The following is a 57,347-nucleotide window of genomic DNA, read 5'->3' as shown; positions in this document are numbered from 1 at the left end:
GCCGCCTTCGATGGTGGTGATGTTCTTGTTGGCCTGGAAGCTGAAGCTGACCAGGTCGCCGAAGCTGCCGATGCGCTGGCCGCGCCAGCGCGAGTCGATCGCCTGCGCGGCGTCCTCGATCACGCGCAGGTTGTGTTTGGCGGCGATGGCGTAGAGGCGGTCCATGTCCACCGGCAGGCCCGACAGGTACACCGGCATGATCGCGCGCGTGCGCGGCGTGATCGCGGCCTCGACCGCATCCAGGTCCAGGTTGCGCGTGCGCGGGTCGATATCGACGAACACCGGCCGCGCGCCCACCGTCAGCACCACGTTGGCGGTGGCGACCCAGGTGACAGGGGTGGTGATGACTTCATCGCCCGGGCCGATATCGGCGATGCGCAATGCGATCTCCATCGTCGCCGAGCCATTGGCGAAGGTGCGCACCGGGCGGCCGCCGAAGAGGTCAGACAGCGCGGCCTCGAAGGCCTGCATCCGCGGGCCGGAGGTGATCCAGCCCGAGGCCAGCACCTTGCTGACTTCAGCAATGGCGGCGGCGTCGATGTCGGGGCGGACGAAAGGCAGGAATGCGGCGGGAGCGGTCATGGAAATGGCGATGGAGTGCGGTTGGTGCTGGGGGCGCCGGGCAACCGCGTCAGGATCGGGCGATCAGGAAGACGCCAGCCAGTATCAGCAGGATGCCGACCACGCGCAAGGGGCCGATCATCTCGCCGAACAGGTACCATGCGGCCACCGCATTGACCACGTAGCCGAGCGACAGCATCGGGTAGGCGATCGACACGTCCACGCGCGACAGCCCCACGATCCACACGCCCACGCTGACCACGTACAGCGTCAGCCCGGCCAGTACCGGCCATTGCGTCAGCACGCGCAGTGCCGTGACCAGCAGCGTGCCGCGGTCCAGCGTGATGGCGCCGATGGCGTTGACGCCGGCCTTGAGCAACAGTTGCGCGGCCGCATTGAGCAGCACGCCGGAAAAGATGAAAGCGAAAGTCGAAAGCGTCATGGCGCCGCGTAATGCCGGTTACTGTCCTTGGGATTGCGCCTGCGGGCCCTGGCCCGGCAGCACGAAATTGGCCACCGCCACGCGCCGGCGGTCGCCGGCGATCTTGTGCATTGGCACACCGCGCGCCGCCAGCGCGTTGTAGGTGTCGGGCAACATGATCGCCACCGCGCGCTGCCCGTCCTGCCAGCGGGCGATAAAGTCCTCCATGGTCGGGATCCACTTCTGCGGCTCCTGGCCGACGCCGAATTCCAGCTCGTCCGGATGCTCGACCAGGATGGTGGTGCGGCGCAGGTAGAACGGCAGCGTGTGGTCCAGCAGCCCCACGCTGTACAGCGGCATGTCCGGCGCCAGCACGGCGTTGATGGCGGGCACCAGGTCCGCGCCGGAGTTGGGCCGGCCCATGGCCTCATGGCCGCGCAGCGCCACCGTACAGCAAACTAACATCGCCAGCGCATAGGCCACCACGCTGGGGAACACGCCGCGCGTGCGCAGCAGGCGGCGCGCCAGCAGCGCGCCGGCCAGCATCACGACGAAGGCGATGCCGATCCACAGCGTGAATTCGCGATAGACCGCATTGGGCGTGCTGGGCTTGTCCAGCATGGCGACGAAGGGGCAGGCCAGCAGGCCCACCACGCCGAGCGCGATCATGGCATTGACCTGCCAACGCCATGCGCGTTCCGTCACGGTGTCCAGCGCGACGCCGGCCAGCAACGCCAGCGCGGGGAAGATCGGCACGATATAGCCCGGTAGCTTGGAGCCCGACAGGCTGAAGAAGACAAAGATCGCCGACGCCCACAGTGCCGCCAGCAGCGCCGGCTGGAACGGCCGCGGCGAGGTGCCGCGCTCGACGCCCGCGCGCTCGCCAACCGCCTGCAGCATCTGCGGCGCCAGGCCCAGCCATGGCAGGAAGCCCATCAGCAGCAGCGGCACGAAGAACCAGATCGCGCCCCCGCGCTGGTGCACGTTGGAGGTGTAGCGCTGCCAGTGCTCGTGGATAAAGAAAAAGCGCAGGAATTCAGGGTTGCGCTCCGACACCAGCCAGAACCACGGTACCGTCACCAGCAGCAGCATCGCGATGCCGGCCAGCAGATGCAGGCGGCGCCACAGACCCAGGTCCCGCGTCACCACCGTGTAGACCACCAGCACCAGGCCAGGCAGCGCCAGACCGACCAGGCCCTTGATCAGCACCGCCACGCCCATTGCCGCCCAACAGGCCAGCATCCAGTTGCGGCGCGACGCCGGCGTGGCGTCCGGGTGCTGTGCCAGCAGCATGAAGGCCAGCACGCACGTCATGGCCCCGGCCAGCGTCATGTCCAGCGAATTGAAATGTCCGGCGATATTCCACATCGGCGCCGACACCAGCACGAGCCCGGTCAGCAGGGCTGCGCGCGTGCCGAACCAGCGCGCCGCGGCCAGCATCGACACGCCCACCCCGAGCATGCCCGACAGCGCCACGCACAGGCGCGCCTGCCAGTCGCCGACGCCGAACAGCGTATAGGCCACCGTGGTCACCCACAGGTGGAAGGGCGGTTTCTCGAAGTACTTGAGTTCGTGGTAGCGGATCGTGACCCAGTCGCCGGTGGTGAGCATCTCGCGGGCGATCTCGGCATAGCGGCCCTCGTCCGAGCGCAGCAGGTGGCGCATGTCGAGCGTGCCGAACCAGACCAGCAGGATAAACAGGCTGACCAGGGCGATGGCACCCGTGGCGGCTCCAACGGACAGCCCGGCATACCGCGAGGTCAATGAACTACGCATAGATCTCCTGGAAAAGCACGACGGATGGATGGTCCTGCGAGGGTGCGCGGTGAGGGGAAGCCATCACAACGCATGGCGCCGCCCATTGGTGGACATCAGGGGAAACACCGGGGTGCAACACCTCCGGATGGACACCTCCGGTGACCGGCTGACAGGCGCCTGGAACGCCACAGCCGGCGCGGGGGCACGCGCGGCGGGCAATGGTAGCACGGCGGCAGGGGAGTCTCGCCGGGAGGCGGGAGCTTCACCGCAAGCGTGCGCGAAGGCACCCCGGTGCCTTCGCAGCGAGAGGAAAGTGCCTCAGGCGGCCTGCACGCCCACCGTGGCCGGGCGCACCCGGCGCAACCGGAACGCCACCCAAGGAGGATACCGGCATGGAAAACGCGGTCAGGACTGGAATCGAGGAAAACCCGGCCAGACAGTAGCGGGTAAAAACGCGACAAAGGCGCGCCAAAGACACCATAATTTCAGTGACCAGGCCGTCGCCTGGCAGGCCGGGCGCTACGTCGGGGGCGTCTGGACATTCTAGACAGGGAATGATGTGAAGACAAAGGCGCAGCAATACCGGCTGGCGGGCCTGATGGCGGGGATGGCGCTGGCAAGCGGGGCCGGCGCGCAGCAGGCGGCCGCGCCCTCGGCCGCGGCAGGCGCCGCGGCGATGGCGGCGGCGCACACGGCGGTCAGCGAGGTCTCGGCCTCGGCTGCGGCCGTGTTGTGCAACGCGCCCTGGTTCCAGTCCGGCGCGCACGTGCAGATGGAAGGCGACGGCGTGCTGCCGATGTCGATCCGCATGACGCTGCGCGATGTCAGCCGCAGTCCCTCCGGCTGCCGCGCGCGGCTCGAGGTCAACTCCAAGTCGGCGATGTCGGCGCTGATGGGCCCGCCGGTGGTCATGGACCAGGTGCACGAGGTGGTGATCGACCGCCGCACTCCGGCCGACCAGACCAGCATCGAAAGCCAGCATGCCATCATCAACGCCCGCGCCCGCTATGCGCGCATGTACGGCGAGGCGGCTTTCCGCGGCAAGGGCGTGTTCAACTACGCGGGCTTGGAACTGCGCGAGGGCAGCACGCTGGAGGGCGAGACTTTCGAGTCCAGCGTCTCGCTCAAGATCTACCCGCTGGCATCGGACCAGGTGGTCAGCACCATGCGCGCGTTGCACGCATCGATCCATATCGACTCGCGCAAGGTGGGACGGAAGCAGATGATCAATACGGCGATGGGGCGCAAGGAATGCCTGCCGATCACCTACGACAAGCGCACCTCGCTGGGCCCGCTGATGGTCGGCGAGGAGGTGGTGCAAGTCGAGCCCACGGTGATGCATATCACCGACTGGTACTGTCCTGCCGAGGCCTTCGTGCTGCGCACGGAGGTGCGCCAGAATGACCAGGTGCAGCGCGTGGACGTGACGGCGCTCGAGCGCGATTCGCAAGCGCCCTGAGCCGGGCTGGCCATCGGCAAGACACAAAAAAACCCGCCGCGGCGGGTTTTTTTGTGCACGTGGTCAGCGCTCAGCTGGCGGCCGGTGCGGGGGCGGCTTTCTTCTTGGTCTTCTTGCTGGTGGCCTTCTTGGCGGGCTTTTCAGCGGCCGGCGCTGCAGTGCCGGTCAGGTCGCTGCGCGTGCTCTTGTTCGCGCCTTGCGAGTACGGGTCGAACTTGTCGCCGGACTTGGCGCCCTGCGAATATGTGTCGAACTTCTCGCCCGACTTGGCTCCCTGGGCATACGGGTCGAACTGCTTCTTGCCGGCGGTCTGGGCCTGCACGGCCAGCGAGGCGGCGCCGAGGCAGAGCGCAATCGCGGTCGCGACGAACTTGTTCATGGTTTCTCCTGAGAAAAGCCGCCGTCGGGCGGTCGATTATGTGGCCTACCCCTCGCAGGGACGGACCGGGCCAGTGTCGCCAACATCGTTCTTTGCTGTCAACTTGGGGCTTGCCCGGCGCCAACGCCTCATGGAAACCCTGAATTGCGGCCCCGCTCCGATTGCGATTGGGGCCGCCGGCACGGCTTGCGCGGCTTACTCGGTAACGGCGTCGGACGGATGCTTCCAGGCCGCGCGCACCTCGCCCGATGGCGCCAGCGCCAGGTTGATGCCGCGGCTGCCGATCGGCTCCTGGAACCAGCGCTTCTGCAGCGCGGTGGCCTCGGCGCCGGCAAAGGTGGTGGTCAGCGCCTGGTCGACCACGCGCTTCCATTCCGGATCGGCCTTGGACAGCATCAGCGCGTTCTGCTCGACCGACAGCACCGGACCGATGATCACGAACTGCGACGGGTCCTTGGCGCGGGCGCGCAGGCCGGCCAGCAGCACGTCGTCCATCACGAAGGCCTGGGCGCGGCCGGACTCGAGCAGCAGGAACGACTCGCCGTGGTCCTTGGCGTAGACGTCGTGGTAGCCGTACTGCCCCTTCAGGCGCCGCACGTGGCGGTCGCCGGTGGAGCCCGCGCTGGTGACTACGGTCTTGCCGCGCAGGTCGCCGAGCGAGCGGATGCCCGAATCGGCCCGCACCAGCATGCGCACCGTCGAGACATAGTGCGAGACGCTGAACGCAACCTGCTTCTGGCGCTCGAGCGTATTGGTGTTGGGCGCGCAGTCCAGGTCCACCAGCCCGTTGACCACCGACGGGATGCGGTTCTGCGGCGTCAGCGGCATCCAGCGCACCTTCAGGTCCTTCAGGCCCAGCTTCTGGCGCGCCGCCTCGGCCGCGCGCAGGCACAGCTCGACCGCGTAGCCGGCGGGCTGGCCCTTGTCGTCGGCAAAGGAGAACGGCAGCGCGGATTCGCGGTAGCCGAGCACGATGGTGCCGGACTCGCGGATCTTGTCGAGCACGGGGGTCTGCGCCTGGGCGGAGGCCGGCGTCAGCGCGCCAGCCACGGCCACGCCGGTGGCAACGGCGACGCTGGAAAAGGCCAGTGCCGCCAGCGAACGACGGGCACGGAACAGGCGGGCGAGCAGGGAAGGCAGGGCAAAGGCGGGCATGCAGGAGAAACCGGAAGCGGCCGGCAATGCGGCAAAGACGCTAGGGTATACCCTGTCCCCGGTTGGGCGAAGAACATTCTCGTCATAAGCAAATGCCTGCCTGTTAAGACATGGAGGACCAGGCCCACGGCATTGGAGTCTGGCAGAGGAGTATGTAACCAATCGCAATTTGTGGATGTTTCGCCACATTGTTGAGGGGGCAACAGGGTAGAATCGCGCCTTCGTGCCTTTTGTCGCCTTCTTATAACAATGAGCCCCCGTCCGTCGCGCCTGCCGTGCATCGACGCCCTGAAGGCGGTCAGCTCGCAGCTGATCGTGCTCCACCACCTCGCGTTCTATGGTCCGATGTCGGACGCCGCCTACCAGCTGGCGCCCGGCCTGGTGGACTGGCTGTATGACTACGCCCGCATCGCGGTGCAGGTCTTCCTGGTGATCAGCGGTTTCCTCGCCGCACGCAGCCTCGCGCCGTACGGCCGGCTGGAGCTGCGCCAGCATCCGCTGCTGGCGTTGTGGCAGCGCTACCAGAAGCTGGTGGTGCCCTACGCCGCGGCAATCCTGCTCAGCATTGCCGGCGCCGCCCTGGCGCGGCAGTGGATGGTGCACGCGTCGATCCCCGCACCGCCGCACCTGATGCAGTTCCTCGCGCACCTGGCGCTGCTGCACAACGTGCTCGACGTTGATGCCCTCTCGGCCGGGGTCTGGTACGTGGCCATCGACCTGCAACTGTTTGCGCTGCTGCTGGCGGCACTGTGGGCGGCGCGCGCCATGTCGCGCGGGCGGGCGGCTGCCGGCGCGGGCGTCGGCATCGTGTCCGTGCTCGCGGTGGCCTCGCTGTTCTGGTTCAACCGCGATGCCGCGTGGGATATCTGGGCGGTGTACTTCTTTGGCGCCTACGCCATGGGCACGCTCGCCTGGTGGGCGTCGAACCCGGGCCGCTCGGCGATGGCGCTGCTGGTGCTCGGCGCCGTGGTGCTGGCGGCGCTGATCGTCGACTTCCGCCTGCGCATCGCCGTGGCGCTGGCGACGGCGCTGCTGCTGGCGATCTCACGCCGCGGCGGCTGGATGGAACGCTGGCCGCGCGCGCACGTGGTCGGTTTCTTCGGGCGGATCTCCTATTCGCTGTTCCTGGTCCATTTCCCGGTGTGCCTGCTGGTCAATGCCACGGTGTCGAACCTCGCGCCGGGGCAGCCGGTGCTGAATGCGCTCGGCATGGCAGCTGCGTGGATACTCAGCAACGTGGCGGGAGCGCTGTTCCATCGCTACGTGGAAAGTGCCAGCCCGCTGGCGGCGCTGCGCGCGCTGCTGGCCGACAACCGCGGCTCGGCCAGCCGTCCCACCGTGTAACGCTTGCAAGTGCTGCGCATCACTCCTCGTGCGCAGCTTGCAGCGACAGACTGTGCCCCACTGTGCCCGCGATGTGGCGCCGCGCCTGCAGGCCGTGCGCCGCTTCTTGCTGGTGCGTGCGCACCGCGGATGTCATGCGCCAGGCACGTGGCGTGTGCATGCCGCTGCCCCGGACTTGCGTACGCCGTCATACACATGGCGGCAAAACTCGCGTAAACGGGCATTGGGCGATGGCATGAAGGTTGCCTAGTATGGAATCGTAAACCTGACCATTTGGTCAGGATTCCATCGGGAACCGAGGGAGCCATGTCCGACCATATCGTCCTCACCTCGCACGCGCGCCGCGACAAGCCGGCCGAGCCGATCCACTGGGGCGCCCCGACTGCGGCCGAGCGCGGACCGGTGATCGCCAGCCTGGCGAACCCCGCGCAGCGCAATGTGATCGGCACCCATGCCGGCGCCTATGCCATCTATCGGGCGCTGGCGGTGGCCGCGGGCTCGCTGCAGCGCGACCACCGTACCGACCTGACCGATACCGCGCCGGCCGAGGCCATCGGGCCGCACCCGCAATGGGGCGATCCGGGCAAGATTGTCTCGCTCGACCCGTGGGGGCATCTGGTGTCCACCGTGTTTGCCGACCGCATCGCCGCCGGCGTCGATATCCGCCCGACCATCGCCGTCACGCGCGCGCATATCAATATGCCGGAGCTGGGCGCTGCCATCGCCGCGGGCAGGCTCACGCCTGATGGCAACATCCTCTACGCCAACGGCGACGTGCGCGTGACCAAGGCGGCGGTCGACCCGGTGTGGTACCTGCCCGGACTCGCGGCCCGCTTCGGCATCAAGGAGAGCGTGCTGCGGCGCAGCCTGTTCGAGCAGACCGGCGGCATGTTCCCGGAACTGGTGACCCGTCCCGACCTGAAAGTGTTCCTGCCGCCCATCGGCGGCATGACGCTGTACTTTTTCGGTGACGTCAGCCAGCTCGGCAAGCCCGAGACCCGGGTGGCGTGCCGCGTGCACGATGAATGCAACGGATCCGATGTGTTCGGGTCAGACATTTGTACCTGCAGGCCGTATCTGGCGCATGGCATCGAGGTGTGCATCGAGATGGCGCAGCAGGGCGGCGTCGGGCTGGTGGTCTACAACCGCAAGGAGGGCCGCGCGCTGGGCGAGGTGACCAAGTTCCTGGTCTACAACGCCCGCAAGCGGCAGGCGGGCGGTGACCGCGCCGAGACTTACTTTGCCCGCACCGAATGCGTGGCAGGCGTGCAGGACATGCGTTTCCAGGAACTGATGCCGGATGTGTTCCATTGGCTGGGCATCCGCCGCATCGACCGCTGGGCGTCGATGAGTAACATGAAGCACGGCGCGCTGGTGGCGCAGGGCATCGAGGTAGTCGAGCAGGTGGCGATCCCCGAAGCCCTGATCCCCGCCGACGCGCGCGTGGAGATCGATGCCAAGGTGGCCGCCGGCTACTTTACGCGCTACACGCCGCCGGATGCCGACGAACTGGCCCTGGCAAAGGGCAGGGGGTTGAACGAATGACAATGTATCCCGAAGAGGATCGTGGCGGCATGGACCGTCGGGGAGCAGGCGAGGAAATGCGGCCGGGCGCCGGCTGGCTGAGCCCGGTGCCGGAAGGGCATCCCGCCTCGGCGCTGCTGTGCGCCGAGGCGGTGCGCACGCATTGCGCGGCAGTCACGGAGCACGTGGCCAGCGGCGCGTCGGCGTTGTTTACCTGGCATCCCGACCGCGTGCATGCGATTGCCGATTACGTCGCCAGCACCATCCGGCAGCGCTACCCGGACCTGCAGGTGCCTTATCACAGCCGCTGGCGCCACTTTGAAAGCGGTGGCATCGAGCAGCGCGCGGACCGCTGGCAGGTGCTGTGCGAGCGCGCCGGCCTGAGCGGGCCGGATCATCGCGAAGAGCGCGCCCGCATCGGCATCGACCTGGTGATTCCGAGCGTACTGCTGGATGCCGGTGCCGGCCCTGACTGGCGCTATCGCGACCCGTCGAGCGACCTGGTGCTGACCCGCTCCGAAGGCCTCGGCGTGGCCAGCTTCGTGCTGTTCGCGCGCGGCGGCTTCTCGGCCGCGCCCGGCGACCCGCTGCGCGCGGATGCCGAACGGCTGCAGCGCATCGACGCCGACAGCATCGCGCACGCCTTCCAGGTCGCGCAGCACAACCCGCTGGTGGGGCTGGAAGGGCGCGCCGGGCTGCTGCGCCAGCTGGGCGAGGTGATGGAGGCGACGCCGGCGCTGTTCGGCCGGCCGGCGCGACTGGGTAACCTGTTCGACTACCTGAAGGCGCACGCGGTCAACGAGCGGCTCGACGCCAGCTTCCTGCTGCGCACGCTGCTGGTGGGCCTGGGGCCGGTGTGGCCGGGCCGCATTTGCATCGAAGGCGTGTCGCTGGGCGACTGCTGGCGCCATCCGGCCGCGCCGGGCGGGCTGGTGCCGTTCCACAAGCTGACGCAGTGGCTGACCTACTCGCTGCTGGAGCCGCTGGAAGACGCGGGCCTGACCGTGACCGGGCTGGACGCACTGACCGGCTTGCCCGAATACCGCAACGGCGGCCTGCTGTACGACTTCGAGCTGATGGTGCCGCGCGACCCGAACTTCGCTGCCGAGCCGCATGCGGTGGACGAGCCGGTGATCGTCGAATGGCGCGCGCTGACCGTGACCGGGCTCGACCTGGTGGCCGATGGCGTGCGCGAGGCGCTGGGCCTGGCGGAAGCGGACTTCCCGCTGGCGCGCGTGCTGGAAGGCGGCACCTGGGCAGCCGGCCGGCGCATCGCGGCCAAGCGGCGCCCGGGCGGGCCGCCGCCGTTCAGCATCATCAGCGACGGTACGGTGTTCTGACGCACGGGCGCCCGGGGGGGCGCCCGCGGCAGGACCGGCGCTGCGCCAGCCGCGGCGCCGGCAAGGAATTGCGTGTGAAACGTGGCCATCAGGAGCGTCCCATGAATGACATGTCCGCTGTTCCCGCCGATGTCGCTGTGGTTGCCGACACCGCGGCCGATCCTGCCGGCATGCCCGGCGTGCTGGTCGTGGACCACCCGCTGGTGCAGCACAAGGTCACGCTGGTGCGCAGCGAAGAAACCACCACCGACAACTTCCGCCGGCTGGTGCGCGAAATCGCGCAGCTGCTTACCTATGAGGCCACGCGCGACCTGGCGATGGAGACCATCGCCATCCGCACCCCGATCGCGTCGACGCAGTCGCGCGTGCTCTCCGGCAAGAAGCTGTGCCTGGTGTCGATCCTGCGCGCGGGCAACGGCTTTATCGACGGCATGCTGGAGTTGCTGCCGGCGGCGCGCGTCGGGCATATCGGGCTGTACCGCGACCCCGAGACACTGGAGCCGATCGAGTACTACTTCAAGATGCCCGAGGACATCCACGAGCGCATGGTGATCGTGGTGGACCCGATGCTGGCCACGGGCAACTCGGCCATCGCCGCGCTCAACCGCCTGAAAGAGGCCGGGGTCACGACGATGAAGTACGTGTGCCTGATCGCCTCGCGCCCGGGCTTGCGCGCGTTGCGCGCCGCGCATCCCGAGGTGGGCATCGTCACCGCGGCCATCGACGAAACGCTCAACGAGCACGGCTACATCGTGCCCGGCCTGGGCGACGCCGGCGACCGCCTCTACGGCACACGCTGATGGACGCGCCCGCGCCCGCGCCCGCGCGCGCCGCGCCGCGGCGAGCGCTGCCCGTACGCGCTGCCGCGGGCGGCCGCATTCGCCAGGAGAACCAGGCCATGATCCTGTGCGCGGCCGAGCATGTGTTCGCGCGCGCCGGGTTTGCAGGGGCCACCATGGCGGAGATCGCGATGCGCGCGGGCGTGCCCAAGTCCAATTTGCATTACTACTTCCGCACCAAGCAGGCGCTGTACCGCGCGGTGCTCGCGCACACGCTGCAGCTGTGGCTGTCCGAGACCGACATCATCCGCGCCGAGCTGCCGCCGCAGGTGGCGCTGGAGCAGTACATCCGCGCCAAGATGCGGCTGTCCGCCAGCCATCCGGACGCATCGCGCGTGTTCGCCAACGAGCTGCTGCACGGCGCGCCCGAGATCGGCGAGATCCTGCGGCATGCGCTGCGCGAACTGGTGTCGCGCAAGGCGGCGGTGGTGCAGCATTGGATCGACAGCGGGCAGATGGCGCCGGTCGATCCGCAGCATCTGTTCTTCACCATCTGGGCGGCCACGCAGACGTACGCGGACTTTGAAGCGCAGGTCTGTGCCGTGCTCGGCGTCAGCCGCCTGGGGCGGCAGGACTACGCGCAGGCCACCGAGCACCTGGTGGCGCTGCTGCTGCGCGGCTGCGGGCTGGCGCCCGAGGCCGCGGCCCTTGCCGCGCTCTCCGACGGACAGGCGTGAGGCCCGGATCGATCGCACGTGGCGCGTGATCCCGCGCCATGAGAATATCGCCGTGCATCCAGCCCTGAGAGACACCCCATGCTCGACCTGATCCTGCGGCACTGCAATCTCCCCGATGGCCGTACCGATATCGATATCGGCATTGCGGGCGGGCGCATCGCCGCGGTGGAGCCGGCGCTTGCCGCAAGCGCGGGCGAGGAGATCGACGCGGCGGGCCAGCTGGTGACGCCGCCCTTCGTCGACGCGCACTTCCATATGGATTCCACGCTGTCGTACGGCCTGCCGCGCGTGAACCAGTCGGGCACACTGCTCGAAGGCATTGCGCTGTGGGGCGAACTGAAGCTGATGCTGACGCAGGAGGCCATCGTCGAACGCGCGCTGGCCTACTGCGACTGGGCCGTGGCGCGTGGGCTGCTGGCGATCCGCTCGCATGTCGATATCTGCGACCCGCGGCTGCTGGCGGTGGAAGCGCTGCTGCACGTGCGCGAGCACGTGCGCCCCTACCTCGACCTGCAACTGGTGGCGTTCCCGCAGGACGGCGTGCTGCGCGCGCCCGGTGCGCTCGACAACCTGAAGCGCGCGCTCGACATGGGCGTCGACGTGGTCGGCGGCATCCCGCATTTCGAGCGCACCATGGCGCAGGGCGCGGAGTCGGTGCGGCTGCTGTGCGAGCTTGCCGCCGACCGCGGCCTGCGCGTCGACATGCATTGCGACGAGAGCGACGACCCGCTGTCGCGCCATATCGAGACGCTGGCGAGCGAGACAATGCGGCTCGGGCTGCAGGGCAGGGTGGCGGGTTCGCACCTGACCTCGATGCATTCGATGGACAACTACTACGTGTCCAAGCTGATCCCGCTGATGCGCGAGGCCGGCGTGGCGGCGATCGCCAACCCGCTGATCAACATCACGCTGCAAGGCCGGCACGACTCCTACCCGAAGCGCCGCGGCATGACCCGCGTGCCGGAGCTGCTGGCGGCCGGCGTGCCGGTGGCGTTCGGCCACGATTGCGTGATGGACCCCTGGTACGGCCTGGGCTCGGGCGACATGCTGGAAGTGGCGCACATGGGCCTGCACGTCGCGCAGATGACCGGGCAGGAGGCGATGCGCGCCTGCTTTACCGCGGTCACCGGCACGCCGGCGCAGATCCTGGGCCTGGAGGGCTACGGCATCGCGCCGGGCAACCGCGCCGACTTGGTGCTGCTGCAGGCGCGCGACCCGGTGGAGGCGATCCGCCTGCGCGCCACGCGGCTGCGGGTGCTGCGTGCGGGCAAGGTCATCGCCAGCACGCCGGCGGCGACGGCGACGCTGCACCTGCCGGAGCGGCCGGCGCAGGTGGATTTCCTGCGCGGCGGCGGTGCGGCGTAGCGGTTGGCACGGCAAAGTTTTTTCGCGAGGGGGTGTTGACAGTGTCCGCTGTGCTCAGCATAATATCGTTCTTCGGATCGCGGCAGCAAAGCAGCGAAACGAAGCCCAGATGGCGGAATTGGTAGACGCACTAGGTTCAGGTCCTAGCGGTGGCAACACTGTGGAGGTTCGAGTCCTCTTCTGGGCACCAATTTTTAAGAAAGGCTCGCGCAAGCGAGCCTTTCTTCGTTTCAGGCCAGACACCCGCCCATTCGATGCCGGGGCAGTTGCCTCGGATATCTGGAAGAAACCCGCAGCGATGCGGGTTTTTTTCGTCCGCGTTTTCTTGTTTGCCGCATCGCTGAGATCCGGCGGCGGCGCAGCGGGTCAGGCCGCCGGCGCGCCTTCCAGGCTCTGGCCTCGCGCACGCAGTTGTGCGAATTCTTCGCCGCCAAAGCGCGCCAGCACGCTTTCCGGCGGCACCAGCGCGCGCATCAGCGCGGCCATGTCACGCAGTACCTGGTCGCCCGCGGCATGGCCGCGGCGGTCGTTGATCTGCTTGAAGCGGTCGACGTCGATCAGCACCAGGCTGGCGCGCTCGTGCGCCGCGTACTGCGTGGCCACCAGTTCGAGTGCGCGCCGGTTCAGCAGGCCGGTCAGGCTGTCGGTACGGGGCCTGTTGCTCAAGCTGCGCGGTCAGCGAGGCGTGCTCGCGCAGCTTGCGGCGCAGGATATCCAGCGCATCGAACAGCGGCCGCATTTCCGCCGCCGGCGCGCAGCAGCGGCAGGAACATCTTTTCGATCGCGCGCCGGATCTCGTCCATCTGGGGCTCCTGCGGCGGGCGCGCGGCAATCTCGTCGATCTGCGCGCGTGCGCGCACCAGGCGTTCGCGCGCGGCGCTATTGTCAGAGGGTGGCTCGCCCAGCACGCTGTTGGCTGGCCCGCGTTCCGCAGACAGCACGTTGGCGGCGTCCAACACCAGGCGGTATTCGGAGATGTCGTAGCATCGCGGTGCACAGTCCGCCGATCGCGGTGGCGATCGCCAGCTTGCGTTTCAGGCTGCTGCCGCGCGCGGGCGTCGGCGCGCTCCCGGCGCCGGGGAATCCACGCTGGCGCGCTCGTTGCCACAGCGCCATAAGGTCTCCTCCCGGCGCCTGCAAGCCGGGCAATGCTTGGAGGATTTGTCATTAGCGCCATTATTGAAGAAAAGGCGTGATTTTCGGATAGATCCCCCAGCGATTTACTCCACTGACGCCTGCCGCCGCGGCGCGCGCGTCCGCACATTCGACGCTAACGCTCGCAGGGCATTTGACCTATGCTCAAGCTCATCGGGCAGGCTGCATATAACGTCCCGAAGGTGGTTGCCATGATGCGCTTGTCATCGTCGAGTGAGAGGGAGGCGGGGACTTGCCCCGGTTGGCACCCATGTGCCGCGCACCCGGGACACGGCCTGCATCACCTGCAGTGCTGCTGCATCCTTGCCATGCTGATGTGTGCGCTGGCCCGTGCGGATGACGCGGTGCCCGAGAGCCACGGCCAGGGAGTATCGGGCTGGGGCTGGGATCTTCCCCCGCCGGTGCAACAGGCACCGGCCGATGTGCCTGACCTGCTGGTGGCCGGCACCAATTCGCCGGACGCGCCGGCCCGGCTTGCCGAACCCGTCACCGTCGAGTATGCGGCGCTACCGCCGCCTTCCCCATCATCGTCATTGCCGCTTGCCGTCGGCCCCGGGCCGGACGACGATGCCCCGGGTCTTGCCGCCTTCGATCGCGAAACCGTCGCGATGTCAGAGCGCCCGCGCCGCATATTGCTGCACCTCGACGACACCACCACCGCTGGCGGGTTTGCCGATAGCCGCGTGCGTACCATGGCGCTGGCCATGGATGCGGTCGTGCCGCGCGCGGGCGGCCTGACGATCCAGCCGCGCGTGCAACTGGCCTACCAGCCCGGCATGCCCGCGGTCAGTGGCGGCACGCCGCCGCAGGCCATGCCCGGCGATTCCAGCGCCACCGGCGTCGGCGTGCGTCTGTACGGCGCCCAGCCCACGCGGCTCGCCGGCATCTATCCGTTCGTCGAAGCAGACTGGTGGCAGGAGAGCCGCAAGCAGACCATCAACATCAACGGCACCAAGATCGATACCGACCTGCTGCGCGGATTGTTCTCGTTCAATATCGGCGCGCACGGCAATACCTCGACCGGCGTGAAGCTGTGGTTCAAGGTGAGGGCGGGGCGCAATCCGGGCGGGACGGTCGGGGCGCGGTATCGCTGGTAGCGGTGCAGGCGGAGCGCCTGAAGGAGAAGGCGCGAACCGAGGCTGCAAAGTGAGCGGGCAAAGAAAAAGGGCTTCCGTTTCCGGAAGCCCTTTCCCGTTCTGCATAGGTGGCGCGGCTGGCAGGATTCGAACCCACGACCCCTTGGTTCGTAGCCAAGTACTCTATCCAACTGAGCTACAGCCGCACACGAGAGGCGCTATTGTAGCGCGGTTTTCAGTTTGCGCAAGCGTTTGGCGAAAAAACTTTTGCCGGCCTTTGCCCGTGCGCCGGCATCGCTATGCCGCCACCTCCGACCAGACCCCGTCAGCCTCGCATGCCTTGCCGTCGTCGCGCAGCTTGATCAGATGCGCCAGCAGCGAGCGCTGCGCAACGGGGTGCATGCGTGGCGGCACGTCGTCATAGACGCGCACGACCAGCTCGCCGATCGATGCGGGCCCCAGTTCGCGCAGCGCGCCGGCCACCTTGGCTTCGCGCTGCAGCCGGTGCCGGATCAGGATGCGGATGGCGTCCTGCGGGCGCCCGATCAGGAAGCCGTGTCCCGGAGCCAGCCATTCCAGGTCCTCATCCTGCAATGCGGCCAGGGAATCGAGGTAGGCGCGCATATCGCCATCTGGCGGGCCGATGACCACGGTCGAGCCCTGCATCACGTGGTCGCCGGTGAAGAGGGTCTTCTCTTGCTCGAGCAGGTAGCACAGGTGGTTCGACGCATGGCCCGGCGTATGGCACACGCGCAAGATGCAGTCGTCGGCGATCGCAATGCGCTCGCCATGCGCAAGCTCGCGCTGCGGCGTGAAGTTCGCGTCCTGCCACTGGCCCGCGGGCGCGGCGCGGCCCAGCACGGTGGCGCCGGTGGCGGCCTGAAGCGCGGCGGCGGCGGGCGAATGGTCCAGGTGCGTGTGCGTGGCCAGGATCCAGCGGATCGGGCCGGGCGCGGCTTCCAGGATGGCGCGCACGTGCTCGCGATCGTCGGGGCCGGGATCGATCACTGCCCACTCGTTGCTTGCGCCGCCGCCGACCAGGTAGGTGTTGGTGCCGGGCCCGGTCATCACGCTGCCGTTGTTGGCGGTCACGCGCCAGACGCGCCCGGAGAGCCGCACCGGCACGCCGGGCGCCAGCTCGTAGCGGCCGTGCACCTTGCCGTCCGGATCGATGCGGCCGATCTCGGCATAGCACGGCTCGTTGGGCATCACCGGTCGGACGCCGGCCGCACCGGTGGCCAGCCGCGGCATGATGCAGGCGATGCCGCGCAGCTGCGAGAAGTAGGCAAAGCAGGCTTCGGCGCTGTCGAACTGCGCGATCGCGCTCAGCGTGCGGCGCGTGACGTGCATCAGCGGCAGGCCGCTGGCCGGGTCGGCGGCCTCGGCAGGCCGGACCCAGCGGTGCTCCACGATCTCGCTGCCATCGGGCACGACTTCCTGCCCTTCCGGCGCGATGGCGACGAAGAAGCGGGTATCGAAGCGCTTGGGCAAGCCGGGCGGCGTCAGCCAGTAGCTGTGATAGGCGAGCCGGTCAGCCGCGAGCCGCAGCCCCAGTTGCTCGCATGCATGCACGAGGCCGGGGCCGCCGCGCTGCACCGCCTCGCGCAGCAGCGCCTGCGCGGCCGCGCCGAGTTCATGCGGCGACTGCAGCCGGCCGTCGCTGCCATAGGCGAACAGCAGGCCGGCTTCCTCAAAACATTCGCGCACGGCGGCCACGTAGAAGTCCAGGCCGCCGGCGGGCAGGCCCAGCCGCTCGCTGGCGCTCGCGTCGTCCAGGCCATGGGCATGCGCGTGCAGCCCCTTGTCCTGCACGTCGAGCGTGCCGCCGGGGAATACGTAGGCGCCGCTGCTGCGGTCGTTGGCACGCTCGACGCGGCGTACGATCAGCACTTCCATGCCGCCCGGCGCGTCGCGCACGACGAGCAGGCTGGCGGCATTGCGCAGCAGCGGAGTGGGGGTGGCAGGGCGGTTGTCGTTTGTCTCTGTGGTTGTCATTGTGTCGGCATCTTGGGTGTGCTTTGCGGCGCGCCGGGAGCCCATAGTGTAGCCGCGTTGAAAGATTCGCCATCCCCGGGGATTTCCGGGCGTTCGGGGTGGGAGGCGGCGAGCACCGGCTTTGGCTTTTCCCGCCAGACGCAGTAATCTGATAGCTCCGCTTCACTTTTTGGGGCCGCGAATTGCCTTGGCGCAGCCCCCGCAGGAGGTCCCGCGTGATCCGAGCATTGACCCTGTGCCTGCCGCTGGCGTGCCTGCTGGCCGCCTGCGAAACGCCGCCGCAAATGGCGCCGCGCCCGGTGCCGCCCCCGGCCACCCGCATCACGGTCGCGCCGCAGGCCGACAACCGGGCCGCTTCGGCCGCCTGCGAGCCCGCGGTGGCCGAAGCGCTCAAGCGCCGCTACCCGCAGCCCGGCAGCGTCATGCTGATGGCCGACCGCGAGCAGTACTACCATCGGCCCAATTCGCAGACCTCGGTCAACGGCGAGGGCGTGTTCGAGCCGGATGACAGTTCGTCGTCGATCGGATTCCACTATGCGTGTTTGTACAACGCGCGCACCGGGAAGGTCGATGATGTGCAGATGCGCTATTGAGAGAGGGGATAACACATGCCGTACCTGATCGAAACCGTCGACAAGCCCGCCCACCAGCATGTGCGCCAGGCCACCCGCGCCAGCCACCTGGAATACCTTGAAGCCAACAAGGCGCTGCTTCTGGCCTGCGGCGCCAAGCTCAACGACGATGGCTCGGACGCCGGCGGCGGCATCTATATCGTCGATGTCGAGACCCGCGAGGCGGCACAGCAGTTCATCGATGCCGATCCGTTCGCCGAGGCCGGCCTGTTTGCCGAGGTTCGTATCGTGCGCTGGCGCAAGGCCTATCTCGGCGGCGTCCGGTTTATCTGACCGGCGTCGCGCGTACCCGACGCCATGCCGCAGGCGAGGTAGCGGCCGCCGACTTTTATCGGATGTCGGATGTGCTTTATCATGCGCGTTTTCGTTGCGTCCTTTGTATCGATACCACGCCCCGCCGCGCCCATATAGCGCTCGGTGCGCTTGCCCGCGCTGCCCGACCTCGGAGGAATTGACAGACGCCAGCCTGCGGGACAAGATGCGGACGGAACTAGATGCGCCTCCGGAGCGACATGTCGGCAGTCATAGCCGCACCGCCCGGACAAGCCGCAAGAACATAGGGAAACGGGGTCATGAAGCCTTCCTTTCGTCAAATGGCGAGCGCGGTCGCGCTCGCCATCATGCTGTCCGGCTGCGCTTCCGCGCCTGACAATGTCGCCAGCCCGACCGTCGCCGCCGAGCAGCCGCCGTCCGACCAGGCCATGAAGGCCTTGTCCGCCGAGGTCTTCACCTACGCCTATCCGATGGTGCTGATGGACGTGACGCGCGAGCTGATGACCGCGCGCACGCCGGTCAACACCTTCAGCCACAAGCGCACCTTCCCGGACGCGAGCTTCACCGACGTGGTCAGCCCCAATGCCGACACGCTGTACTCGTCGGCATGGCTCGACCTGTCGAAGGAGCCGGTGATCCTGTCCGTGCCCGACACCAATGGCCGCTATTACCTGATGCCGCTGATGGATGCGTGGACCAATGTGTTCGCGTCGCCGGGCAAGCGCACCACGGGTACCCGCCGCGGCAATTTCGCCATTACCGGGCCTGACTGGCGCGGCACGCTGCCCAAGGGCATGCAGGAGATCCGCTCGCCCACGTCGATGGTCTGGCTGATCGGCCGCACGCAGGCCAATGGCAAGCAGGACTTCCCGGCGGTGCACCGGCTGCAGGACCAGTACCGGCTGACGCCGCTGTCGGCCTGGGGCGGCGGTCGGCGCGTGCCGGACAAGACCGCGCCGCGCGCGACCACGGTCGACACGCAAAGCTCGCCGGTCGAACAGGTGGCGGCGATGGACGCGCAGGCGTTCTTCACGCGCTTTGCCTCGCTGCTTCCGGCCAACCCGCCGGCACCGGCCGACAGCGCCATGGTCGACAAGATCCACCGCATGGGCATCATCCCCGGCGTGCCGTTCAAGACCACGGTGATGGAGCCGTCCACCGCGCGCGCGGTGCAGGAAGGCGCCACTGCGGCGCTGGCTGTGATCGTCCAGGGCGCGCGCAAGGGCAATGCCGATGCCGGCAACGGCTGGGTCATGCATCGCGACCTGGGCTCGTACGGCACCAACTACGGCCGCCGCGCGGTGATCGCGTGGGTGGGGCTGGGCGCCAACCTGCCCGAGGATGCGATCTACGCCTCTGCCCGCACCGATGCCAACGGCAAGCCGCTGCAGGGCGGGGCGCGCTACGTGCTGCATTTCGACAAGGGGCAACTGCCACCGGCGCGTGCGTTCTGGTCGCTGACGCTGTACAACGACGGCCAGGCCTTCATTCCCAACCCGATCAACCGCTTCGCCATCGGCAGCCGCGACCGCCTGCGCTACAACCGCGACGGCTCGCTCGATATCTACATCCAGCACGAGCGCCCGAGCGCATCCAAGGTATCTAACTGGCTGCCGGCACCGCCCGACGGCCTCAACATGATGCTGCGCGCGTACTGGCCGGAGCAGGCGCTGCTCGACGGCAACTGGATGCCGCCGGCCGTGATGCGCGTGAACTGACGCCCGTCGCGGCGCCACCGGCAAGAAGGGCCGCATGCCTGCGAGGACATGCGGCCTTTTTGCTTTCATGGCAGCCGGCGCAGCGCTCAGAAGTTGTAGCGCACGCCCGCGTAGAAAGCGCGTCCCGTGCCCGGATAAAACACCGCGGTATTGGCGGTGCGCGCATCCGCCACGGTGCTGAAGTCGCTGACGTAGCGCTTGTTGGCGAGGTTGCGCACATCGAGGAACAGCGTGACGCCGCGCGCGAAGGCATAGCTGGCCTGCACGCCGAACAGCACGTAGGCCGGTACCCTCAGGGTATTGGCGTAGTCGACGTAGGCGCCGGTCGGCACCCAGTCGATGGTGCCTGCCACGCGCAGCCCGGAGGCGCGGCTGTAGGCGATGGTGGTGCGCAGCACGTGCTCCGGCACGCCGGCGATGCGGTTGTTGCCGTACTGCGGATCGTTGTCGAAGCGGAAATCGCTGTAGTTCCATAGCTGCGACAGCGTCAGCCTGTCGCCCGGGCCGGCCAGGTTCTGCAGCAGGTCGGCCGTGATGCCCAGCTCGACGCCTTGCAGCGTGGTGCGGTTGGCATTGAAGGTGGCGGCCGGCACGTTGGGATCGACGGTGAACTGCAGCAGCTGGTCGCGCACCAGGGAGCGGTACAGCGTCACGTCCCAGCCCAGCCGTTCGGTGCGCCCGCGCGTGCCCAGCTCCAGCGTCCAGCCGTGCTGCGCCGCCAGCGGCACGAAGCGGGTGGTGGTGCCGATGGTCTGGTTCAGGTCGGTGAAGTCAGGCACGTCGGCGCTGCGGGTGATGTCGGCAAAGGCCTGGATATCCTGCGCCGGTTCCCACAGCACGCCGAACTTCGGATTGACGCCGCTGTAGTGGGTATCGTCCGACTTCGGCGTCGGGTTGACGGCGAGCCCGCCGTAGTCCTGGTAGCGGCGCTGGCTGTAGTATGCCTTGGCCCCGGCCATCAGCGCGACCGTGGGCGTGATCCATAGGCGGTCTTCCAGGTAGGCCTCGTAGTTGTAGGCGTCCTGGCGCGAGTTCAGCGTCTGCGCGCCGCGCGCACCGGACACGTTGACATACTGGCGCGCGTCATTGTTGCCGCCGAAAAAGCGCGCCCCGGCGATCAGCTGGTTGCGCAGGCCCGCGACCGTCTGCGTGCCGGTATAGCGCGGCGCGATGCCATAGGTCCAGCTGTCCTGGTCGATCACCTGGAAGATCGGGTGGTACAGGTCCTTGTGGATGGCCCAGCTGGCGATATCGAGCTGGCCGCTGGCGAGCTTCATCGTGGTGACGTTGGCCAGGCGCACGGTGCGTGTATTGCGCGCCTGGTCGCCGGCGAGCGCGCTGGCCGATGCCTTGGTCGGGTCGTTCAGCGCATCCTGCAGCGACAGCGCTCCCGGCAGCAGCTGGTCGACCACGTAGGCGCCGAGGTAGAAGCGCGTCTCCAGCTGGGGCGTGAGGCGGTAGCCGAAGTTGGCATTGAGCTGCTCGTACTGGCCGCGAGAGTGGTCGCGCCAGCCCTCGGAATGATTGACACTCAGGTTGGCCAGGAAGTCGAACTGGCCGATCTGGCGCGACACCTGCCCGCTGGCGCGCACGGTGCCGAAGCTGCCACCGTCGAGCCGCAGCAGGTTGGGCGAGTCGGCGGTGAAGGCGGTCGGCGTGGTGAAGTTGATGGCGCCGCCCAGCGTGGTGCTGCCGTAGGCCAGGCCGTTGCCGCCCTTGTAGACCTCGGCCGCTGACAGCCCGAGGGGATCGATCTGGTAGAAGTCGCCGCTGCCGTCGGCAAAATTGGTCGGCACGCCGTCCTGCAGGATTTCCAGGCCGCGCGTATGGAAGCCGCGTGCCACGCCGGAGCCGCGCACGGACAGGCGCAATTCCTGCCCATAGCGTTCCTCGACATAGACACCTGGCGAGTCCTTGAGCACGTCGCGCAGGTTGCTGGCGTAAGTGTTGGCGTAGCTGGCAGCATCGACAAAGCCCACGGAGCCCGCCGATTCGAACAAGGCCGAGCGCTGCGCGGCGATGCCGGGCGCGGTCAGCGATCCGGGCGCCGGGGCGGTGGCGGTAACGGTGGGGAGGGTGGGTGGCTCTGCGGTGTCAGGCGCGGCCTGCGCCAGCGCGACGCCGGTGAATGCAGCGGCCGGCAGCACGGCTGCGCGGCCCCAGTGGCAGGCTCGTTTCATCGATATCCCTATGCCGGCACATCGGCGCCCCTTGCTGGATGCTCGCCTCTCCCAAGGCGGGGCGCCGGTGCTCTGAGTGTAAGGCAGAGAGCCGGCAAGGATACGTAGACAATGGCAGCGCTACGCTGCGACACAGCGCTGCATGCGGCGCATGCCGCACCGGCGCTGCACCGGGTCAGTGCGCGTGCGTGGCGCAGCCCACGCAGGCGCCGCTGGCGTGTTGCGCCACGGCTGTGGGAGCGGTCGTCTTGCTGACCCGCTTCCATGCGGTCGCCGGCGCCGACCACTGCTCGCGCAGTGCGCGGGCCGCGCTCACCATATTGGCCAGGGCCGCTTCGGTTTCATCCCAGCCGCGCGTCTTCAGGCCGCAGTCCGGGTTGACCCACAGGCGCTGCGGCGGTACCACCTCGCAGGCGCGGGTGAGCAGCCGCTCCATCGCCTGCACCGACGGCACGCGCGGCGAATGGATGTCGTAGACGCCCGGCCCGATCTCGTTCGGGTAGTCGAAGTCGCCGAAGCCTTCCAGCAGTTCCATCGCCGAGCGCGAGGTCTCGATGGTGATCACGTCCGCGTCCATCGCGGCAATCGACGGCAGGATGTCGTTGAACTCCGCATAGCACATATGGGTGTGGATCTGGGTCTGGTCCTGCACGCCGCTGGCCGAGAGGCGGAAGGCGGTGACGGCCCAGTCCAGGTAGGCGTCCCAGTCGGCGCGGCGCAGCGGCAGGCCTTCGCGCAGCGCCGGTTCGTCGATCTGGATCACGCGGATGCCGGCCTGTTCCAGGTCGCACACCTCGTCGCGGATCGCCAGTGCCAGCTGGCGCGCGGTGGTGGCGCGTGGCTGGTCGTCGCGCACGAAGGACCATTGCAGCATGGTGACGGGGCCGGTCAGCATGCCCTTCATCGGCCGCTCGGTCAGCGACTGGGCATAGCGCGCGGTCTCGACCGTCATCGGCTCGGGACGGTACACGTCGCCATAGATCACCGGCGGCTTGACGCAGCGCGAGCCGTAGCTCTGCACCCAGCCGTTCTCGGTAAAGCCGTAGCCGCACAGCTGCTCGCCGAAGTACTCGACCATGTCGTTGCGCTCGGCCTCGCCATGCACCAGCACGTCCAGCCCGAGTTCTTCCTGCTTGCGCACGGCCAGCGAGATCTCGGCGCGGATCCGCTCCAGGTATTCCAGGGCGCCGATCTCGCCGCGCTTGTAGGCCGCGCGAGTCTGGCGGATGGCGGCGGTCTGCGGGAACGAGCCGATGGTGGTCGTCGGCAGCAGCGGGAGTTGCAGCGCCTGGCGCTGGCGTTCGATGCGCTCCGCAAAGGGGCTGGCGCGTCGGGCCATGTCGGCGGTCACGTCTGCCAGGCGCTGCTGCACGCGCGGGTTGACCACGCGGCGCGACTGGCGGCGCGAGGCCTGTGCGGCGTCGGAAGCGGTCAGCGCCTCGGCGACCGCTGCGTCACCCTGGTTCAGCGCGCGTGCCAGCACCGACAGTTCGTCGAGCTTTTCCGTGGCAAAGGCCAGCCATGACTTGAGCTCGGCATCGAGGCGCGCTTCATGTGCAAGCGATACCGGCACATGCAGCAGCGAGCACGACGGTGCCAGCCACAGGCGCTCGCCCAGCGCGGCTTGCAGCGGGCGCAGCGTGTCCAGCACGCGGCGCAGGTCAGTGCGCCAGATATTGCGGCCGTCGATCACGCCGGCCGACAGCACGGCATGCGCGGGCAGCGCGGCCTGCCATGCGGCCAGTTGCGCCGGTGCGCGCACCAGGTCGATATGGAAACCGTCGACGGGCAGGGCGGCGGCGCGTTGTGCGTGGTCGGCGGCGCTGTCGAAATACGTGGCCAGCAGCAGCTTGGGGCCCGCATCGCGCAGGCCTACATAGGCCGTGTCGAATGCGTCGATCCAGGCCGGTTCCAGGTCCAGGCACAGCGCCGGCTCGTCGATCTGCACCCACTCGATGCCGCGTGCCTTGAGCTGGCCGAGGATGCGGCGATAGGCCTGCACCAGCTTCGGCAGCAGCGTCAGGCGGTCAAAGCCGGCCACATGGCTCTTGGACAGCCACAGGTAGGTCACCGGCCCGATCAGCGTCGGGCGGGCGCGCAGGCCTTGCGCCAGCGCTTCATCGGTTTCCTCGAAGAACCACGCCGGGCCGCCGTCGAACGTCGTGTCGGCGTCCAGTTCCGGGACCAGGTAGTGGTAGTTGGTGTCGAACCACTTGGTCATCTCCATCGCCGGCTGTTCGCGGTTGCCGCGCGCCAGTTCGAAGTACTGCGTCAGCGTGAGCTGCGCCGCGTCGAAGCCGAAGCGGCGCGGCAGCGCGCCCAGCAGCGCGGTCAGGCTCAGCATCTGGTCGTAGTAGGCAAAGTCGCCGGTGGCGACGGTGTCCAGGCCGCGCTCGGCCTGCAGTTGCCAGTGGCGGCGGCGCAGTTGCGCGGCCGTGTCGCGCAGCGCGGCTTCGGTGCTGTCGCCGCGCCAGAAGGCCTCCTGTGCGAATTTCAGTTCGCGGCGCTCGCCGATGCGGGGAAAGCCGAGGATATGGGTGCGTGCCATTTGTTCTTGCTCCGGAAGATGTCTGGCGCACAGTGTCGAATTGCCCGTAAAATGAATCAAGCGACAAGTTTTAAACAACATATGAATAGATTTCATACGAGGGTGCGTCCGCCGGGCGACGAGGACGGCGCATGATCGAAGTCCGACATTTCCGATCGCTGGTGGCCATCGCCGAGTCCGGCAAGCTCGCCACCGCCGCCGAGCGCGTGCATGTCAGCCAGTCGGCGCTCTCCCACCAGATCAAGGCGATCGAGGCGCATTACGGCCTGCCGCTGTTCGACCGCACCCGGCAGGGGCTGCGCTTCACGCCCGCGGGCGAGCGTCTGCTGGCGCTGGCGCGCGAGGTGCTGGCGTCGGTCAGCGCGGCCGACCGCGATATCGAACGGCTCAAGGGCGATACCCGTGGCGAGCTGCGCGTGGTGCTGGAATGCCATACCTGCTTTGACTGGCTGATGCCGGTGATGGACGAGTTCCGCCGCCGCTGGCCCGAGGTGGAGGTGGACCTGGTGGCCGGCTTCCACGCCGACCCGATCGCGTTGCTCGGCGAGGGCCGCGCCGACATGGTGATCGGCTCGCAGCCGGCGGTGCGGCGGGGGCTGGAGGTGGCGCCGCTGTTCCGCTTCGAGATCCTGGCGGTCATCGCCAATGAGCACCGGCTGCGCAACAAGCGCCGCCTCGAAGCCGCCGACCTGGCCGGCGAAACGCTGATCACCTATCCGGTGCCGGAGCAGCGCATTGACCTGATCCGCGAAGTGCTGGAGCCCGCCGGCATCCGGCTCGAGCGGCGCACCGCCGAACTTACCGTGGCCGTGCTGCAGCTTGTGGCCAGCCGCCGCGGCGTGGCGGCGCTGCCGAACTGGGGCGTGAAGAACTACGTCGACCACGACTATGTGTTGGCCAAGCGCATCGGGGTCCGGGGCCTGTGGAGCGAGCTCTATGCCACTGTGCCGGTGGCGATGGCCGGGCGGCCGTATGTGGCGGACTTCGTCTCGATCGTGCGCGATACCTGCGCGGCGCAGCTCGACGGTATCGAGCTGCTGCCGCAGGCGGCATAAGGCGAGTTCAGGCGGGCAGGGCGAGCGCCGCCTCGCTGGCGGCGCGGCGCGTGACGGCAAGCGGGGCCGGATCTGCCGGGGCATCGCCGTCCGGATCATCCACGTCCGCGAACAGCAATTCCACATCAAAGCCGTTGTCCAGCCGGCGCAGGAACAGCCACAACAGGTTGGCATCGCCAGCGGTCAGCGTGGCGTGCAGCACGGGCTGGTGGTTGGCGTCGAAGCTGAACTGCGCGGGCGCCAGCCCGGTGCGGCGGGCATTGGCAAGCACCCATTCCATGGCGCCAAACAGGTCGGCGGTGTCGAGTCGCAGCGAAAGGCGCAGGGTAGGGAGGGTAGTGGCGGGCATGTAGCGTTTCCGGCAGGTATGTCGATGAAGTAAATTTACCAGCCGGTCCGCAAAATTGGCTTCTTAAATTTCTGCTGCGCTGTGATAAATCGAGAATAAACATCCATGTATGACAGAATACGTGGATATTTCTTCTTTTCGAGATCGCCGCCATGGCCCCGCCGCCCAAACTCGACGAAACGGACCGCCGCATCCTGCGCGAACTGCGGCGCGACGGTCGCCTGTCCAATGCCCGCCTGGCCGAGCAGGTCGGCCTGTCCGCCACACCATGCTGGAACCGCGTGCGGGCGCTGGAGGAAAGCGGGGTGATCGAAGGGTACGCCGCGCTGCTGAACCAGAAGGCGCTGGGGTTGCCGGATACCGTGCTGATCGAGGTCACGCTGGAACGTCACGACGACGATATGCTGTACCGCTTCGGCAAGGCGCTGGCCGAACTTCCGGAAGTGATGGAGGCCTACCTGCTGACCGGCGACTATGACTACCTGATCAAGGTCGCCGTGGCAGGCACGCAAGGCTATGAGGAATTCCTGCGTCACAAGCTGTACAAGCTGCCCGGCCTGCGCCACAGCCGCTCGACCTTCGTGCTGCGCACGCTCAAGCGCGAGCCGTCGGTCGAGCCCTGAGCCGCCGGCGCACGGCTGTCGCTAGGCCGTCCTCAGCACCTCGGCGGAAGCGTTTCGCAACGCCCGCAGTGCCTCGTTGCATTGCTGTGGCGTGGTCGGGTGGACCAGCAGGGCCCAGCGGCCGTGCTGCACGGCTTCGCGCACCGGTGTGATCACCAGTTGATGATCCGGCCGTGCCGTGACCAGCCCGGCCAGAAGCATGCCGAACACCAGGCCCAGGAAGATGGCCGCGCCGGCGGCGGAGCCGGGATTCTGGATGACGGCCTCGATGCCTTGGCGGTGCAGGATCCCGACGATGGCAAGCCCGATCACCGTGCCCAGCGCTCCCATCATCAGGTGCGAGCGGATCGCGGTGCGCACGATAATGCTATCGTTTTCGGGCTCCAGCTTGCGGCCGACGTGTGCCTCGTACGGGTGCACCAGCCGCACCTGCCCGCGTTTGAGGTGGGCCTCGTAGCAGACACGCTCGGCGGCGCTGCTGGCGGCGGATTTGGTGTCGAACAAGGCCGCGATCTTGGTACTGGCTGCTTCCGCGCTCAAGGGATTGGCGCTCATGGTGAACTCCTGCAAGGGCTCGCAGCAGTTGCCAGGTGATGCGCCATGCGCACCGGCCCCCTGGCTTCCCCCGAGCCGTATCCTTTAACTTGAGTCTATAGACCCCTTTGAAGCGGCTGCATAAGTGGGGTGCGCGTGCTGCTGTAGGAATTGGCCGACGCCCCCGGTGACTCCCGCGCTGTGGGGAATCCGAGCGCGAACCCGCAATTCCGCTCATAATGTCGCCGGTGCCGGGCAGCCCCGGCACGATTGACCACGAATTCCGGTATGAACGACACAGAAATTGAGCTGATCGATTCGGCGCGCCTGCCGACCCGGTTTGGCGACTTCACGGCGCACGCATTCAAGGGCGCCCATTCAGGCATCGAGCATCTCGCGCTTAGCGTGGGAGACGTGTCGGGCGAGAACGTCCTGATCCGCCTGCATTCCGAATGCCTGACCGGAGACGTCTTCGGCTCCTGCCGCTGCGACTGCGGTCCGCAGCTCGAGCTTGCCATGGAGAAGATTGCCGCAGAAGGCCGCGGCATCCTGCTGTACCTGCGCGGCCATGAGGGCCGCGGCATCGGCCTGGCCGAGAAGATCCGCGCCTATCGGCTGCAGGACGGCGGGCTGGACACGGTCGACGCCAACCTGGCCCTCGGGCAGGCGATCGACGCACGCAACTACGCCTTTGCCGCCGACCTGCTGCACCAGTGGGGCGTCACCTCCGTGCGGTTGATGAGCAACAATCCGCTCAAGGCCGCCGCGCTGGAGAAGGCCGGCATCAAGGTGGTCGAGCAGATGCGCCACATCGTGCCGTCCAATGCCGAGAACGAAAAATACCTGGCGACCAAACGTACCCGCATGGGGCATTTGCTCGACTGATGGCTTAAGCAGCCAGGGCCGCCCGTCCTGGCTGACCGAGCCCTGTCACCGTCTCTTCCGGCCGGCTTCCCTCCGGTTCTGTCCCTAGCCGTTTCCCCTGCCTGCGTGTGACTGCGGTCGCGCGCTGCTTCTCCTTGCGTCCATCTCCTGCCAGCGCCTCTACGTCGACCCGAAGGCCGAGCTGACCATCGTCCGGTACGCTTCGCACCCCGTTGCAGGGAACGCTGCCAACAATCCGATTACCTTCCGTGCGTTCCGGGCATTGGCGGAAACGTTGATGCGATGACGCGTTTGCCAGGGCGCAGCGGATGACGCGCGCCCGGCAGCACAGGTTCTTTACCTGTCCGTGGTCGATTGGCCAGGATGGGTCGCCCCGTCCCGTGGCACTACCTGCGCTGCAATCCGCTCTCCGTGGTCGCGCTGTGCCACCTTCAGGTCATAGTTCAGCTGCATATTCATCCACGAGCGCGCATCGCCGCCAAAATAGCGCGAGAAGCGCAGCGCGGTATCGGGTGTGATGCCGCGCTGCTCACGCACGATGTCGTTGATGCGTGCCGCGGTCACATGCAACGCCAGGGCCAGTGCATTGGCGCTCATGCCCAGCGGCACAAGGAATTCCTCGCGCAGGATTTCGCCCGGATGGATCGGGGGCATGCCGTCTTCGAAGCGAGCCATGTTTCTGTCCTCAGTGGTAGTCGACAATCTCGACGGCCGCGGGGCCGTCATGTGTCCAGATAAAGCAGATGCGCCACTGGCTGTTGATGCGGATGCTGTAGCGGCCTTTGCGATCGCCGCCGAGCCGCCGCCACACCGTCACGCTTCTGATTTCCGAGTGATGGGGTCGATACCAAATCTTTTCCGAACTGTTACACTGTATGGATGTACAGTGTTCGCGCGGGCACTCCGGTAGCGTGAACCGCTGGCCGGAGCGGCCCCGGGCGCTGTGCTATGGTGGTTCTCTTGCCGGACCACGGCCTCAGCACGCCGCCGCCGGCCCCTCCTGTCTCTCCCTTAACGCCCTGATTCGAAAGAGAAATCGTGTCGAGCAAGCAGCTAATCCGCATTCGCGGCGCCCGCCAGCACAACCTCAAGGATGTCGATCTCGACCTGCGCCCCGGCGAGATGACCGTGGTCACCGGGCCGTCCGGCTCGGGCAAATCCAGCCTGGTGTTCGACACGCTCTATGCCGAAGGCCAGCGCCGCTACGTCGAGACCTTCAGCGCCTACGCCCGCCAGTTCCTGGACCGCATGGACCGGCCCCAAGTGGAGCGCGTCGACGGCGTGCCGCCGGCCATCGCCATCGACCAGACCAACCCGGTGCGCAGCTCGCGCTCGACCGTGGGCACGATGACGGAGCTGAACGACCACCTGAAGCTGCTCTATGCCCGCGCGGCGGAACTGTTCGACAAGCAGACCGCGCAGCCGGTGCGCCATGACTCGCCGGAAACCATCTACGCCGAGCTGCGGGCGCGCACGGCTGAAGACCAGCCGCACCACGACGCGCGCCTGATCGTGACCTTCCCGGTCGAGCTGCCGGAATCGGCCACCGACGAGGAAGTCCAGCAGTGGCTCTCCGTCAGCGGTTATACCCGCGTGCAGGCGCAGCGCGTAGTGCAGTCGCCGACCGGCGCGCGCAAGATGCTCGACGTGGTGGCCGACCGCTTCCGCATCGGCAACGCCGAGAAGGTGCGCGTGGTGGAGGCCATCGAGGCCTCGCTCAAGCGCGGCGGCGGGCGCGTCAATATCTACGTGCTGACGGATGGCGATGACGGCCCCGTGTGGCGCTTCTCCACCGGCCTGCACAGCCCCGACAGCGACCTGCGCTATGCCGATCCACAGCCGGCGCTGTTCTCCTTCAACTCCGCCTACGGCGCCTGCGAGACCTGCCGCGGCTTCGGCCGCGTGATCGGCGTCGACCTCGGGCTGGTGATTCCCGATGTGCGCAAGACGCTGCGCGGCGGCGCGATCAAGCCGATGCAGACCCCGGCCTGGAAGGAGTGCCAGGACGACCTGATGCGCTACGCCGGCAAGGCCGGCATCCCGCGCGACACGCCGTGGGCCGAGATGACCGAGGCCGAGCGCCACTGGGTCATCCACGGCTCGCCGGACTGGAACGGCCAGTGGAACAAGCACTGGTACGGCGTGATGCGGTTCTTCAACTACCTGGAGTCGAAGGCCTACAAGATGCACATCCGTGTGCTGCTGTCCAAGTACCGCAGCTACACACCGTGCGAAACCTGCGGCGGCGCACGCCTGAAGACCGAATCGCTGCTGTGGCGCCTGGGATCGAAGGACAACGCCGACGCCGTGCTGGCGCCGGAACGCCGCTTCCTGCCGCGCGGCGTGGACTGGGACCGCACCCAACTGCAGGCGCTGCGGGGTTTGACCGTCCACGACCTGATGCTGCTGCCGATCGAACGCATCCGCCGTTTCTTCGACGACCTGACGCTGCCCAGCGCGATGCTGGACGATGCGCTCAAGCTGCTGCTGGCCGAAGTGCGCACGCGCCTGAAGTACCTGTGCGACGTGGGCCTGGGCTACCTGACGCTGGACCGCCAGAGCCGCACGCTGTCGGGCGGCGAGGTGCAGCGCATCAACCTGACCACGGCGCTCGGCACCTCGCTGGTCAATACGCTGTTCGTGCTGGACGAGCCCAGCATCGGCCTGCACCCGCGCGACCTGAACCGCATCGTCGAGGCCATGCACCGGCTGCGCGATGCCGGCAACACGCTGGTGGTGGTCGAGCACGACCCCTCGGTGATGCTGGCCGCCGACCGCCTGATCGACATGGGCCCGGGCCCGGGCGAGCGCGGCGGCAACATCATCTTCGACGGCACGCCGTCGGCTATCCGCGGCGCCGGCACGCTCACCGGCGACTACCTGGGCGGGCGCCGCCGCGTGGCCGATGCCTCGCACTGGCAGCGCCGCCCGGTGGACGACAAGCTGCCGCGCATCGTGCTGGAAGGCGCGACCCAGCACAACCTGCAGGACGTGACCGTAGCGATCCCGCTGCAGCGGCTGGTTTGCGTGACCGGTGTCTCCGGCTCGGGCAAGTCCACGCTGCTGCAGGACGTGCTCCATCCCGCGATGGCGCGCCACTTCGGCAAGGCGACCGAATCGCCGGGCGCGTACCGCAAGCTGAGCGGTGTGGAACTGGTCGATGACGTGGTCTTTGTCGACCAGTCGCCGATTGGCAAGACCGCGCGTTCCAACCCCGCCAGCTACGTCGGCGCGTTCGATGAAATCCGCAAGATTTTTGCCAAGGCGCCGCTGGCGCTGCAGCGCAGCTATACCGCGGGCACCTTCAGCTTCAACTCCGGCGACGGGCGCTGCCCGACCTGTGGCGGCTCGGGCTTCGAACACGTCGAGATGCAGTTCCTCAGCGACGTCTACCTGCGCTGCCCGGACTGCGACGGCAGCCGCTTCCGTCCCGAAGTGCTGGAGGTGAAGATCGAGCGCGCCGCGCCCGGCCAGCCGCCGCGCTTGCTCAGCATCGCCGACGTGCTGGAACTGACCGTCAGCGAGGCCGCGGCCTGCTTTGCCGGCGATACGGCCGTGCTGCGCGTGCTGCAGCCCATCGTCGACGTCGGCCTGGAATACGTGAAGCTGGGCCAGCCGGTGCCGACGCTGTCGGGCGGCGAGGCGCAGCGCCTGAAGCTCGCCGGCTTCCTCGCCGAAGCCGCGCAAGCAACGCCATCCAGGACCCGCCCCAGCACCATGCCGCGCCGGCTCTTCATGTTCGACGAGCCCACCACGGGCCTGCACTTCGACGATATCGCCAAGCTGATGCGCGCCTTCGGCAAGCTGCTGGACGGCGGGCATTCGCTGATCGTGATCGAGCACAACCTCGACGTGATCCGCGCGGCCGACTGGCTGGTCGACCTCGGCCCGGAAGGCGGCGATGCCGGCGGGCGCGTGGTCTGCACCGGCACGCCGGAAGAAGTGAAGGGTTGCGCCGAATCGCATACCGGCCAGGCGCTGATCCACTATGACGCCGCGCTGGGTGAAGCCGGCACGCTGGCCGCGGAGCGCGCCGAGATCGAAGGCGTGCCGCTGCAGGCCGCCTTGCAGGCACGCCGCGCGCGCCGCGAGATCGAGGGCGAGGACGTGGTGCGCATCGTCAATGCGCACGAGCACAACCTGAAGTCGCTCAGCGTCGATATCCCGCACGGCAAGTTCAACGTGGTCACCGGCGTGTCCGGCTCAGGCAAGTCGACGCTGGCGTTCGACATCCTGTTCCACGAGGGCCAGCGCCGCTACCTGGAATCGCTCAACGCGTATGCGCGCTCGATCGTGCAGCCGGCGGGCCGGCCCGAGGTCGACGCGGTCTACGGCATCCCGCCCACGGTGGCGATCGAGCAGCGCCTGTCGCGCGGCGGCCGCAAGAGTACGGTGGCGACGACGTCCGAAGTCTGGCACTTCCTGCGCCTGCTGTACGTCAAGCTGGGCATCCAGCACTGCGTGCATGACGGTGCGCCGGTGACCTCGCAAAGCCCGGAATCGATCGCCGCGCAGTTGCTGCGCGACCATCGCGGCCAGCATGTGGGACTGCTGGCCCCACTGGTGGTGAATCGCAAGGGCGTTTATACGGATCTCGCCAAGTGGGCCAAGGCGCGTGGCAACACGCACCTGCGCGTCGATGGCGAATTCCTGCCGGTCGACCCGTGGCCGCGCCTCGATCGTTTCCGCGAGCACACCATCGAGCTGCCTGTCGGCGACCTGGTGGTCTCGCCGGAGAATGAAGGGGAGCTGCGCGCGCTGCTGGCGCAGACGCTGGAAGCCGGCAAGGGCGTGATGCACCTGCTGGCGCCGCTCGACGGCCTGGACCATGCCATGACCAACGGCGGCACCGCGCACGTGGGCGAGGTCAAGGTGTTCTCGACCAAGCGCGCCTGCCCGGTATGCGGCACCAGCTACCCCGAGCTGGATCCGCGCATGTTCTCGTACAACAGCAAGCACGGCTGGTGTGGCACCTGCGTCGGCACCGGGCTGGCGCTCACGCGCGAGCAGCGCGCGGCCTACGACGACACCGTGCTGGTCGAAGACAACCGCGGCCGCGAGCAGAGCCTGCCGTCCGAGGAGCAGGAACCCGAAGGCGTGGGCGACACGCCGTGCCCGGACTGCCACGGCACGCGCCTGAACCCGGTCGCACGCGCGGTGACGTTCGACGAGAACGCCATCGTCGAGGTGGCGCAGTGGACCGTTTCCGAGACGCGCCGCTGGGTCGATGGCCTGCGCCTGACCGGGCGCGATGCCGAGATCGCCCGCGACGTGGTCAGCGAGATCGGCAGCCGCCTGCAGTTCCTGGAAGAAGTGGGGCTGGGTTACCTCAGCCTGGACCGCGCCGCCCCCAGCCTGTCGGGCGGCGAGGCCCAGCGCATCCGCCTGGCCGCGCAGCTCGGCAGCAACCTGCAAGGCGTCTGCTACGTGCTGGACGAGCCTACCATCGGCCTGCATCCGCGCGACAACCAGATCCTGCTGGACGCGCTGCGCAAGCTCGGCGACAAGGGCAATACGCTGGTGGTGGTCGAGCATGACGAAGACACCATCCGTCGCGCCGACCATATCATCGACATCGGCCCCGGCGCCGGCAAGCGCGGCGGGACGCTGGTGGCACAGGGCGGCGTGGCCGACCTGGCCGCGGCGCCCACGTCCACCACCGGCCAGTTCCTGGCGCATCCGATCATCCACCCGCTGCAGGCCAGGCGCACGGTCAGGCCGGGCGCCGCCGGCAAGCCGGCCGAGCCGCCGGAATGGCTGACCGTGCATGGCGCGTCGCTGCACAACCTGCGCAACGTCAACGCGCGTATTCCGCTGTCGCGGCTGGTGGCGATCACCGGCGTGTCGGGCTCCGGCAAGTCCACGCTGGCGCGCGACGTGCTGATGACCAACCTGCTCGATGCGGTGGGCCGGTCGGTGCTGTCGTCGCCGGCCACGCGCCGCGCGCGCAATGCCGCGAAGGAAGAGGCCAAGGCGGCGAAATCATCGGCGAGGAAGCCGCTCAACGTCGAACACAACTGGCATGGCTGCGACGCCATCACCGGCTGGGAATCGATCGACCGCGTGCTCGAAGTCGACCAGACCCCGATCGGCAAGACCCCGCGCTCGTGCCCGGCGACGTACAGCGGCGTCTGGGACACCATCCGCCGGCTCTTTGCCGATACGCTGGAAGCGCGCGCCCGCGGCTACACCGCCTCGCGCTTCTCGTTCAACACCGGCGACGGCCGCTGCCCGGCGTGCGAAGGGCAGGGCGTGCGCACCATCGGCATGAGCTTCCTGCCGGACGTGAAGGTGCCGTGCGACGTCTGCCACGGCCAGCGCTTCAACCCGGAGACGCTGGCCGTCACCTGGCGCGGCAAGAATATCGGCGACGTGCTGACGATGGAGATCGACGAGGCAGTGGCGTTCTTCTCCGCGATGTCGAACATCGCCCATCCGCTGCAGTTGATGAAGGACGTGGGCCTGGGCTACCTGACGCTGGGCCAGCCCTCGCCGACGCTGTCTGGCGGCGAGGCGCAGCGCATCAAGCTGGTGACCGAGCTGAGCAAGGTGCGCGACGACATCACCCGCCGCGGCCAGAAGGCGCCACACACGCTGTACGTGCTGGACGAGCCCACCGTGGGCCTGCACATGGCCGACGTGGCGCGCCTGATCCGCGTGCTGCACCGGCTTACCGATGGCGGCCACAGCGTGGTGGTGATCGAGCATGACCTCGACGTGATTGCCGAGGCCGACTGGATCATCGACCTGGGACCGGAAGGCGGGGCGGGTGGCGGCACCATCGTCGGCGCGGCCGATCCGGAGCGGCTGTCGCGCATTGCGGCCAGCCATACCGGGGCCGCGCTGGTGCCGGTGCTGGCGCGCGGCAAGTCGGCGGCGGGCACGCCGGCGGAGGCGGGCGCAGTGGGCATCGCGTAGCGCATTGCAAGCGGAAGGCGCACAGGCACGCCTTTCGCTTGCCCATGGTTACTGGCGTGCACATCGCGCCCCTGAACGGAGGTAACCATGAAGCATATCCGACCCAGCCGCATCCTCGCCGCCGCGGCCCTTATGGCCGCCGCGATTCCCGCCATGGCGCAGACGCCGGGTACGCCGCGCGGGGCCTATGATCCGTATTCGCAAGGCGCACGCAGTACCGAGAAGTTCGACCCGTACACGCAAGGCGCCAACGCCCCCACGCGGCAGGACCTTGCACCGGCGCCGGAGGCCCAGCCTTCGACCGTGCCGGCGCAGCCTGGCATGCCTGGCGCGACGATGCAGCGCAGCCCCGACCCGTCTATGGACAGCACGCGCTGGGGCAGCCCCGACCTTGGCCGCCCGCTCGGCCGGCGTAACCAGTTCCTGGACGGCGGCGGCTGATCGACGCAACTGTCCCCGGCCATCGATCCCAGCCATACCGGTCCCGCGCGACCAGCGCGCAGGACCGGGGTCCCCTTTCCTTGACGGACCGGCCTGACGCAGACGTCTCGCAGACTGCACGCAGGGAGGGCACGGCCAATGCGAATGCACCCGGACTTACCGCCTCTTGTAAATCCTGCCCAGCAGCGTGACTGGGACGGCGCGCCCGCGGCCACCAGCGCCGCGGCCACCACCGCACAGTGCGGGCCGTTGCGCGCTGGGGATCTCACTCGCATGACGGTAGTCAGCTACAACATCCACCGTGCCGTGGGCACGGACCGCCGCTACCGCCCGGACCGCATCGCCACGGTGCTGGAAGAAATCGGCGCCGACATCGTCGCGCTGCAGGAAGTCGAATCCGGCAGCAGCAACGACCACACGCTGGAATACCTGGCTGGCCATACCGGCATGCATGTGGTGTCAGGTTTTACACGCGTGCGCGGCAATGCGGATTACGGCAATGCGCTGCTGACCCGTTTCGCGCCCCAGGCGGTCAACCAGATCGACCTCACGGTAAAGGGCTGCGAGCCGCGCGGCGCCATCGACGTAACGCTGGCCTGTACCGCGTTGGGCCACGCCAGCGAACTGCGTGTGATCGCCACCCACCTGGGCCTGCGCCCGGGCGAGCGCCGCCATCAGGTGCAGCAACTCCTGAACTACATCGCCACCGCGCCGCCATTGCCCACCATCCTGCTGGGCGATGTCAACGAGTGGTTCTTGTGGGGCCGCCCGCTGCGATGGCTCCACGCGTATTTCGAGCATACGCCGCACACCGCGACATTCCCGTCGCGCATGCCGGTGTTCGCGCTGGACCGAATCTGGGTGTCGCCGCGCGCCCACCTGGTATCGGTGGCCAGCCACCGCAGCCCGCTGGCACGCGTGGCGTCGGACCACCTGCCGCTGCTGGCGAGCTTCGAGGTGCCGCTCGCGGCGCAGCCGCAACCGACTGCGCAGGACACCGCATTGCATCCTTCCCGGACAACCGAAGCCAACTGAGGAGCAACCCCATGAGACACAGCGACGACGACTATCCGCGCAGGCGCGGCGACGAAGACTACCTCCGCCGGCGTCCCGACCACCAGTACGGTGGCAACGACCAGGGCTACAGCGGCATCCCGGCACAGCCACGCAACCGCCGCCAGCGCGATCTCACTGCGGGCCGTTATGGCAATACCGCGGAGCGCCTGCCGCGCGACGAGACCCGCGAGGCCGGGCCCGGCGAGGAGGGCCGGTATGGGTACTATGCCGAGGAGGAATGGTCCTGGCCGAACGAGCCGCGTCATGCCGCGGGCGGCCCGCGCGATGAACAATTCGAGGACGAATGGTCAAGGCGGCGCGGCGGGATGGCACCGCGTGGCGCGGGCTACGGCCGCTATGCGGGTGCGCAGGACCAGCGCGGCTCGCGCGAGGGGCCGCCCCGCGGCGAGTACGGTGGATACCGCGAATACGACGAATACGGCGGCTACGTGGCGGGCGACTGGGACACGCCGCAGCCGCGCTGGCAGCGTGGCGCCGGCCCGAAGAACTACCGCCGCGACGATGACCGGGTCCACGACGAAGTCTGCAACCGGCTGGCGCGACACGACGAACTGGATGTCAGCGAAGTCTCGGTGCGGGTGCAGGACGGCGTGGTGACGCTGGAAGGCCACGTCCTCGACCGCCGCTCCAAGTACGAGATCGAGGAGCTCGCCGAGCGCGTGTTCGGCGTGAAGGACGTCATCAACCATATCCGGGTGCGGCCCTACGGCATGCTCGCCTCCGAATGACAGCAGCGGCGGCCCCGCCAGCGCGGGACCGCCGCCTGTCGCATTTCCAGGGACCTTCCGACCGGCCTCCAAACCGGCCTTCCACCCGCTCAGGACCTGCCCTTGCCTTCGCCGATGCGCGGCGGGTGCGGCGGCTGCTCGTCGCGGTCGTCGGTGCGGTCGGCCTTGTCGACCGGCATGTCGGCGGGCAGCCCTTCTGCGGCGCGCACGACTTCATCCGCGATCTCTTCCTCCGGGGACTCGTCTTCCGTCGGGGTGTGCGCCTCCTCGTCGCGCTGGACGATTTCGTCCTCGATATCGTCGGTCTCCTGGTCGAGGTCCGGATCCAGCGTACTCGGAATATTGCCGGCCTCGGCACGCGCGGCGCGCGACGCGGTCTGGTCGCGCGATCGCTTGCCCGCGCCCGCGGCTTGCGGCGCACTGTGACGCATGGCTGGGCTGCCGCCCACGCGGTCACCGTGGCGTGCGCCGGTACGGATGGTCTTGCTCATGGTCTCTCCTGTGCATTGGCGCCGGCGGCGTCAGGTGTTCTCCACCGGCGGTTCGCTTTCCTCGGGATTGCCGCCGCGGCGCTTGACGGAGGGCGGCTCGCCGTTCTCGTCGGGGATGTCATGCTCGCGCTCGACATCGTGGCGGCGGTCGCGCCCGGGCTTGCCGCGTTCATGCTCGGTGTCCGGTCCGCCCTTGTGCGGATCGCGGGGTTCGGTGCGGCGCCGGGTGGCGTCGTGGTCGGGCTGGCGGTGGGTGCTCATGATGTCTCCCTCGGTGTGTGAAAGCAATCGCAGACGTATCGGTGCGCTAGTCGGTGCCGGCACGCAGTTCGTCCGACACGGCGGTCACGCCGCGCACTGAGCGCGCCAGATCCATGGCCATGATGCGCTGCTTGTCGTCGCGCACGGTGCCTTCCAGCCTTACCACGCCATCGGTGGTCGAGACGCGGATCTTGGCCGGATCCAGCGTGCGCGCATTGGCCAGGCGCACGCGCACTTCGGTGGTGATGGCGCGGTCGCTGGCGGCTTCGGTGTCGCGCGGCGCGGCCGTGCGGCCAGTGGATGACGGCGCGGGCGGGGCATCGGTCGGGGCGGCCGGGATGGCCTGGGAGGCGGCCATCGCCAGTACCGCGAGCGGCAGCGCCAGGCGGGCGCCGTGCAAGCGTGGACGGGATGTCATGACGATCCTCCTGTTTTCGGCGGCAGGCAAGGCGGTTCCTGTCCGCATCTGGCTTTGACCTGCAAGCTCCGTTCCCGCCGCAATGGGGCGCTGGCGAGCCTTGCCTGCCGTGGCCACAGGCGGGGGGAAGCCGGCGTGCTGGAAGTCACTGCGTCTCCGCCTGCGCGAGGACGACGCGCCGGGGCCCAATGCGGCACTACGCTGCACGCCTCTGGTGGCGCCGTGATGCCTGTGCTTTCAGCTTAGGCCTGCCGCGCCGTAGTGGCTGGAAAGACCGCTAGCGCCGTAGTTTTTACAGCCGCTGCAGAAACTGCATGTGCCGCCGCGCGTACGCCTGCCTGCGCTGGCGCCCGCGTCGAAGGCATCGCTGGCGCGACGCTTGCGTGCCGTCGTGTGCTTGCGTGCCGTCCTGTCTATAGTGAAGGAAATGCTGGCCAAAACTGGCGTGCGTCATGTGCCGGCGAGCACAGCCCGCAACGCCGGCCCCCATGCCGCGGCGGCGCCCCGTTTGCCGCGTGCAGCCGGGCCCATCAGCGCAGCCGGCCGGGGGGAGCGGCTCATCTGTTGCGAGGTAGCCATGAATTTCGCCAGCATCCTGTCGACTATCGTCCTGGCCTCATCGGTCTCGGTATCTTCGGCGCCCGTCGAGCGCCAGTTGCTTGCCATCACCCCCTCTGACTTTGCCCAGCGCTTCAATACCGTCGCGCAGGACACCGGTTCCGGCCTGAGCCTGCCCAGCTTCAAGGTCAAGCCCGGCTGGCACAAGGCCGCGCCCAGCGCGGGCGTATCGGTGCTGGTGCGCGCCAGCCGCTCGGGCTATGCCATCGATGAAGTGGTGGTGGTGTGCCGCGAGGTCGAGCGCTGCTTCCTCACCATCTGCACGGCCGCGCTTGCCATCGACGACAGTGTCAATCCGCTGCTGCTGCAGCGCTTCATCGTGGCGCGCATCGCGACCGAGCTGGGCGAAGTCGGCCTGGTGATGTCGGGCCTTGCGTACATCGTGGTCACGCCGAAGGAAGACGACTACGTCGCGGTGGTGATCCGCCCCTACCTGCCGCAGGAGCGCAGCGCCTCGCCAAGCCAGGCGGCACGCGAGCCGTCCGCGCCGCCGGATCCGTATGCCGCCCCGCATGGGCCGGGCATGCCGGACAGCCACCACGCGGCGCCCCATCTGCCGCCCCATCGCCCGCTTACGCCGATCGTCTGGCACCAGGCTGGCCACACGGTGGTGCCAGGGCAATCCTGAGCGTTCGGTTCCCGCTCAGGGCTCGCGCAGCAGCAACGCCACCGGCAGGCCGCCGAGCACGTCGCGCAGCCGCAGCCGGCCCGCGGGCGCGTCCACCACATGCCCGGTCAGCGCATCGGTCCAGCGGCTCCCCTGCGGCGCGCCCACGTTGAGCGTGGTGTCGCCCCAGCAGGCCGGCGGGATGCGCGGCACGGCCGGATCGACGCGCGTGGCCGCCAGCCGCGTCACCACCGTGATCGCCTGGCGCGAGCCCGCGGTGCGGGCAAAGGCGAGCACTTGCGGCACCAGCGCTCCATGCGCCGCCAGCATGCTGTACTGCCCGTCGCCAAAGAGGTCCGGATGCGCACGCCGCACCGCCAATACCTGGCGCACCAGTTGCTGCTTGATGCGCCCGTCGCGCCAGTGCGCCAGCCAGTGCGCCCAGCCCGCGGCGCAGCCCAGCCGCGACTGCAGGCGCGCAAAGTCTGGCTGGTGCCGGTTGTCGGGGTCGACCAGGCTCAGGTCCCAGCCTTCGCAGCCCTGGTAGCGGTCAGGTATGCCCGGCGCCGTCAGCTGCAGCAGCACCTGCGCCAGGCTGTTGAGCGCGCCGGCCGTGGCGATGCGCGCCACGAACTGCCCGATATGCGCCAGCACGCCCTGCGGCCAACTGGCCGCGATGCCGCGCAGGAAGGTTTCGCAGGCCGCTTCGTATTCCGCATCGGGACAGGTCCAGTTGCCATGGCGCTTGGCTTCGCGGATGGCCTTCACCTGCCACGCGGAGATGCGCGCGAGAAGTGCGTCGGGGGGGGCGTCGGGGGGTGCGTCGGGGGCGCTGTCGGCGCTGGGGCGGGTGTCTTCCATCGGCCAGGCGCCGACCAGCGCCTGGTACAGCATCAGCCGGTCGCCGGGGTCCGGCGCCAGCGGCAGCGTGGCCAGCAGCGGCGCGCATTGGCGTTCCCAGGCGGCGACGGCGTCGGCCCAGGCGCCGGGCAGCTCGCTCAGCACCGCCAGGCGCATGCGCGCGTCTTCGCCGCGCTTGTGGTCGTGGGTGGCGGTGGCCAGCATCGCGTGAGGGCATGCCAGCCGCCGCGCCGCCATGCGCGCGTGGAACTGCGCCGGCGGCATCGCCAGCTGGCCCGGGTCGCTGCCCACTTCATTGCGCGACAGCAGCCTGCCATAGCGGTAGAACGCGGTGTCCTCGCCAGCCTTGGCCGCAAGCGCCGGCATCAGCTGCTGCAGGCGCCGGCGCAGCGCCCCGGTATCGCTGTCGGGGGCGGCCACGGTGCGCAGGCAGCCGGCGATAAAGGCCAGCGCCACCACTTCGTCGGGGGCGAGGCCGGCGCGCGCGGTCAGCAGCGCGTCTTCCAGCATCGCTTCATCGGCCTGCGCCGCGGCGGCGTCGCGGTCCGAGGGCTGCGCGTCGAAGTAGCTGCGGTAGACCGGCACCGCCGCCATCAGCGCCGCCAGCGCGCGCCGCAGCGCCGCGCGCGTCAGGTCGCGCGTGCCGGGATCCTGCCTGGCGCATTCGTGCAGGCGCGCCGCAGCGCCCTCGTACTCGGTCACCAGGTGCCGGTCCAGCACCAGGCGCCGCGCCTGCGCGGCATGCGCGGCATAGGGGCGTGCGTCGCCGCTGAACAGCGCCCATAGTGCCCCCAGCGGCGCCTCGCCTTCGCCGTCGTGCAGCACTGCGCCGACATCGTCCATGAAGTCATAGCCGGTGGTGCCGTCGACCTGCCAGTCCGGCGCCAGCCGTTCGCGCGGGCCGAGGATTTTCTCGACCACCAGCCAGGGGCACTCGAGCCGCAGCAGCGGCGGGCGCGCGGCGGCGTGGCGGTCGAGTTCTTCGCGCAGCCGGCGGCAGTAGCCGGCCGGATCGGCCAGGCCGTCGACATGGTCCACGCGAACGCCGTCGATCCAGCCTTCGCGCAGCAGCCGGAAGACCAGCGCGTGGACCATGTCGAAGACCTGCGGGTCTTCTTCGCGCACGCCGACAAGGTCGCTGATCTCGAAGAAGCGGCGCCAGTTCAGCGCCGCGGCGGCGCTGCGCCACCAGGCGAGCCGGTAGTGCTGGCGTTCCAGCAGCGCGTGCAGCCGGGTGCGGCCCTCTGCGTGCGTGGCGTCGTACCAGCCGGGCTCGCCGGCTTCGGCATCGGCACTGTCCGGCGCGAGCGGCAGCGCGTGATCGAAATAGCGCAGGTGCGCGGCGGCGTCGCCGCTGGCCGGCACCCATTGCAGTTCGCCGGCCACCAGCGTGTCCCAGTATGACTGGCCCAGCAGCGGCAGCAGCACCTTGCCGTGCAGCGCGGGGTCGCGCGGGGTCCAGTCGATATCGAAGCAGCCGGCATAGCGGCTGTCGCGCCCGTGGGCCAGCACGTCGCGCCACCAGCCGTTGTGGGTGACGTCGGCGGCCATGTGGTTGGGGACGATGTCGAGGATCAGTCCCAGCCCCGCCGCACGCGCGCGGCCCGCCAGCATCTTCAGGCCGGGCTCGCCGCCCAGTTCGGGGCGCACGCTGGTGAAGTCGGTGACGTCATAGCCGTGGGTGGACCCGGGGCGTGCGCTGCACACCGGCGACAGATAAAGGTGGCTCACGCCCAGCGCGGTGTGGTAGTCGACCACGCCGGCGGCATCGGCAAAGGTGAAGCCCGGGTGCAGCTGCAGCCGGGCGGTGGCGCGCGGCAGGGCGCGGGTGCCGTTGTGCGCGGCGGCCCGGTCTGCGGGGTCCGGCGCCGTGGCCGGCATCATCGCGCTCGCGCCGGGGCGGGCTCGCACAGGGTGGCGACGCAGGCCAGCGGCGGCAGCATGCCGGCGGACAGTTCCGCGGCGGCGCCGGGTGCGCTCTCATGCAGCGCGGTGCTCTGGTCGCGACACGGGCGCGTGCACGGCACCGCCTCGCTGCCCAGGTTCAGCCACAGGCTCAGCTCCGTGCCGTCCGTCAGCCGCCAGCGCGCGCACAGCGCGGCCGGGCCCAGGATCTCGACGCCGGCGCTCTGGCAGCCGGCCAGCCGGTGCAGCAGCTCGCGCCGGCGGATCGACAGCAGCTCACGATAGTACGGGGTCCAGTCGCCATCGTCCTCCAGTTCCGGACGCGACGCTTCGAAGGTGGCCGGATCGTTGGGATCGGGGATGTTGGCGGCGCTCGCCTCGTCGTGGAACGCCGTGCTGGCGGCGAACTCGCGCCGCCGCCCGTCACGCACGGCGCGCGCCAGTTCGGGCGGATGGCTGGTGAAGTAGAGGAAGGGCCGTTGCGAGCCGGTCTCTTCGCCCATGAACACCAACGGCACCTGCGGGCACAGCAGCTGCAGCGCCACCGCCGCGCGCAGCGCCTGGCGCTCCGCCAGCCCGGCCAGCCGTTCGCCGAAGGCGCGGTTGCCGGTCTGGTCGTGGTTCTGCAGGAAGCTGACAAAGGCGGTCGGCGGCAGGTGCGCGCTGGGCTGGCCGCGGCATACCTGCGCGCTGTCGGCGGAGCGGTGCAGCGAGGGCTCGCCCTGGTAGGCAAAGCCTTCGGCCAGCACGCGCGCAAGGTGGCGCAGCGCGGGCTGGCCGCGCTCGGCGCCGTCGCCGTCGCCGGCGGCGCCGCTGTAGTCGCGATAGTAGCCGTCGTCCTCGTCGGTCAGCAGCACGTGCAGCGCATGGTGGGCATCGTCGTTCCACTGCGCGTCGAAGCCCGTGGCCAGCAGCCCGGCGTCGTTGTTGTCGTTTTCCAGGACCAGGTGGAGGTGCCGGTTGGCGCCGTCGCCCTGGGCCAGCACGGTGCGCAGCTCACCGGGCAGCGCCGCCAGCCAGCCTTCGTCCTCGATGGCGTGGACGGCGTCCAGGCGCAGGCCGTCGAAGCGGAACTGCTCCAGCCAGTAGCGCGCATTTTCGGTGAAGAAGCGCCGCACCTGCGGCCGGCGGAAGTCGATGGCCGGTCCCCATGGGGTCTGCCGGTCCGCGCGGAAAAACGCGCTGGCATAGCGGTGCAGGTAGTTGCCCTCCGGGCCGAAGTGGTTGTAGACCACGTCCAGCAGCACCATCATGCCGAGCTGGTGCGCGTGGTCCACCAGCGCGCGCAGCTCGTCGGGCGTGCCATAGCTGGACTCGGGCGCGAACGGCAGCACGCCGTCATAGCCCCAGTTGCGCGCGCCGGGGAATTCCGCCAGCGGCATCAGCTCGACCGCAGTGAAGCCCAGCGCCGCCAGGCGCGGCAGTTGGCGCGCGGCGCCGGCGTAGCCGCCGCACAGGCCGACGTGCAGCTCGTAGACGATGGCTTCATGCCAGGGGCGCCCGCGCCAGTCGGGGCAGGCCCATGCGAAGGCGCCGGCGGCGTCGCGGGCGGGCACGATGCTGGGGCCGTGCACGTCGTCGGCCTGCCAGCGCGAGGCCGGGTCGGGCACGGTGGCGCCGTCATCGAGCCGGAACCAGTAGCGCGCCCCTTCGCAGCACGGCACGATCGCCTCATACCAGCCGTTGGGCCCGCTCGCCATATGCACCGGCCCCAGGCCAGCGATCTCCAGCCGCACCGCCTGGCCTTGCTCGGCGGCATCCGGCGCCCACAGGCGAAAGCGCACGCGGCCGTCGTGCAGCCATGCGGGCCCGAACAGGTAGTCTTGCGCGTGATCGTCGTTGGAGGAAAAGGCTTGCGCCGAAGGCGCCGCAAAGCACTCGAGCGGCGCCAGGCTGGGCAGGGCGGACCGGGCGCCGGGGGCTAGAAGAAACGGGTTCGCGTTCAAATTCGGCTCCTGCCTTCAGAGGCCCACCGTGGCGTGGCGCTTCGTGGCGTTGGGGGTGGCGCAGCTTCTATGCGGGGATGCGGCGGATCCTGCCGCGCAAGACGTGCCGGAACACGGCCGCGGGTTGCGCCGTCGGATCGGCCGGCCCTTGCGCAATGCGAACTCCATGCCAGCAGAACGCGCATCTGGGCGCGGCTTGCGGGCAGGGGCGCGGGTGCGACGCAGGCTTTGTTACATGGGCAATTGTAGAAACTACGCGAGCCGCCGGCACATGCGCCAGCGCACGTTCGCTGCGCCGTCGCATGGTCATGCCGCTCGCGCGCCCGCTTCCACGTCCCCGGGCGTGCCGCTGGCGCTGTGCAGCAGCCGCACCGGCACCGATTCGACCTTCCAGATGCGCTCGCAATACTCGCGGATCGCCCGGTCCGAGGAAAACCTGCCCGAGCGTGCGCACGACAGCACTGACATGCGCTGCCAGCGCTGCGGATCGGCAAACACATCCGATACCAGTTGCTGGCATTCGATATACGAGGCGAAGTCGGCTAGCAGCAGGTAGGGATCGTGCTGCATCTGCGGATCGAACAGCGGGCGGAACAGCGTCGGGTCGCCGCGCGAGAAGAAGCCCTGCTGGATCAGGTCGATCACCGCGCGCAGTTGTGGATTGCTGTGGTAGTAGGCCGCGGGCTCATAGCCGCTGGCGCGCAGCGAATAGACCTCGGGCGCGGTCAGGCCGAACGGGAAGAAGTTGTCGTGGCCGACGGCCTCGCGCAGCTCGATATTGGCGCCGTCCATGGTGCCGATATTGAGCACGCCGTTCATCGCGAACTTCATGTTGCCGGTGCCCGAGGCTTCCTTGCCCGCCAGCGAGATCTGCTCGGACAGGTCCGCCGCCGGATAGGTTTGCTGCCCGTAGGTGACGTTGAAGTTGGGCAGGAACACCACCCTGAGTCGGTCGCGCACCTGCGGGTCGCGGTTGATCACGTCCGCTACCGAGGTGATAAAGCGGATCATCAGCTTGGCGTACACGTAGCCCGGCGCCGCCTTGCCGCCGAACAGGAAGGTGCGCGGCTGGATTTCGGCGTTGGGGTCGGACTTGATGCGGTGGTACAAGGCGATCACGTGCAGCACCGCCAGGTGCTGGCGCTTGTATTCGTGAATGCGCTTGACCATCACGTCGAACATCGAGGAAGGGTCCACCACCACGCCGGTGGTGTCGCGGATCAGCTGCGCCAGGTCGACCTTGTTGGCGTGCCGCGCGGCCTGCCACTGCTCGCGGAAGCCGGCATCGTCTGCATAGGGTTCAAGCGCGCGGATCTGGTCCAGGTCTGAAATCCAGCCATCGCCGATCGCATCCGAGACCAGCCGCGTCATCCGCGGGTTGGACAGCGCCAGCCAGCGCCGTGGCGTGACGCCGTTGGTGATGCTGGTGAACTTCTCCGGCCACATCGCGTAGAAATCCTTGAGCACGTCCTCGCGCATCAGCCGCGAGTGCAGCTCGGCCACGCCGTTGATGGCGTGGCTGCCCACGCACGCCAGGTTGGCCATGCGCACATGGCGCTCGCCGTGCTCATTGATCAGCGACAGCCGCGCCAGGCGCGATTCGTCGCCGTAGAAGCGGATCCGCACCTCGTCGAGAAAGCGCGCGTTGATCTCGAGGATGATCTCAAGGTGGCGCGGCAGCACACGGCCGAACAGCGGCAGCGGCCACTGCTCCAGTGCCTCGGGCAGCAGCGTGTGGTTGGTGTAGGCAAAGGCATTTTGCGTGATCTGCCAGGCGTCGTTCCAGGGCAGGTCGTGGTCGTCGACCAGCAGCCGCATCAGCTCGACAATGCCCACGGCGGGGTGGGTGTCATTCAGCTGCACCGCGAACTTCTCGTGGAAGCGCGTCACCGGGATGCCGTCGACGGCCAGCAGCCGCAGCATGTCCTGCAGCGAACAGGCGACGAAGAAGTACTGTTGCTCCAGCCGCAGCTCCTTGCCCTGGCTGGTCTCGTCGTTGGGGTAGAGGACCTTGGTCAGGTTCTCGGAGGTGACCTTCTTGCTGACGGCGCCCAGGTAGTCGCCGCGGTTGAAGGTGTGGAAGTCGAACGCCTCGGTGGCGTCGGCGCGCCACAGCCGCAGCGTGTTCACGGTGTTGACTCGGTAGCCCAGGATCGGCGAGTCGAACGGCACGCCCACCACCGTCTTGGCCGGCACCCAGCGCACGCGGTAGTGGCCGCGGTCGTCGGTGTAGTGCTCGGTGTGCCCGCCCAGGCGCACCTGCACCGCCCATTCGGAGCGCTGGATCTCCCACGGATTGCCGTTGCGCAGCCAGGTATCGGTCTTCTCCACCTGCATGCCGTCTATGATGGTCTGCTGGAAGATGCCGTATTCGTAGCGGATGCCGTAGCCGAGCGCGGGGATTTCCAGCGTCGCCAGCGAATCCATGAAGCACGCCGCCAGGCGGCCGAGGCCGCCGTTGCCGAGCCCCGGCTCGACCTCCTGCGCCAGGATACTGTCGAGGTCAAGCCCGGCCGCGGCCATGGCCTCGCGCACCTCGTCGTAGATGCCCAGGTTGATCAGGTTATTGCCCAGGTGCGGGCCCATCAGGAATTCGGCCGACAGGTAGGCGACGGTGCGCGAGGGCTGGCCCAGATAGGCTTCGGCGGTGCTGATCCAGCGCTGCACCAGGCGGTCGCGCACGGTATGCGCCGCGGCCTGGTAGAGGTCGTTCTCGCTGGCGTGGCCGGGCAGCTTGCCCTGGGTATGGAACACGTGGTCCAGGAAAGCGCGGCGCAGGCTGGCGCCGGACAGGGCGGTACGGGTGTCGTCGGCATGCTCGGGCCGGAGGGCGTCCTTCATGGCGGGGCTCCTGCGCATGTTGGTGCGTCAAGCTTAGCGGATCAGGCAATGCGCGCAACGCGGGAAATGGCTACGGCATTGCCGCAAGGTCTGGCAGCCGCCACATGCGCGCCTGGGGGCGCGCTGAGCGGTGCGGCTAGCGGCGCGGCGGGGGATGCCGCGCGCCGTGGCGGCCACTGCGCACGGCTTCGGCGCGGGCGCGTACCTCGGGCGTGTCGGCCAGCGCACGCACGTCGGCATCCAGGCGCCGTTGCCAGTTGGGATGGACACTGGTGGTGCCGGGCAGGTTGGGCTGCTCGGCCTCGCCCAGCAGGTCTTCCAGCGGCACCACGCGCAGTGCGGTCCGCGCCGTGCCCAGCCACGCCAGCACGGCGTCGAGCGGCGCATGGGCCGGGCCCGGCTCAGGGCCGCTGCACAGGCCGGCGTCGCACAGCGCCTGCCACAGCGCGCTGCGTTCGCGCGCGCGGCCGGCGTGGGCCTGTTCGATGGTTTCGCCGGGCGCCAGCAGTTGCAGCCGCTCGCGCCAGTCCAGGTCGCGGCCGGCCCACCAGCCGGCTACCGTGGGCAGGTCGTGCGTGGAGGTGGTGGCGATGGCATCTGCCGGCCACTGGGCGGGTGGCAGGAAGGCCGGGACGGTGTCGTCCGGTTTCCGGACTTCGTCGCCGGTATCGGCCGGTGCACTGTCCTCACTGTCCCCACTGTCCTCCTCGCGCTGGAACCACAGCACGTCGATCCCCAGCACGCCGCGCGCCGACAGCGCCGCATTCAGCTCCGGCGGCACCGTGCCGAGGTTCTCGCCGATGATGATGGCGCGGTGCCGCCACGACTCCAGCGCCACCAGCCGCAGCAGGTCTTCCAGCGGATAGCGCAGGTAGGCGCCATCGCTGGCCGGGGCGCCGGCCGGGACCAGCCACATGCGCGCCAGCCCCAGCACATGGTCGATGCGCAACCCGCCGGCATGGGCCAGGTTGGCGCGCAGCATTTCCAGGAAGGCGGCAAAGCCATGCTGGCGCAACCCGCGCGGCGAGAACACCGCGACGCCCCAGTCCTGCCCCAGCGGGTTGTACACGTCCGGCGGCGCGCCCGCATGCACGCCCGCCAGGATCTCCTGCTGGCGTGTCCAGGCCTGGCTGCCGCCGGGGTCGGCGCCCACCGCCAGGTCAGACACGATGCCGATGGCCATGCCGGCCTCGCGCGCGGCGCGCTGCGCACGCGCCATCCCGTCGGCGGCGATCCACTGCAGGAAGGCGTGGTAGGCCACCTCGTCGGCATGGGCCTGCGCAAAGCCGGCCACCGCGGCATCGGCCGGGGAGCGCAGCGTCACCGGCCAGCAGCGCCAGTCCGGCGCGGCGTTGTGGTTCAGGCCGTTGGCGCTGTCGGCCAGGCGCTGCGCCTGGATCGCCTCGTAGCAGGCGTGCGCGTGCAGCGCGGTGCCGCCGCGCGCGCGGAAGGCGGCGCAGTCATCCAGCGCCGCGCGCGGCAGCAGCGTCTCGCGGCGCTGCCACAGCCACTGCAGGATCGCGTAGCGCAGCGGCGCCAGCGCGATCCAGTCGATCTCGGTGCGCGCCTCCAGCGCGGCCAGCGCCTCGCCCGCGCCCAGCGCGGCGATGGCGGCGTCCAACGCGGCCTGGCCGAACAACGCGGCCGGGTCGGCATAGAGCGGGTTCAGGAACAGGCGGCTGGACGGCGCATACGGGCTGTAGCGCTCGGGCAGCGCGGCAAAGCCCGCGTGCAGCGGGTTGATCGCCACGGCATCGGCGTGCGCGCCGGCCGCGCTCACGCAGCACTGCGCCAGCGCGCTCAGGTCGCCCATGCCGCAGGGCGCGCCGCGGCGCAGGCTGTAAAGCTGCACCGCCAGGCCCCAGGGCCGCGCGCGCGGATCGGTGCCGGTGCGCCCGGCATGGCGCAGGGCATCGGCCACGCCATAGCAGCGCGGCGGCGCCACCGCCAGCACGGTGTGCGCATCGCCCAGTTCCAGCCGGTGGTAGCCGCATACGTCGATGGCGGGCAGCAGCATGGTGCCGTCGTTGCCGCGTGCGCTGTCATCGTTGCCGCGCACCGCGGTGCCGGCGATGATGGCGCCGTCTTCCAGCGTCAGCCGGTATGCGCGTTGCGGCAGCGTGTGGGGCCATGGCACGGCTACCGGCTTGCCGCGTTCGGCGGTGATGAGCGGCGGCAGCGCATGGATGGCATCGTCGGCGGCCAGCCACGCGCGCGAGGCCTCGCACTGGCCGCCGGTGGCGCAGGGCAGGCCGAGGCCGTTGAGCACGCGCCGCAGCGCGTCGTCGGAGACGGCCTGTGGCTGGTTCCAGGCATCCGTCCAGTGCGGCAGCAGGCCAGCGCGCAGCGCCAGCTTCTGCAGTGGCGCGGGGGGCGGCGCGGCGCTGCGGTGCGTACGTCGGGTCATTCCTGTGTCTCCTGCGGCGCGCCCAGCGGCGGACTCTCCTGGTGCGGGCTCTCGCGGCTGCGGGCTGGGGCGGCCAGCAGCACCAGCGAATGGCCCGGCACCGTCTGGCTCTCGCCCACCGCTTCGCCGGCTAGCTCGGACTCGGTGGCTTCGGGCCGGCTGCTGTCGAAGAGCAGGGTCCAGGCCAGCTTGGGCTCGGGCAGCCGGAACGACGCGTCGGCCTCGCCGGCGTTGAGCAGCAGCAGCGTCACCTGCACGGTGCGCGCATCGTCCTCGTCCCCCTCCTCTTCCGGCAGCGAGCCCAGCTGCGGGCGCTCAGGTTGCGGCGGCGGGGCAGCGCGGCGCAGCGCCAGCGTGCGGATTTCCGGGTCGGCCCATTCCTCGGGGGTGGGCGGTTTGCCGTCGGTATCGAACCAGGCAATGTCGGCAATGCTGCGCGCCGGTTCCTGGCGCCCGTGCGCGAAGCGGTCGCCGGTGAGGGCGTGCAGCCGCCGGCGCAGCGCGAGCAGGCGGCGCACCATGTGCTGCAGCGGCTGTGCGCCGGGCGTCTGGGCCTGCTTCCAGTCCAGCCACGATATCTCGTTGTCCTGGCAGTAGGCGTTGTTGTTGCCGTGCTGGGTGCGGCCCCATTCGTCGCCGGCGGTCAGCATCGGCGTGCCCTGCGCGAGCAGCAGCGTGGCCATCAGCGCCTGTGCCACGCGGCTGCGGCGCTCCAGGATCTCGGGGTCGTCGGTGGGGCCTTCGATGCTGCCGTCCGGGCTCCAGTTGGCGCTGGCGTTGTCGTCAGTGCCGTCGCGGTTGTCCTCGCCGTTGGCCTCATTGTGCTTGGTGCTGTAGCAGACCAGGTCGGCCAGTGTGAAGCCGTCGTGCGCGGTGATGAAGTTGACGCTGGCCCACGGGCGCCGGTGGCGCCGGTCGAACAGGTCGGCCGAGGCCGCCAGCCGCGCGGCCAGCTCGCCGCGCTTGCCGGCATCGCCGCGCCAGAAGCGGCGCACCACGTCGCGGAACTTGTCGTTCCATTCGGCAAAGCCGGGCGGGTGGTTGCCGAGCTGGTAGCCCCCGGGGCCCAGGTCCCACGGTTCCGAGATCAGCTTGACGTGGCTCAGCACCGGGTCCTGCATCAGCGCATCAAAGAAGCCCGAGCCCTGGTCGAAGCCGTTGCCCTCGCGCCCGAGCGTGCTGCCCAGGTCGAAGCGGAAGCCGTCGACGTGGTAGCCCTGCACCCAGTAGCGCAGCGAGTCCATCACCATCTGCAGCACACGCGGGTGCGACAGGTTGAGCGTGTTGCCGCAGCCGGTGTCGTTGATGTAGTGACGCTCGTCGCCCGGCATCAGGCGGTAGTAGCTGGCGTTGTCCAGGCCGCGCCACGATACCGTCGGCCCCATTTCGTTGCCCTCGCAGGTGTGGTTGTAGACCACGTCCAGGATCACTTCGATGCCGGCGGCATGCAGGCGCCGCATCGCCACCTTGCATTCCTGCAGCTGCCCGGTGCCCAGGTAGGCCGGTTCCGGCGCGAAGTACGCCATGGTGTTGTAGCCCCAATAGTTGCGCAGCCCGCGCTCCAGCAGGAAGCGGTCCTGCAGGATGGCGTGCACCGGCAGCAGCTCGACGGTGGTGATGCCCATCTGCACCAGGTGGTCGATAAAGCGCGGGTCGCACAGCGAGGCGAAGGAGCCGCGCAGGTTGGGCAACAGGTCGTCGCGCAGCATCGACAGGCCGCGCAGGTGGGCTTCATAGATGACGGTGGCGGACCACGGCACCGCGGGCGGGCGGTCGTCGCCCCAGTGGAAGCTCTCGTCGATCACCACCGCCTTGGGCATGCTCTGGGCGCTGTCGCGCCGGTCCGGCGTCAGGTCGCCGCGCGCGCTCTGCAGGCGGTAGCCGAACAGCACATCCGCCCAGCGCACCGGGCCGCTCAACTGGCGCGCGTACGGGTCCAGCAGCAGCTTGTGCGGGTTGAAGCGGTGCCCGTGCGCGGGATCGTAGGGGCCGTGCGCGCGGTAGCCGTACAGCGTGCCGAGCGCCGCGTTGGGCAGGTAGCCGTGCCAGATCTCGTCGGTGCATTCCGGCAGCGGCAGGCGCGCCAGTTCCTTGCGGCCATTCTCTGAGAACAGGCACAGGTCGATGCGCGAGGCATGCGCCGAGAACACCGCGAAGTTGACCCCCAGCCCGTCCCAGTGGGCGCCCAGGGGATACGGCTTGCCCGGCAGCAGCCGGTCCGCGAAGGGTCGGTTCATGTCGCCGCGCCTTGTGCACCACCATCAACCCGGTCGAGCCGCAGCACCAGCGTGGCCAGCGGCGGCAGCGTCAGCGCCAGCGAGGCCGGCTGGCCGTGCGAGGGCACGTCCACCGCCGTCACCGCGCCGCCGTTGCCGACATTGCTGCCGCCATAGCACTCGGCGTCGGTGTTCAGGCATTCCTGCCAGGGGCCGGCAAAGGGTACGCCGAGGCGGTAGCCGTAGCGCGGCACGGGCGTCATGTTGGCCACCACCAGGACCACCTCGCGGCTGCCCGCCGCGGCGCGCCGCAGCCAGGCAAAGACGCTGTTGTGGTTGTCGTCGCCCACCACCCACTGGAAGCCTTCCGGGCTGTGGTCCAGCGCATGCAGCGCGGGCAGCTCGCGGTAGAGCCGGTTCAGGTCGCGCACCAGCGTGTGCATGCCGCGGTGCATGGGGTGGTCCAGCAGCGCCCAGTCCAGCTCGGCGTCGTGGTTCCACTCCTGCCACTGGGCCAGCTCGCCGCCCATGAACAGCAGCTTCTTGCCGGGGTGGGTCCACATGAAGCCGTAGTAGGCGCGCAGGCCGGCAAAGCGCTGCCACTCGTCGCCGGGCACCTTGCCGATCATCGAGCCCTTGCCGTGCACCACCTCGTCATGCGACAGCGGCAGCACGAAGGCTTCGGACCAGGCGTAGACCAGGCCGAAGGTCATGTCCTGGTGGTGCCAGGCACGGTGGACGGGCTCGTGTCCCAGGTAGCGCAGCGTGTCGTGCATCCAGCCCATGTTCCACTTGAAGTCGAAGCCCAGCCCGCCGCTGGCGACGCTGGCGGTGACGCCGGGCCAGGCGGTCGATTCCTCGGCGATGGTCAGCGCGCCCGGGCAGCGTTCGTGGACCACGGTGTTCAGTTCGCGCACGAAGTCGACGGCTTCCAGGTTTTCGCGGCCGCCGAAGCGGTTGGGAACCCACTGGCCGGGCTCGCGGCTGTAGTCGCGGTAGAGCATGGACGCCACCGCATCCACGCGCAGGCCGTCGGCGTGGAAGTGCTCCAGCCAGTGCAGCGCGCCGGCCAGCAGGAAGCCGCGCACCTCGTTGCGGCCGAGGTTGTAGATCAGCGTGTTCCAGTCCTGGTGGAAGCCTTCGCGCGGGTCCATGTGCTCGTACAGCGCGGTGCCGTCGAAGCGCGCCAGCCCGTGCGGATCGGTGGGGAAGTGCGCCGGCACCCAGTCCAGGATCACGCCGATGCCGGCCTGGTGGCAGCGGTCGACAAAGGCGGCGAAGGCCTGCGGCGGGCCCAGGCGCGCGGTGGGCGCATACAGCGACAGCGGCTGGTAGCCCCACGAGCCGCCAAACGGATGCTCGGTGATCGGCAGCAGTTCGATATGGGTGAAGCCCAGTTCCTGCACGTATGGCACCAGCCGCTCGGCCAGGATCTCCCAGCCGCGTTGCGTGTCGTTGGCCGCGCGCAGCCACGACAGGACGTGGACCTCGTAGACCGACATCGGCGATGCGTAGGGGTTGGCGGCGTCGCGGCGCGCCATCCAGTCGGCGTCGTGCCAGTCGAAGGGCGGCGCGCTCTTGCCGGGCGCGGTCACCACGGAAGCGGTCTCAGGCGGCGGCTCGGTGGCGAGCGCGAGCGGATCGGCCTTGTCGGGCAGCTCGGTGCCGTGCGGGTCGAGCAGGTCGTACTTGTAGCGGCAGCCCGGCCCGGCGCCCAGCGCCGCCGGCACGAACAGCTCCCAGATGCCGCTGGGATGGCGCAGCCGCATCGGGTGCCGCGCCGGATGCCAGCCGTTGAAATCCCCGATCACCGACACACGCCGCGCATTCGGCGCCCACACCGCGAAGCGCACCCCGTCAATGCCGTCCACGCTCTCCCATTGCGCGCCCAGGCACTCGCCGAGCTTGAAGTGCCGGCCCTCGGCGATCAGGTGCAGGTCCAGCTCGCCCAGCAGCAGGCCGAAGGCATAGGGGTCGGCGGCGCACTGTTCGGAGCCGTCGGGCCATTCCACACGCAGCCGGTAGTCGGTGGCGTGGGCCTGGCGCTCGCGCGCGGGCAGGCGCCCGGCAAAGACGCCGCCGCCGTGCAGCGGCTCCATCGGCGCCAGCGGCGTGCCGCTGGCATCGGCCAGCTGCACCGAGACCGCGCCCGGCAGGCAGGCGCGCACCAGCGTGCCGTCGCCATCGGGATGCGGACCCAGTACGGCAAAGGGGTCATGGTGGCGCGCGCCGAGCAGGGCGTCGAGTTCGTGCCCCGGCAGCATGCCCGCGCCGCGGGTGCTTGTGGTGGGGGGGCTCATGGCTGGCCTCCCGGCACCAGCTTGCGCACCAGGCGGGCCAGGCCGCTGACCGGCAGGTCGATCCAGGCGACGCGGTTGGCGGCTTCGTAGTCGACCTCATAGGCCGCGCGCTCGAGCAGGAACAGGTCCAGCAGCGGCTGCAGCTGGTCAGGCGCCACCCACGGCGCCGGCGACGCTTCCATATGCTGCTGGTAGCTGCTCAGGAAGGCGTCGCTGGCGGTGCTGCGGAAGCCCTCCAGCAGCACGGCGCGGCGCTCGGCAAGCTGCGGCGGCAGCTCGGTATGCGTGCGCTCCTGGCGATCGGTGCCCACCGTGGCCGCGGCGTAGTCGAGCGAGCGCAGCAGTCCGGCCACGTCGCGCAGCGGCGAGGTCTTGCGGCGCCGCCAGTCCAGCGGCAGGCCGGGCTCGCCCTCGAAGTCGACCAGATAGGTGTCGTTCTGCGCGATCAGCACCTGGCCCAGGTGGAAGTCGCCGTGGATGCGCGTCTGCAGGCTGCCCGGCGCGGCGGCGGCGAGTTGCTTGACCAGCGCCGGCAGGGCGTCGCGCGCGGCCGCAAGCGTCTGCACGTCGGCCTCATATGATTGCTGTACCGAACCCTGCATGCTGGCGGCGCGCTTTTCCAGCAACGCCAGCGCGCGCTGCAGCGCCTTCATGGCCTGCTCGGCCCAGGCGTGCGCATCTTCGTTGCTGGCGGGCTGCGGCGTGAAGGCGTCGTCGTCGGTGGGCCGCGCCAGCACCGCATGCAGCTCGGCCAGGCGGCGCCCCAGCGTGCCGGCCAGCGCCGCGTAGCCGTTCATGGCCTCGGCGAACTCGTCCTCGCTTTCCTGGGCTGGCAGCGCATCGTCGATGGTGCGGCCAAGGTAGTCCAGGGTCCAGTCCCAGCCGTTGCCCTGGTTGAGGATATAGGCCTGCAGCAGCATCAGCGTATGCGGCACGCCGTCGGCTCCGGTGCGCACCACCTCGCCCAGCAAAGACGCGGCGTGGGCATAGCCCTGCGCGGTCAGGTAGCGCGTCATCTCGGCTTCGGGATGGATGCCGCCGGAGAGCCGGCGCACCAGCTTGAGCACGGCGGTGTTGTTGTACGACAGCGAGCTGTTGGACTGTTCGGCCGACATCCATTCGATCGGGTCGCGCTCCAGCTCCAGCGCGGCCAGGCCCGGTTCGGCCAGGAAGCGGATGGTGTCCTGCCCGGTGCGCAATTCTGCGCCGTTGCGCAGCGCGCGCACCACCTCGCGTGCAAAGGGCTCGACCACGAAGCCGTCGGTGGCCAGTCCCACGCGGCTGCCCTGGCGCACGCGCGCCATCGACAGCCCGTGCGCCAGCTGCGACACGCTGTCTGCGCTTTCGCGGTCCCACAGGATGCCCACCGGCAGCTGGTAGCGTTCGGTGCGTCCGGACAGCACCACCTCGACCTCGCCCAGGTAGACGTCTTCACCACTGGCGCCGCGCGTGAACGGCAGCACGTAGGCCATGCCGACGCGCTCGATGCGCTCATGCTTGGCCCCGAACCAGCGGCGCCGGCTGATGTAGTGCGGCAGCACTTCGGTGGCCAGGATGCGGCGCGAGGCGTCGGTCAGCTCCGGGCGGGCGATGTTCTGCATCACGAGGGTGATCTGGTCTGGCATCTGTTCGGGCGCCTCCACGTGCCACGACGGCGGCAGCGCCTCGTCGCTGAGCACGAACCAGTAGAAGCCATAGGGCGGCAACGTCAGCAGGTAAGTGAGCGTGCCGATCGCGGGAAAGGGGGTGGCGCCCATCATCTCCACCGGCACGCGGCCGTTGAAGGCGGACAGGTCCAGCTCGACGGCCTGCGGCGCGCGCGACAGGTTGGCCACGCACAGGATGTGCTCGCCCTCGTACTCGCGCAGGTACGCCAGGATCTTGCGGTTGCCGGGGAACAGGAAGCGCAGCGTGCCGCGGCCGAAGGCGCGGTGCTTGCGCCGCAGCGCCAGCATGCGCCGCATCCAGTTCAGCAGCGAATGCGGGTCGCGCGCCTGCGCCTCGACGTTGACCGCCTCGTAGCCGTACAGCGGCCCCTGCAGCGGCGGCAGCACCAGTCGCTCGGGATCGGCATGCGAGAAGCCGCCGTTGCGGTCGGGCGACCACTGCATCGGGGTGCGCACGCCGTCGCGGTCGCCCAGGTGGATGTTGTCGCCCATGCCGATCTCGTCGCCGTAGTAGATCACCGGCGTGCCCGGCATCGAGAACAGCAGGCTGTTCATCAGCTCGATGCGGCGGCGGTCGCGCTCCATCAGCGGCGCCAGCCGGCGGCGGATGCCCAGGTTGATGCGCGCGCGCCGGTCGGTGGCGTAGACCTCCCACAGGTAGTCGCGCTCGCTGCTGGTCACCATCTCCAGCGTCAGTTCGTCATGGTTGCGCAGGAAGATGGCCCACTGGCAGTTGGGCGGCACCTCCGGGGTCTGGCGCATGATGTCGGTGATCGGGAAGCGGTCTTCGCGCGCGATCGCCATGTACATGCGCGGCATCAGCGGGAAGTGGAAGGCCATGTGGCATTCGTCGCCTTCCGGGTCGGGGCCGGTCAGGCCGAAGTACTGCTGCGCGTCCTCCGGCCACATATTGGCTTCTGCCAGCAGCATGCGGCCGGGGAAGCGCGCGTCCAGGTGGGCGCGGATATGGCGGATGACGGCATGGGTCTCGGGCAGGTTCTCGTTGCTGGTGCCTTCGCGCTCGACCAGGTAGGGCACCGCGTCCAGGCGCAGCCCGTCGACGCCCATGTCGAGCCAGTAGCGCATCACCGACAGCACCTCGTTGAGCACCTGCGGGTTGTCGAAGTTCAGGTCCGGCTGGTGCGAGTAGAAGCGGTGCCAGAAGTAGGCGCCCGCCACCGGGTCCCAGCTCCAGTTGGACTTCTCGGTATCGCAGAAGATGATGCGGGTGCCGGCGTAGGCCTGGTCATGGTCCGACCACACATAGTAGCGCCGCGCCGCCGAGCCGGGCTTGGCGTTGCGCGCGCGCTGGAACCACGGATGCTGGTCGGAGGTGTGGTTGATCACCAGCTCGGTGATCACGCGCAGCCCGCGCGCGTGGGCCGCGGCGATAAAGCGGCGCGCGTCGGACAGCGTGCCGTAGTCGGGGTGGACGTTGCGGTAGTCGGCGATATCGTAGCCGTCGTCGCGGCGCGGCGACGGGTAGAACGGCAGCAGCCAGACGGTGTCCACGCCCAGGTTGACCAGGTAGTCGAGCTTGGCCAGCAGGCCGGCAAAGTCGCCCACGCCGTCGCCGTTGGCGTCGTAGAAGGACTTGATGTGGAGCTGGTAGATGACGGCATCCTTGTACCAGAGCGGATCGGCGTTGAGCAGGGCGGCACTGCCGGTTTCGGTGAGGCGTTTCATCCGTGTCTCCACGTATGCCTGTCAGGCGCCGTGCGGGTCGGTGGATGCCGGTGCTGCCGCGGGGCGGGGCGCGGGCCGCTCCAGCGGGCGCACATGCCAGACCGCGAAGGGCAG

The 57,347-nt window shown here is 69.1% G+C and carries 43 protein-coding genes, 2 tRNA genes and 2 pseudogenes (2 of these 47 running past the window's edge); 21 read left to right on the top strand and 26 right to left on the bottom strand.

What is annotated here, in order from left to right; all coding sequences use genetic code 11:
• The 3 genes in view from AC10V3_RS29805 to AC10V3_RS29795 are tightly spaced (at most 49 nt apart) and all read right to left on the bottom strand, a layout consistent with a single transcriptional unit that may run on beyond the window.
• On the bottom strand, positions 1-582 hold the beginning of the coding sequence (locus AC10V3_RS29805; protein WP_022538969.1) for a DegT/DnrJ/EryC1/StrS family aminotransferase. It extends 588 nt beyond the left edge of the window; the window shows 582 of its 1,170 coding nt (coding positions 1-582); the start codon lies at positions 580-582; its stop codon lies beyond the left edge, outside the window.
• Between the two features lie 49 nt (positions 583-631).
• The gene (locus AC10V3_RS29800; protein ID WP_022538968.1) at positions 632-1,003 is read right to left on the bottom strand and encodes an EamA family transporter; all 372 of its coding nucleotides are present in this window, start codon (positions 1,001-1,003) and stop codon (positions 632-634) included.
• An 18-nt stretch (positions 1,004-1,021) separates the two neighbouring features.
• The gene (locus AC10V3_RS29795; protein ID WP_022538967.1) at positions 1,022-2,758 is read right to left on the bottom strand and encodes a glycosyltransferase family 39 protein; all 1,737 of its coding nucleotides are present in this window, start codon (positions 2,756-2,758) and stop codon (positions 1,022-1,024) included.
• Between the two features lie 541 nt (positions 2,759-3,299).
• Between AC10V3_RS29795 and AC10V3_RS29790 the strand changes: the two genes are divergently transcribed.
• Positions 3,300-4,199, top strand: coding sequence for a hypothetical protein (locus AC10V3_RS29790; protein ID WP_022538966.1), 900 nt, complete (start codon positions 3,300-3,302; stop codon positions 4,197-4,199).
• Positions 4,200-4,269: 70 nt separating this feature from the next.
• On the opposite strand, the gene AC10V3_RS29785 is transcribed toward AC10V3_RS29790, so the two are convergent.
• Together AC10V3_RS29785 and AC10V3_RS29780 are read right to left on the bottom strand one after the other, a co-directional pair.
• Complete coding sequence (locus AC10V3_RS29785; RefSeq protein ID WP_022538965.1) at positions 4,270-4,578, bottom strand: hypothetical protein; 309 nt, start codon at positions 4,576-4,578, stop codon at positions 4,270-4,272.
• Between the two features lie 195 nt (positions 4,579-4,773).
• Positions 4,774-5,733, bottom strand: coding sequence for an amino acid ABC transporter substrate-binding protein (locus tag AC10V3_RS29780; RefSeq protein WP_490923854.1), 960 nt, complete (start codon positions 5,731-5,733; stop codon positions 4,774-4,776).
• Between the two features lie 249 nt (positions 5,734-5,982).
• Between AC10V3_RS29780 and AC10V3_RS29775 the strand changes: the two genes are divergently transcribed.
• From AC10V3_RS29775 to AC10V3_RS29745, 7 genes are all read left to right on the top strand, one after another.
• On the top strand, positions 5,983-7,077 hold the full coding sequence (locus AC10V3_RS29775) for an acyltransferase family protein (RefSeq protein WP_490923853.1): 1,095 nt from the start codon (positions 5,983-5,985) through the stop codon (positions 7,075-7,077).
• Between the two features lie 306 nt (positions 7,078-7,383).
• Positions 7,384-8,622 (top strand): GTP cyclohydrolase II, encoded by a 1,239-nt coding sequence (locus AC10V3_RS29770; RefSeq protein ID WP_022538961.1) that lies wholly within the window; start codon positions 7,384-7,386, stop codon positions 8,620-8,622.
• Entirely contained in the window at positions 8,619-9,941 is a 1,323-nt protein-coding gene (locus tag AC10V3_RS29765) for a URC4/urg3 family protein (RefSeq protein ID WP_454753282.1), read from the top strand. Before AC10V3_RS29770 ends, AC10V3_RS29765 begins: the two co-directional genes overlap by 4 nt.
• 101 nt (positions 9,942-10,042) lie before the next feature.
• The gene (upp, locus tag AC10V3_RS29760; protein WP_022538959.1) at positions 10,043-10,741 is read left to right on the top strand and encodes a uracil phosphoribosyltransferase; all 699 of its coding nucleotides are present in this window, start codon (positions 10,043-10,045) and stop codon (positions 10,739-10,741) included.
• Entirely contained in the window at positions 10,741-11,457 is a 717-nt protein-coding gene (locus AC10V3_RS29755) for a TetR/AcrR family transcriptional regulator (protein ID WP_490923852.1), read from the top strand. Before upp ends, AC10V3_RS29755 begins: the two co-directional genes overlap by 1 nt.
• 78 nt (positions 11,458-11,535) lie before the next feature.
• Positions 11,536-12,822, top strand: a complete 1,287-nt coding sequence (locus AC10V3_RS29750) for an amidohydrolase family protein (RefSeq protein ID WP_454753281.1) — start codon at positions 11,536-11,538, stop codon at positions 12,820-12,822.
• A gap of 103 nt (positions 12,823-12,925) precedes the next feature.
• Positions 12,926-13,012 (top strand) — tRNA-Leu (locus AC10V3_RS29745).
• Between the two features lie 176 nt (positions 13,013-13,188).
• Here AC10V3_RS29745 and AC10V3_RS29740 read toward each other — a convergent pair.
• On the bottom strand, positions 13,189-13,488 hold the full coding sequence (locus tag AC10V3_RS29740) for a GGDEF domain-containing protein (RefSeq protein ID WP_022538956.1): 300 nt from the start codon (positions 13,486-13,488) through the stop codon (positions 13,189-13,191).
• The gene (locus AC10V3_RS29735) at positions 13,485-13,781 is read right to left on the bottom strand and encodes a hypothetical protein (protein WP_022538955.1); all 297 of its coding nucleotides are present in this window, start codon (positions 13,779-13,781) and stop codon (positions 13,485-13,487) included. Before AC10V3_RS29735 ends, AC10V3_RS29740 begins: the two co-directional genes overlap by 4 nt.
• A gap of 387 nt (positions 13,782-14,168) precedes the next feature.
• Between AC10V3_RS29735 and AC10V3_RS29730 the strand changes: the two genes are divergently transcribed.
• Entirely contained in the window at positions 14,169-15,074 is a 906-nt protein-coding gene (locus tag AC10V3_RS29730) for a hypothetical protein (RefSeq protein WP_022538954.1), read from the top strand.
• A gap of 108 nt (positions 15,075-15,182) precedes the next feature.
• Here the strand turns inward: AC10V3_RS29730 and AC10V3_RS29725 are convergent.
• Positions 15,183-15,259: transfer RNA gene (locus tag AC10V3_RS29725), tRNA-Arg, on the bottom strand.
• A 91-nt stretch (positions 15,260-15,350) separates the two neighbouring features.
• Positions 15,351-17,048 (bottom strand): MBL fold metallo-hydrolase, encoded by a 1,698-nt coding sequence (locus tag AC10V3_RS29720; RefSeq protein WP_022538953.1) that lies wholly within the window; start codon positions 17,046-17,048, stop codon positions 15,351-15,353.
• Positions 17,049-17,263: 215 nt separating this feature from the next.
• Here AC10V3_RS29720 and AC10V3_RS29715 point away from each other — a divergent pair, with 215 nt between their 5' ends.
• From AC10V3_RS29715 to AC10V3_RS29705, 3 genes are all read left to right on the top strand, one after another.
• A complete protein-coding gene (locus AC10V3_RS29715; RefSeq protein WP_022538952.1) occupies positions 17,264-17,641 on the top strand; it encodes a hypothetical protein in 378 nt (125 codons plus the stop codon).
• A 15-nt stretch (positions 17,642-17,656) separates the two neighbouring features.
• Positions 17,657-17,953: a YciI family protein gene (locus tag AC10V3_RS29710; protein WP_022538951.1), complete on the top strand. Its 297-nt coding sequence runs from the start codon at positions 17,657-17,659 to the stop codon at positions 17,951-17,953.
• A gap of 299 nt (positions 17,954-18,252) precedes the next feature.
• Positions 18,253-19,671 (top strand): DUF1254 domain-containing protein, encoded by a 1,419-nt coding sequence (locus tag AC10V3_RS29705; RefSeq protein WP_490923851.1) that lies wholly within the window; start codon positions 18,253-18,255, stop codon positions 19,669-19,671.
• Positions 19,672-19,757: 86 nt separating this feature from the next.
• On the opposite strand, the gene AC10V3_RS29700 is transcribed toward AC10V3_RS29705, so the two are convergent.
• Both AC10V3_RS29700 and metE read right to left on the bottom strand, forming a co-directional pair.
• Complete coding sequence (locus AC10V3_RS29700) at positions 19,758-21,851, bottom strand: TonB-dependent receptor family protein (RefSeq protein ID WP_022538949.1); 2,094 nt, start codon at positions 21,849-21,851, stop codon at positions 19,758-19,760.
• Between the two features lie 175 nt (positions 21,852-22,026).
• Entirely contained in the window at positions 22,027-24,399 is a 2,373-nt protein-coding gene (metE, locus tag AC10V3_RS29695) for a 5-methyltetrahydropteroyltriglutamate--homocysteine S-methyltransferase (RefSeq protein ID WP_022538948.1), read from the bottom strand.
• Positions 24,400-24,530: 131 nt separating this feature from the next.
• Here metE and AC10V3_RS29690 point away from each other — a divergent pair, with 131 nt between their 5' ends.
• A complete protein-coding gene (locus AC10V3_RS29690; protein WP_454753277.1) occupies positions 24,531-25,454 on the top strand; it encodes a LysR family transcriptional regulator in 924 nt (307 codons plus the stop codon).
• Positions 25,455-25,461: 7 nt separating this feature from the next.
• On the opposite strand, the gene AC10V3_RS29685 is transcribed toward AC10V3_RS29690, so the two are convergent.
• On the bottom strand, positions 25,462-25,803 hold the full coding sequence (locus tag AC10V3_RS29685) for a hypothetical protein (protein ID WP_022538946.1): 342 nt from the start codon (positions 25,801-25,803) through the stop codon (positions 25,462-25,464).
• A 152-nt stretch (positions 25,804-25,955) separates the two neighbouring features.
• Here AC10V3_RS29685 and AC10V3_RS29680 point away from each other — a divergent pair, with 152 nt between their 5' ends.
• Positions 25,956-26,426, top strand: coding sequence for an Lrp/AsnC family transcriptional regulator (locus AC10V3_RS29680; RefSeq protein WP_022538945.1), 471 nt, complete (start codon positions 25,956-25,958; stop codon positions 26,424-26,426).
• Positions 26,427-26,447: 21 nt separating this feature from the next.
• On the opposite strand, the gene AC10V3_RS29675 is transcribed toward AC10V3_RS29680, so the two are convergent.
• Complete coding sequence (locus AC10V3_RS29675; RefSeq protein ID WP_022538944.1) at positions 26,448-26,981, bottom strand: hypothetical protein; 534 nt, start codon at positions 26,979-26,981, stop codon at positions 26,448-26,450.
• Between the two features lie 267 nt (positions 26,982-27,248).
• On the opposite strand from AC10V3_RS29675, the gene ribA reads away from it, so the two are divergent.
• Together ribA and AC10V3_RS29665 are read left to right on the top strand one after the other, a co-directional pair.
• Positions 27,249-27,845 (top strand): GTP cyclohydrolase II, encoded by a 597-nt coding sequence (gene ribA, locus AC10V3_RS29670; protein WP_022538943.1) that lies wholly within the window; start codon positions 27,249-27,251, stop codon positions 27,843-27,845.
• Positions 27,846-27,996: 151 nt separating this feature from the next.
• Positions 27,997-28,131: pseudogene (locus tag AC10V3_RS29665) on the top strand (6-aminohexanoate hydrolase); the annotation flags it as partial.
• A 50-nt stretch (positions 28,132-28,181) separates the two neighbouring features.
• On the opposite strand, the gene AC10V3_RS29660 reads toward AC10V3_RS29665, so the two are convergent.
• Positions 28,182-28,520: a HigA family addiction module antitoxin gene (locus AC10V3_RS29660; RefSeq protein WP_454753275.1), complete on the bottom strand. Its 339-nt coding sequence runs from the start codon at positions 28,518-28,520 to the stop codon at positions 28,182-28,184.
• Positions 28,521-28,530: 10 nt separating this feature from the next.
• Positions 28,531-28,644, bottom strand: a pseudogene (locus AC10V3_RS29655) (type II toxin-antitoxin system RelE/ParE family toxin); the annotation flags it as partial.
• 239 nt (positions 28,645-28,883) lie between these two features.
• Between AC10V3_RS29655 and uvrA the strand changes: the two are divergent.
• The 4 genes from uvrA to AC10V3_RS29635 all read left to right on the top strand — a co-directional run bounded on the left by uvrA (position 28,884) and on the right by AC10V3_RS29635 (position 37,009).
• Positions 28,884-34,763: an excinuclease ABC subunit UvrA gene (gene uvrA, locus AC10V3_RS29650; RefSeq protein WP_490923850.1), complete on the top strand. Its 5,880-nt coding sequence runs from the start codon at positions 28,884-28,886 to the stop codon at positions 34,761-34,763.
• An 87-nt stretch (positions 34,764-34,850) separates the two neighbouring features.
• Complete coding sequence (locus AC10V3_RS29645; RefSeq protein WP_022538939.1) at positions 34,851-35,204, top strand: hypothetical protein; 354 nt, start codon at positions 34,851-34,853, stop codon at positions 35,202-35,204.
• Positions 35,205-35,348: 144 nt separating this feature from the next.
• A complete protein-coding gene (locus AC10V3_RS29640) occupies positions 35,349-36,239 on the top strand; it encodes an endonuclease/exonuclease/phosphatase family protein (protein ID WP_454753273.1) in 891 nt (296 codons plus the stop codon).
• Positions 36,240-36,250: 11 nt separating this feature from the next.
• On the top strand, positions 36,251-37,009 hold the full coding sequence (locus tag AC10V3_RS29635; protein WP_454753272.1) for a BON domain-containing protein: 759 nt from the start codon (positions 36,251-36,253) through the stop codon (positions 37,007-37,009).
• Positions 37,010-37,098: 89 nt separating this feature from the next.
• Here AC10V3_RS29635 and AC10V3_RS29630 read toward each other — a convergent pair whose 3' ends face one another.
• Genes AC10V3_RS29630 through AC10V3_RS29620 form a run of 3 tightly spaced genes read right to left on the bottom strand, consistent with a single transcriptional unit; the run spans position 37,099 to position 38,179 of the window.
• Complete coding sequence (locus AC10V3_RS29630; RefSeq protein WP_022538936.1) at positions 37,099-37,500, bottom strand: hypothetical protein; 402 nt, start codon at positions 37,498-37,500, stop codon at positions 37,099-37,101.
• A 30-nt stretch (positions 37,501-37,530) separates the two neighbouring features.
• The gene (locus tag AC10V3_RS29625; protein WP_454753271.1) at positions 37,531-37,761 is read right to left on the bottom strand and encodes a hypothetical protein; all 231 of its coding nucleotides are present in this window, start codon (positions 37,759-37,761) and stop codon (positions 37,531-37,533) included.
• A 46-nt stretch (positions 37,762-37,807) separates the two neighbouring features.
• Entirely contained in the window at positions 37,808-38,179 is a 372-nt protein-coding gene (locus tag AC10V3_RS29620; protein WP_490923849.1) for a BON domain-containing protein, read from the bottom strand.
• A gap of 577 nt (positions 38,180-38,756) precedes the next feature.
• Here AC10V3_RS29620 and AC10V3_RS29615 point away from each other — a divergent pair.
• On the top strand, positions 38,757-39,425 hold the full coding sequence (locus tag AC10V3_RS29615) for a hypothetical protein (RefSeq protein WP_022538933.1): 669 nt from the start codon (positions 38,757-38,759) through the stop codon (positions 39,423-39,425).
• 15 nt (positions 39,426-39,440) lie between these two features.
• Here the strand turns inward: AC10V3_RS29615 and treY are convergent, their stop codons facing one another.
• The 8 genes from treY to AC10V3_RS29575 all read right to left on the bottom strand — a co-directional run.
• Positions 39,441-42,146 (bottom strand): malto-oligosyltrehalose synthase, encoded by a 2,706-nt coding sequence (gene treY, locus AC10V3_RS29610; RefSeq protein WP_490924322.1) that lies wholly within the window; start codon positions 42,144-42,146, stop codon positions 39,441-39,443.
• On the bottom strand, positions 42,146-44,116 hold the full coding sequence (gene treZ, locus AC10V3_RS29605) for a malto-oligosyltrehalose trehalohydrolase (protein ID WP_454753269.1): 1,971 nt from the start codon (positions 44,114-44,116) through the stop codon (positions 42,146-42,148). The genes treY and treZ overlap by 1 nt, the downstream gene beginning before the upstream one ends.
• 306 nt (positions 44,117-44,422) lie before the next feature.
• Complete coding sequence (locus AC10V3_RS29600) at positions 44,423-46,957, bottom strand: glycogen/starch/alpha-glucan phosphorylase (RefSeq protein WP_022538930.1); 2,535 nt, start codon at positions 46,955-46,957, stop codon at positions 44,423-44,425.
• A gap of 136 nt (positions 46,958-47,093) precedes the next feature.
• Positions 47,094-49,364: a 4-alpha-glucanotransferase gene (gene malQ, locus AC10V3_RS29595; protein ID WP_490923848.1), complete on the bottom strand. Its 2,271-nt coding sequence runs from the start codon at positions 49,362-49,364 to the stop codon at positions 47,094-47,096.
• Positions 49,361-51,601 (bottom strand): glycogen debranching protein GlgX, encoded by a 2,241-nt coding sequence (gene glgX, locus AC10V3_RS29590; RefSeq protein ID WP_490923847.1) that lies wholly within the window; start codon positions 51,599-51,601, stop codon positions 49,361-49,363. Before glgX ends, malQ begins: the two co-directional genes overlap by 4 nt.
• The gene (glgB, locus tag AC10V3_RS29585; RefSeq protein ID WP_490923846.1) at positions 51,598-53,880 is read right to left on the bottom strand and encodes a 1,4-alpha-glucan branching protein GlgB; all 2,283 of its coding nucleotides are present in this window, start codon (positions 53,878-53,880) and stop codon (positions 51,598-51,600) included. The genes glgX and glgB overlap by 4 nt, the downstream gene beginning before the upstream one ends.
• The gene (treS, locus tag AC10V3_RS29580; protein WP_490923845.1) at positions 53,877-57,233 is read right to left on the bottom strand and encodes a maltose alpha-D-glucosyltransferase; all 3,357 of its coding nucleotides are present in this window, start codon (positions 57,231-57,233) and stop codon (positions 53,877-53,879) included. Before treS ends, glgB begins: the two co-directional genes overlap by 4 nt.
• A gap of 21 nt (positions 57,234-57,254) precedes the next feature.
• Positions 57,255-57,347, bottom strand: partial view of a maltotransferase domain-containing protein gene (locus AC10V3_RS29575; protein ID WP_490923844.1) — the final stretch only. 3,315 nt of this gene lie beyond the right edge of the window; the window shows 93 of its 3,408 coding nt (coding positions 3,316-3,408); the start codon falls outside the window, past its right edge; the stop codon is at positions 57,255-57,257.

The organism is Cupriavidus sp. PB-02 (genome assembly GCF_058252315.1).
Note: the sequence above shows the minus strand (reverse complement) of the source record. Positions and strands in the feature narration are given on the sequence as shown.

What these genes read in the sequence shown, in the direction of transcription:
- AC10V3_RS29800 (WP_022538968.1), bottom strand. Translation starts at nt 1,003, where the DNA reads ATGACGCTTTCGACTTTCGCTTTCATCTTTTCCGGCGTGCTGCTCAAT.
- AC10V3_RS29795 (WP_022538967.1), bottom strand. Translation starts at nt 2,758, where the DNA reads ATGCGTAGTTCATTGACCTCGCGGTATGCCGGGCTGTCCGTTGGAGCC.
- AC10V3_RS29785 (WP_022538965.1), bottom strand. Translation starts at nt 4,578, where the DNA reads ATGAACAAGTTCGTCGCGACCGCGATTGCGCTCTGCCTCGGCGCCGCC.
- AC10V3_RS29780 (WP_490923854.1), bottom strand. Translation starts at nt 5,733, where the DNA reads ATGCCCGCCTTTGCCCTGCCTTCCCTGCTCGCCCGCCTGTTCCGTGCC.
- AC10V3_RS29775 (WP_490923853.1), top strand. Translation starts at nt 5,983, where the DNA reads ATGAGCCCCCGTCCGTCGCGCCTGCCGTGCATCGACGCCCTGAAGGCG.
- AC10V3_RS29770 (WP_022538961.1), top strand. Translation starts at nt 7,384, where the DNA reads ATGTCCGACCATATCGTCCTCACCTCGCACGCGCGCCGCGACAAGCCG.
- AC10V3_RS29765 (WP_454753282.1), top strand. Translation starts at nt 8,619, where the DNA reads ATGACAATGTATCCCGAAGAGGATCGTGGCGGCATGGACCGTCGGGGA.
- upp (WP_022538959.1), top strand. Translation starts at nt 10,043, where the DNA reads ATGAATGACATGTCCGCTGTTCCCGCCGATGTCGCTGTGGTTGCCGAC.
- AC10V3_RS29755 (WP_490923852.1), top strand. Translation starts at nt 10,741, where the DNA reads ATGGACGCGCCCGCGCCCGCGCCCGCGCGCGCCGCGCCGCGGCGAGCG.
- AC10V3_RS29750 (WP_454753281.1), top strand. Translation starts at nt 11,536, where the DNA reads ATGCTCGACCTGATCCTGCGGCACTGCAATCTCCCCGATGGCCGTACC.
- AC10V3_RS29730 (WP_022538954.1), top strand. Translation starts at nt 14,169, where the DNA reads ATGATGCGCTTGTCATCGTCGAGTGAGAGGGAGGCGGGGACTTGCCCC.
- AC10V3_RS29720 (WP_022538953.1), bottom strand. Translation starts at nt 17,048, where the DNA reads ATGACAACCACAGAGACAAACGACAACCGCCCTGCCACCCCCACTCCG.
- AC10V3_RS29710 (WP_022538951.1), top strand. Translation starts at nt 17,657, where the DNA reads ATGCCGTACCTGATCGAAACCGTCGACAAGCCCGCCCACCAGCATGTG.
- AC10V3_RS29705 (WP_490923851.1), top strand. Translation starts at nt 18,253, where the DNA reads ATGAAGCCTTCCTTTCGTCAAATGGCGAGCGCGGTCGCGCTCGCCATC.
- AC10V3_RS29700 (WP_022538949.1), bottom strand. Translation starts at nt 21,851, where the DNA reads ATGAAACGAGCCTGCCACTGGGGCCGCGCAGCCGTGCTGCCGGCCGCT.
- metE (WP_022538948.1), bottom strand. Translation starts at nt 24,399, where the DNA reads ATGGCACGCACCCATATCCTCGGCTTTCCCCGCATCGGCGAGCGCCGC.
- AC10V3_RS29690 (WP_454753277.1), top strand. Translation starts at nt 24,531, where the DNA reads ATGATCGAAGTCCGACATTTCCGATCGCTGGTGGCCATCGCCGAGTCC.
- AC10V3_RS29685 (WP_022538946.1), bottom strand. Translation starts at nt 25,803, where the DNA reads ATGCCCGCCACTACCCTCCCTACCCTGCGCCTTTCGCTGCGACTCGAC.
- AC10V3_RS29680 (WP_022538945.1), top strand. Translation starts at nt 25,956, where the DNA reads ATGGCCCCGCCGCCCAAACTCGACGAAACGGACCGCCGCATCCTGCGC.
- AC10V3_RS29675 (WP_022538944.1), bottom strand. Translation starts at nt 26,981, where the DNA reads ATGAGCGCCAATCCCTTGAGCGCGGAAGCAGCCAGTACCAAGATCGCG.
- ribA (WP_022538943.1), top strand. Translation starts at nt 27,249, where the DNA reads ATGAACGACACAGAAATTGAGCTGATCGATTCGGCGCGCCTGCCGACC.
- AC10V3_RS29660 (WP_454753275.1), bottom strand. Translation starts at nt 28,520, where the DNA reads ATGGCTCGCTTCGAAGACGGCATGCCCCCGATCCATCCGGGCGAAATC.
- AC10V3_RS29645 (WP_022538939.1), top strand. Translation starts at nt 34,851, where the DNA reads ATGAAGCATATCCGACCCAGCCGCATCCTCGCCGCCGCGGCCCTTATG.
- AC10V3_RS29640 (WP_454753273.1), top strand. Translation starts at nt 35,349, where the DNA reads ATGCACCCGGACTTACCGCCTCTTGTAAATCCTGCCCAGCAGCGTGAC.
- AC10V3_RS29635 (WP_454753272.1), top strand. Translation starts at nt 36,251, where the DNA reads ATGAGACACAGCGACGACGACTATCCGCGCAGGCGCGGCGACGAAGAC.
- AC10V3_RS29630 (WP_022538936.1), bottom strand. Translation starts at nt 37,500, where the DNA reads ATGAGCAAGACCATCCGTACCGGCGCACGCCACGGTGACCGCGTGGGC.
- AC10V3_RS29625 (WP_454753271.1), bottom strand. Translation starts at nt 37,761, where the DNA reads ATGAGCACCCACCGCCAGCCCGACCACGACGCCACCCGGCGCCGCACC.
- AC10V3_RS29620 (WP_490923849.1), bottom strand. Translation starts at nt 38,179, where the DNA reads ATGACATCCCGTCCACGCTTGCACGGCGCCCGCCTGGCGCTGCCGCTC.
- AC10V3_RS29615 (WP_022538933.1), top strand. Translation starts at nt 38,757, where the DNA reads ATGAATTTCGCCAGCATCCTGTCGACTATCGTCCTGGCCTCATCGGTC.
- treY (WP_490924322.1), bottom strand. Translation starts at nt 42,146, where the DNA reads ATGCCGGCCACGGCGCCGGACCCCGCAGACCGGGCCGCCGCGCACAAC.
- AC10V3_RS29600 (WP_022538930.1), bottom strand. Translation starts at nt 46,957, where the DNA reads ATGAAGGACGCCCTCCGGCCCGAGCATGCCGACGACACCCGTACCGCC.
- malQ (WP_490923848.1), bottom strand. Translation starts at nt 49,364, where the DNA reads ATGACCCGACGTACGCACCGCAGCGCCGCGCCGCCCCCCGCGCCACTG.
- glgX (WP_490923847.1), bottom strand. Translation starts at nt 51,601, where the DNA reads ATGAACCGACCCTTCGCGGACCGGCTGCTGCCGGGCAAGCCGTATCCC.
- glgB (WP_490923846.1), bottom strand. Translation starts at nt 53,880, where the DNA reads ATGAGCCCCCCCACCACAAGCACCCGCGGCGCGGGCATGCTGCCGGGG.
- treS (WP_490923845.1), bottom strand. Translation starts at nt 57,233, where the DNA reads ATGAAACGCCTCACCGAAACCGGCAGTGCCGCCCTGCTCAACGCCGAT.